Origin of the sequence: Mycetocola sp. CAN_C7 (genome assembly GCF_015752285.1) — a bacterium.
Taxonomy (GTDB): Bacteria; Actinomycetota; Actinomycetes; order Actinomycetales; family Microbacteriaceae; genus Mycetocola_A.
In genome coordinates this window covers 1-57,671 of sequence record NZ_JADOUY010000001.1, presented here as the reverse complement: position 1 = coordinate 57,671, position 57,671 = coordinate 1, and the positions used below count along the sequence as shown (strand labels likewise).

Annotated in this window: 54 protein-coding genes (1 of these 54 running past the window's edge); 36 read left to right on the top strand and 18 right to left on the bottom strand. The window is 63.9% G+C overall.

Annotated features, from left to right (window positions below; translation table 11 throughout):
• From IWX78_RS00270 to IWX78_RS00235, 8 genes are all read left to right on the top strand, one after another.
• A protein-coding gene (locus IWX78_RS00270; RefSeq protein WP_196831408.1) for a malate:quinone oxidoreductase crosses the window boundary here: on the top strand, window positions 1-71 show its 3' portion. Its footprint begins 1,408 nt before the window's first position; 71 of the gene's 1,479 nt are visible here — the last part of the coding sequence; the start codon falls outside the window, past its left edge; the stop codon is at window positions 69-71.
• 248 nt (window positions 72-319) lie between these two features.
• Window positions 320-1,576 (top strand): glycosyltransferase family 4 protein, encoded by a 1,257-nt coding sequence (locus IWX78_RS00265; protein ID WP_196831407.1) that lies wholly within the window; start codon window positions 320-322, stop codon window positions 1,574-1,576.
• A 19-nt stretch (window positions 1,577-1,595) separates the two neighbouring features.
• A complete protein-coding gene (locus IWX78_RS00260; RefSeq protein ID WP_196831406.1) occupies window positions 1,596-2,210 on the top strand; it encodes a thymidine kinase in 615 nt (204 codons plus the stop codon).
• 150 nt (window positions 2,211-2,360) lie between these two features.
• Window positions 2,361-2,630 carry a hypothetical protein gene (locus tag IWX78_RS00255; protein ID WP_196831405.1) on the top strand — a complete coding sequence of 90 codons (270 nt, stop codon included), beginning with the start codon at window positions 2,361-2,363 and terminating at the stop codon, window positions 2,628-2,630.
• A 120-nt stretch (window positions 2,631-2,750) separates the two neighbouring features.
• A complete protein-coding gene (locus IWX78_RS00250) occupies window positions 2,751-3,767 on the top strand; it encodes a diacylglycerol/lipid kinase family protein (protein WP_196831404.1) in 1,017 nt (338 codons plus the stop codon).
• Window positions 3,768-3,915: 148 nt separating this feature from the next.
• Window positions 3,916-4,947 carry an aldo/keto reductase gene (locus tag IWX78_RS00245; RefSeq protein ID WP_196831403.1) on the top strand — a complete coding sequence of 344 codons (1,032 nt, stop codon included), beginning with the start codon at window positions 3,916-3,918 and terminating at the stop codon, window positions 4,945-4,947.
• Window positions 4,948-5,100: 153 nt separating this feature from the next.
• Complete coding sequence (locus IWX78_RS00240; RefSeq protein WP_196831402.1) at window positions 5,101-5,655, top strand: histidine phosphatase family protein; 555 nt, start codon at window positions 5,101-5,103, stop codon at window positions 5,653-5,655.
• Between the two features lie 114 nt (window positions 5,656-5,769).
• Window positions 5,770-6,147: a hypothetical protein gene (locus IWX78_RS00235; protein ID WP_196831401.1), complete on the top strand. Its 378-nt coding sequence runs from the start codon at window positions 5,770-5,772 to the stop codon at window positions 6,145-6,147.
• Between the two features lie 89 nt (window positions 6,148-6,236).
• Here the strand turns inward: IWX78_RS00235 and IWX78_RS00230 are convergent, their stop codons facing one another.
• Window positions 6,237-7,640, bottom strand: coding sequence for an MFS transporter (locus IWX78_RS00230; RefSeq protein ID WP_334684465.1), 1,404 nt, complete (start codon window positions 7,638-7,640; stop codon window positions 6,237-6,239).
• Window positions 7,641-7,894: 254 nt separating this feature from the next.
• On the opposite strand from IWX78_RS00230, the gene IWX78_RS00225 reads away from it, so the two are divergent.
• Entirely contained in the window at window positions 7,895-10,516 is a 2,622-nt protein-coding gene (locus IWX78_RS00225; protein ID WP_196831400.1) for a hypothetical protein, read from the top strand.
• A gap of 7 nt (window positions 10,517-10,523) precedes the next feature.
• A complete protein-coding gene (locus tag IWX78_RS00220; protein WP_196831399.1) occupies window positions 10,524-11,456 on the top strand; it encodes a hypothetical protein in 933 nt (310 codons plus the stop codon).
• 111 nt (window positions 11,457-11,567) lie between these two features.
• Here IWX78_RS00220 and IWX78_RS00215 read toward each other — a convergent pair whose 3' ends face one another.
• Window positions 11,568-12,209, bottom strand: coding sequence for a cyclodeaminase/cyclohydrolase family protein (locus IWX78_RS00215; RefSeq protein ID WP_196831398.1), 642 nt, complete (start codon window positions 12,207-12,209; stop codon window positions 11,568-11,570).
• Between the two features lie 90 nt (window positions 12,210-12,299).
• Between IWX78_RS00215 and IWX78_RS00210 the strand changes: the two genes are divergently transcribed.
• The 6 genes from IWX78_RS00210 (at window position 12,300) to IWX78_RS00185 (ending at window position 19,728) form a co-directional block, all read left to right on the top strand.
• Window positions 12,300-13,184, top strand: a complete 885-nt coding sequence (locus IWX78_RS00210) for a DeoR/GlpR family DNA-binding transcription regulator (protein WP_334684464.1) — start codon at window positions 12,300-12,302, stop codon at window positions 13,182-13,184.
• 249 nt (window positions 13,185-13,433) lie between these two features.
• On the top strand, window positions 13,434-14,681 hold the full coding sequence (locus IWX78_RS00205) for a Gfo/Idh/MocA family protein (protein ID WP_196831397.1): 1,248 nt from the start codon (window positions 13,434-13,436) through the stop codon (window positions 14,679-14,681).
• Between the two features lie 44 nt (window positions 14,682-14,725).
• Window positions 14,726-16,024, top strand: coding sequence for an ABC transporter substrate-binding protein (locus IWX78_RS00200; protein ID WP_196831396.1), 1,299 nt, complete (start codon window positions 14,726-14,728; stop codon window positions 16,022-16,024).
• A 4-nt stretch (window positions 16,025-16,028) separates the two neighbouring features.
• A complete protein-coding gene (locus IWX78_RS00195; protein WP_196831395.1) occupies window positions 16,029-17,003 on the top strand; it encodes a carbohydrate ABC transporter permease in 975 nt (324 codons plus the stop codon).
• 4 nt (window positions 17,004-17,007) lie between these two features.
• Entirely contained in the window at window positions 17,008-17,886 is an 879-nt protein-coding gene (locus IWX78_RS00190; RefSeq protein WP_334684463.1) for a carbohydrate ABC transporter permease, read from the top strand.
• A 174-nt stretch (window positions 17,887-18,060) separates the two neighbouring features.
• Window positions 18,061-19,728 (top strand): DUF4832 domain-containing protein, encoded by a 1,668-nt coding sequence (locus IWX78_RS00185; protein WP_196831394.1) that lies wholly within the window; start codon window positions 18,061-18,063, stop codon window positions 19,726-19,728.
• Between the two features lie 8 nt (window positions 19,729-19,736).
• Here IWX78_RS00185 and IWX78_RS00180 read toward each other — a convergent pair whose 3' ends face one another.
• Window positions 19,737-20,705, bottom strand: coding sequence for a diguanylate cyclase domain-containing protein (locus tag IWX78_RS00180; protein WP_196831393.1), 969 nt, complete (start codon window positions 20,703-20,705; stop codon window positions 19,737-19,739).
• Between the two features lie 123 nt (window positions 20,706-20,828).
• Between IWX78_RS00180 and IWX78_RS00175 the strand changes: the two genes are divergently transcribed.
• From IWX78_RS00175 to IWX78_RS00165, 3 genes are all read left to right on the top strand, one after another.
• Entirely contained in the window at window positions 20,829-21,770 is a 942-nt protein-coding gene (locus IWX78_RS00175) for a hypothetical protein (RefSeq protein ID WP_196831392.1), read from the top strand.
• Between the two features lie 240 nt (window positions 21,771-22,010).
• Window positions 22,011-23,756, top strand: a complete 1,746-nt coding sequence (locus tag IWX78_RS00170) for an amidase family protein (RefSeq protein WP_196831391.1) — start codon at window positions 22,011-22,013, stop codon at window positions 23,754-23,756.
• A gap of 12 nt (window positions 23,757-23,768) precedes the next feature.
• On the top strand, window positions 23,769-24,554 hold the full coding sequence (locus IWX78_RS00165) for a cohesin domain-containing protein (protein ID WP_196831390.1): 786 nt from the start codon (window positions 23,769-23,771) through the stop codon (window positions 24,552-24,554).
• A gap of 93 nt (window positions 24,555-24,647) precedes the next feature.
• Here the strand turns inward: IWX78_RS00165 and IWX78_RS00160 are convergent, their stop codons facing one another.
• Together IWX78_RS00160 and IWX78_RS00155 are read right to left on the bottom strand one after the other, a co-directional pair.
• Window positions 24,648-25,049: a hypothetical protein gene (locus tag IWX78_RS00160; RefSeq protein ID WP_196831389.1), complete on the bottom strand. Its 402-nt coding sequence runs from the start codon at window positions 25,047-25,049 to the stop codon at window positions 24,648-24,650.
• A gap of 327 nt (window positions 25,050-25,376) precedes the next feature.
• Window positions 25,377-26,108, bottom strand: a complete 732-nt coding sequence (locus tag IWX78_RS00155) for a CPBP family intramembrane glutamic endopeptidase (protein ID WP_196831388.1) — start codon at window positions 26,106-26,108, stop codon at window positions 25,377-25,379.
• A gap of 164 nt (window positions 26,109-26,272) precedes the next feature.
• Here IWX78_RS00155 and IWX78_RS00150 point away from each other — a divergent pair, with 164 nt between their 5' ends.
• The 3 genes from IWX78_RS00150 to IWX78_RS00140 all read left to right on the top strand — a co-directional run bounded on the left by IWX78_RS00150 (window position 26,273) and on the right by IWX78_RS00140 (window position 30,797).
• Entirely contained in the window at window positions 26,273-27,520 is a 1,248-nt protein-coding gene (locus tag IWX78_RS00150) for a hypothetical protein (RefSeq protein ID WP_196831387.1), read from the top strand.
• Between the two features lie 222 nt (window positions 27,521-27,742).
• Window positions 27,743-29,152, top strand: a complete 1,410-nt coding sequence (locus IWX78_RS00145; protein ID WP_196831386.1) for a polysaccharide biosynthesis tyrosine autokinase — start codon at window positions 27,743-27,745, stop codon at window positions 29,150-29,152.
• A 154-nt stretch (window positions 29,153-29,306) separates the two neighbouring features.
• Window positions 29,307-30,797, top strand: a complete 1,491-nt coding sequence (locus IWX78_RS00140; RefSeq protein WP_196831385.1) for a sugar transferase — start codon at window positions 29,307-29,309, stop codon at window positions 30,795-30,797.
• 136 nt (window positions 30,798-30,933) lie between these two features.
• On the opposite strand, the gene IWX78_RS00135 is transcribed toward IWX78_RS00140, so the two are convergent.
• The 7 genes from IWX78_RS00135 to IWX78_RS00105 all read right to left on the bottom strand — a co-directional run bounded on the left by IWX78_RS00135 (window position 30,934) and on the right by IWX78_RS00105 (window position 38,647).
• The gene (locus IWX78_RS00135; protein WP_196831384.1) at window positions 30,934-31,953 is read right to left on the bottom strand and encodes a glycosyltransferase family 4 protein; all 1,020 of its coding nucleotides are present in this window, start codon (window positions 31,951-31,953) and stop codon (window positions 30,934-30,936) included.
• Window positions 31,954-31,987: 34 nt separating this feature from the next.
• Window positions 31,988-33,211 carry an MATE family efflux transporter gene (locus IWX78_RS00130; protein ID WP_196831383.1) on the bottom strand — a complete coding sequence of 408 codons (1,224 nt, stop codon included), beginning with the start codon at window positions 33,209-33,211 and terminating at the stop codon, window positions 31,988-31,990.
• Between the two features lie 130 nt (window positions 33,212-33,341).
• A complete protein-coding gene (locus IWX78_RS00125) occupies window positions 33,342-34,433 on the bottom strand; it encodes a hypothetical protein (protein WP_196831382.1) in 1,092 nt (363 codons plus the stop codon).
• Window positions 34,426-35,553 (bottom strand): glycosyltransferase family 4 protein, encoded by a 1,128-nt coding sequence (locus tag IWX78_RS00120; protein WP_196831381.1) that lies wholly within the window; start codon window positions 35,551-35,553, stop codon window positions 34,426-34,428. The genes IWX78_RS00125 and IWX78_RS00120 overlap by 8 nt, the downstream gene beginning before the upstream one ends.
• Window positions 35,543-36,784: a polysaccharide pyruvyl transferase family protein gene (locus IWX78_RS00115; protein ID WP_196831380.1), complete on the bottom strand. Its 1,242-nt coding sequence runs from the start codon at window positions 36,782-36,784 to the stop codon at window positions 35,543-35,545. Before IWX78_RS00115 ends, IWX78_RS00120 begins: the two co-directional genes overlap by 11 nt.
• 124 nt (window positions 36,785-36,908) lie before the next feature.
• Window positions 36,909-38,033 (bottom strand): glycosyltransferase, encoded by a 1,125-nt coding sequence (locus tag IWX78_RS00110; protein WP_196831379.1) that lies wholly within the window; start codon window positions 38,031-38,033, stop codon window positions 36,909-36,911.
• Window positions 38,030-38,647 (bottom strand): acetyltransferase, encoded by a 618-nt coding sequence (locus tag IWX78_RS00105; RefSeq protein ID WP_196831378.1) that lies wholly within the window; start codon window positions 38,645-38,647, stop codon window positions 38,030-38,032. The genes IWX78_RS00110 and IWX78_RS00105 overlap by 4 nt, the downstream gene beginning before the upstream one ends.
• Window positions 38,648-38,698: 51 nt before the next feature.
• On the opposite strand from IWX78_RS00105, the gene IWX78_RS00100 reads away from it, so the two are divergent.
• From IWX78_RS00100 to IWX78_RS00040, 13 genes are all read left to right on the top strand, one after another.
• Window positions 38,699-39,982, top strand: a complete 1,284-nt coding sequence (locus IWX78_RS00100; protein WP_196831377.1) for a glycosyltransferase — start codon at window positions 38,699-38,701, stop codon at window positions 39,980-39,982.
• Window positions 39,979-41,010 (top strand): GDP-mannose 4,6-dehydratase, encoded by a 1,032-nt coding sequence (gene gmd / locus IWX78_RS00095; protein ID WP_196831376.1) that lies wholly within the window; start codon window positions 39,979-39,981, stop codon window positions 41,008-41,010. The genes IWX78_RS00100 and gmd overlap by 4 nt, the downstream gene beginning before the upstream one ends.
• Window positions 41,010-41,987 carry a GDP-L-fucose synthase family protein gene (locus IWX78_RS00090; RefSeq protein WP_196831375.1) on the top strand — a complete coding sequence of 326 codons (978 nt, stop codon included), beginning with the start codon at window positions 41,010-41,012 and terminating at the stop codon, window positions 41,985-41,987. Before gmd ends, IWX78_RS00090 begins: the two co-directional genes overlap by 1 nt.
• A 45-nt stretch (window positions 41,988-42,032) precedes the next feature.
• Window positions 42,033-43,841: a DUF4012 domain-containing protein gene (locus IWX78_RS00085; RefSeq protein ID WP_196831374.1), complete on the top strand. Its 1,809-nt coding sequence runs from the start codon at window positions 42,033-42,035 to the stop codon at window positions 43,839-43,841.
• 66 nt (window positions 43,842-43,907) lie between these two features.
• Window positions 43,908-44,441, top strand: coding sequence for a sortase (locus IWX78_RS00080; RefSeq protein ID WP_196831373.1), 534 nt, complete (start codon window positions 43,908-43,910; stop codon window positions 44,439-44,441).
• A gap of 124 nt (window positions 44,442-44,565) precedes the next feature.
• Entirely contained in the window at window positions 44,566-45,861 is a 1,296-nt protein-coding gene (locus IWX78_RS00075; RefSeq protein WP_196831372.1) for a UDP-glucose dehydrogenase family protein, read from the top strand.
• Window positions 45,862-45,873: 12 nt separating this feature from the next.
• The gene (locus IWX78_RS00070; RefSeq protein WP_196831371.1) at window positions 45,874-46,938 is read left to right on the top strand and encodes an acyltransferase family protein; all 1,065 of its coding nucleotides are present in this window, start codon (window positions 45,874-45,876) and stop codon (window positions 46,936-46,938) included.
• 313 nt (window positions 46,939-47,251) lie between these two features.
• Window positions 47,252-48,586, top strand: a complete 1,335-nt coding sequence (locus IWX78_RS00065) for an HNH endonuclease signature motif containing protein (RefSeq protein ID WP_196831370.1) — start codon at window positions 47,252-47,254, stop codon at window positions 48,584-48,586.
• Between the two features lie 355 nt (window positions 48,587-48,941).
• On the top strand, window positions 48,942-49,136 hold the full coding sequence (locus tag IWX78_RS00060) for a hypothetical protein (RefSeq protein ID WP_196831369.1): 195 nt from the start codon (window positions 48,942-48,944) through the stop codon (window positions 49,134-49,136).
• A gap of 192 nt (window positions 49,137-49,328) precedes the next feature.
• Window positions 49,329-49,826: a hypothetical protein gene (locus IWX78_RS00055; protein WP_196831368.1), complete on the top strand. Its 498-nt coding sequence runs from the start codon at window positions 49,329-49,331 to the stop codon at window positions 49,824-49,826.
• 3 nt (window positions 49,827-49,829) lie between these two features.
• Window positions 49,830-50,285: a hypothetical protein gene (locus tag IWX78_RS00050; RefSeq protein ID WP_196831367.1), complete on the top strand. Its 456-nt coding sequence runs from the start codon at window positions 49,830-49,832 to the stop codon at window positions 50,283-50,285.
• A 65-nt stretch (window positions 50,286-50,350) separates the two neighbouring features.
• Window positions 50,351-51,058 (top strand): spermidine synthase, encoded by a 708-nt coding sequence (locus IWX78_RS00045; RefSeq protein ID WP_196831366.1) that lies wholly within the window; start codon window positions 50,351-50,353, stop codon window positions 51,056-51,058.
• Window positions 51,059-51,121: 63 nt separating this feature from the next.
• Window positions 51,122-51,808, top strand: a complete 687-nt coding sequence (locus tag IWX78_RS00040) for a DNA alkylation repair protein (protein WP_442929195.1) — start codon at window positions 51,122-51,124, stop codon at window positions 51,806-51,808.
• Between the two features lie 98 nt (window positions 51,809-51,906).
• On the opposite strand, the gene IWX78_RS00035 is transcribed toward IWX78_RS00040, so the two are convergent.
• The 3 genes from IWX78_RS00035 to IWX78_RS00025 form a co-directional block, all read right to left on the bottom strand.
• Window positions 51,907-53,157, bottom strand: coding sequence for an RNA polymerase sigma factor (locus IWX78_RS00035; RefSeq protein WP_334684462.1), 1,251 nt, complete (start codon window positions 53,155-53,157; stop codon window positions 51,907-51,909).
• A gap of 4 nt (window positions 53,158-53,161) precedes the next feature.
• Entirely contained in the window at window positions 53,162-53,596 is a 435-nt protein-coding gene (locus tag IWX78_RS00030) for a YciI family protein (RefSeq protein ID WP_196831365.1), read from the bottom strand.
• Window positions 53,597-54,407: 811 nt separating this feature from the next.
• A complete protein-coding gene (locus tag IWX78_RS00025) occupies window positions 54,408-55,175 on the bottom strand; it encodes an HAD-IIB family hydrolase (protein ID WP_196831364.1) in 768 nt (255 codons plus the stop codon).
• 137 nt (window positions 55,176-55,312) lie between these two features.
• On the opposite strand from IWX78_RS00025, the gene IWX78_RS00020 reads away from it, so the two are divergent.
• Window positions 55,313-55,918, top strand: a complete 606-nt coding sequence (locus tag IWX78_RS00020) for an arsenate reductase/protein-tyrosine-phosphatase family protein (protein WP_196831363.1) — start codon at window positions 55,313-55,315, stop codon at window positions 55,916-55,918.
• A gap of 93 nt (window positions 55,919-56,011) precedes the next feature.
• Here IWX78_RS00020 and IWX78_RS00015 read toward each other — a convergent pair whose 3' ends face one another.
• The 3 genes from IWX78_RS00015 to IWX78_RS00005 form a co-directional block, all read right to left on the bottom strand.
• Window positions 56,012-56,509, bottom strand: coding sequence for a VanZ family protein (locus IWX78_RS00015; RefSeq protein ID WP_196831362.1), 498 nt, complete (start codon window positions 56,507-56,509; stop codon window positions 56,012-56,014).
• Between the two features lie 112 nt (window positions 56,510-56,621).
• Complete coding sequence (locus IWX78_RS00010) at window positions 56,622-56,987, bottom strand: hypothetical protein (RefSeq protein WP_196831361.1); 366 nt, start codon at window positions 56,985-56,987, stop codon at window positions 56,622-56,624.
• A 147-nt stretch (window positions 56,988-57,134) separates the two neighbouring features.
• Window positions 57,135-57,485, bottom strand: coding sequence for a hypothetical protein (locus tag IWX78_RS00005; protein ID WP_196831360.1), 351 nt, complete (start codon window positions 57,483-57,485; stop codon window positions 57,135-57,137).
• Window positions 57,486-57,671: the final 186 nt, after the last annotated feature.

Below are 57,671 nucleotides of genomic sequence, written 5' to 3'. Positions count from 1 at the left end.
TCAACGACAACCCGACGCAGGCGCAGGCCGTGCTCGCAAAGACCGGTGAGGCGCTCGCGATCACGCACTGACCGGCTCCGCGCGCCCGACTGCGAGCCTCACTCGACGCTTGATATGAGGCCCGCCCTCAAGCGGATCTGGCCCTAGCACCGGTCCCCTCTTTGGGGGAACCCCCTCCGGGCAAGTGTTGAGCAATCCTCATCAGCGGAGGTATCCTTACCCGAACGGGGGGTCTCGCCAGATGCCTCGGTGATGCGTGTGTCCCTTGCACCGTATCGGCATGGTGACACCCTCTCGGTGTCGGAGGGTGATGGTCGCTGTGGGTGCAGCAGTTGGTTCCAACAGAAGATCCGGGACGCTCTCGGTTCTCTACAGTTTTCCCGGTGCCTTCGGCGGTCCAGGGTTCGGGGCGATCGCCTGGCATCAGGTCGATGAACTCGTTCGGGCCGGGCACGAGGTCACACTCGTCGCAGCGAGCGTCGCTCGGCCGATGCCCGGCATCCGTTCGATCGTGCGGTCACTCGACCTTGTCGGCCGGGGCATTCCTGAGCGCACGATCGGTCGTGCGCGTGCCTACGCGTGGCACGACTTCCGCGCTCGCCGGGTACTGGCGGCTGGGGAGTTCGACATCGTGCACACCTGGCCCCTCGCCGCGGCGCGCACACTCGAACTCGCGAACCGGATCGGTGTCACCGGCATCCGTGAGGCTCCGACCACGCACCTGACCAACGCCTGCACCGTGGTGAGCCGCGAATACGCCCGGCTGGGCCTCGCGATCCCGTCGGCCTGGGCCAAATTCGGTGAGGGTGACCGGATTGAACTCGAGGAGCGTGAATACGCCGCGGCGACGGCGCTGCTTGTTCCATCGGATGCCGTCGAGCGCTCGTTCCTGGCGCGCGGCTACGAACAGAACCGCCTGATCCGGCACCAGTACGGGTTCGACCCCGCGAACATCCGTGTCCCTGTCCGCGAAGCGAACCATCCATTCACCGCCGTCTTCGTCGGTCGGGGAGTCCCGCGCAAAGGGCTGCATTACGCCCTCGAGGCGTGGCTGGCGTCCCGGGCGAGCGCAACCGGTCGACTGCTGATCTACGGGGCGTTCGACCCCGACTACCGTGAGTTGCTTCGTGCATCGCTCGCGCACCCGTCCGTCACCGTCTGCGGCCCGACCGAGAAACCAGGAGCCGCGTACGCGAAGGCCGACGTTCTGCTGCTGCCGAGCGTTGAGGAGGGCAGCGCCCTCGTCACGTACGAGGCCCAGGGCGCCGGCGTGATCCCCCTCGTGTCGTCGGCCAGCGGAGCCGTCGTCGAACACGGCGTCAACGGACTCGTGCACGATCCGGGTGACGTGGCCACGCTCACCGCCCACATCGAGTTGCTGTTCGATCAGGAGAAGGCCCGCCGTCAGCTGCGCTCGGCGGCGCTCGCCGAAGCCCAGCTTCTCACCTGGTCTGTGGCCGGTCGGGTGCTCGTCAAGGCCTATCGGATCGCAATGGATCGACCGGTCGATGGGTACTACGGGCAGCCATCCGAACAGCTGTCGTCCACCTGGGGCAGCGACGCCGCCGTCTCATAGGCGCCGCTAAACTCAAGCCGTGGCAAAACTCTACTTCCGCTATGGCGCGATGAACTCCGGCAAGAGCACGGCACTTTTGCAGGCGGCGTTCAACTATGAGGAGCGCGGGCATCACGTGCTGCTTGCCAAACCGGCGATCGACACGAAGGCGGAGTCGAGCATCGAGAGCCGACTCGGCGTCACCCGCCCGGTGGATTACGTCATCGAACCGGATGCCGACGCCTACGCCCTCTTTCAACATCACCGCGCAGAGGCGCTCGCGGTTCACGGCGCAGATGTGAGTTGCCTGCTCATCGACGAGGCGCAGTTCCTCACCGACGCACAGGTGAACGACCTGTTGCGCATTGCCCTGCTCGAGGGGATTCCGGTGCTGGCGTACGGCATCCGCACCGACTTCCAGACGGTGGCCTTTCCAGGAAGCCGGCGTCTGCTCGAGGTCGCACACAGCCTCGAAGAACTCAAGACGATCTGCCGCTGCGGCCGCAAGGCGCTCTTCAACGGGCGCCGGGTCGGTGAGCGGTTCATCTTCGACGGCGACCAGGTCGCGATCGACGGCGTCGAGGTCACCTACGAGTCACTGTGCGGCGTGTGCTACCTGCAGGAGTCGGCCGGGGCGCTCGGCCCCGTGCGCTGACCGACGCCGAAAAAACGAGCTGCGCACGCTCAAAGTCAATGCCCCTGCCCCTTATTGGTGGTCTCCGGCCTTCTGCATAAGCTTTCCGAGGCCCGGGCAACTGCACGGGCCTCGTACGGATAATCTCCGTCCCCCAGTCAGGAGATCACCATGACAAACAACACCAACACCACGCACAACGAGCACACCACCGCCCGTCGCATCGTGGAGAAGTCCGCATTCAAGACCACCGAGTTCTGGGCCTGGATCGTCGTATCCCTGGCCATCCTCATCTCCTCGGCCATGGTCGACAACGGCGAAGACGGACAGGGCTTCGGCGCTGACCACGCATGGCAGTATGTTGCCTTCGTGACCGTCGCGTACATCCTCAGCCGTGGCATCGCCAAGGCCGGTCACCGCTCGCGCGACAACCGCAACTAGTCAGACCCGGCGACCTCATGGTCGCTGTGCGGTAAGCCGTCTTGGCCGGTGTCGAGACGGCTTACCGCATCCCTGTTCTACCCCCCTCACGTGACCGAAGCCGGAAAGTAAGCTGATCCCATGACCGACACGACGGACTCCACCGACACGACTTCTTCGAGTGAGACGCAGGCGTCGCGCACCCGGGTGGCCGCAATGGTCTACAACCCCATCAAGGTCGACCTCGACGCCATCAAGGCAGTCGTCGAGACTGAGCAGAAGGCTGCTGGTTGGGGAGAGACCCTCTACTTCGAGACCTCCGTCGAAGACCCGGGCCAGGGTGCAGTGAAGAAGGCGATCGAAGCCGGCGTCGACATGGTCATCGTGGCCGGTGGAGACGGAACCGTCCGTGCCGCCGCCGAAGCGATCCACGACACCGATGCCTCACTCGCCCTGCTGCCTTCTGGCACCGGCAACCTGCTCGCGCGCAACCTCGAGCTCACGCTCGACGACCTCGAGCACTCGATCCACTCCGCTTTCACCGGCAAGGACCGGGATGTCGACCTCGGACTCATCGACATCCGTCACGGTGACGACTCTCTCACCAAGCACGTCTTCCTCGTTATGGCCGGTCTGGGCCTCGACGCGAAGATGCTCGCGAACACCGATGAGGAGCTCAAGGCCAAAGTCGGGTGGCTCGCCTACGTCGGTGCGATTTTCAAAGCGCTGACAGACAAGAACGAACTGCGGGTGCGTTACCAGCTCGACGAGGCCAAGACGAAGTCGGTGCGTGCGCACACGATCATCGTCGGCAACTGCGGTTCGCTGCAGGCCAACGTCCTGCTACTGCCAGACGCCGCGGTCGACGACGGGCTCTTCGACATCCTCATCCTCCGACCGGAGAACATCTTCCACTGGATGCAGATCTCGTTCAAGATCCTCTGGGAGAACGGCGTACTGCACCGCACAGCGCTCGGCCGCAAGATGCCGACGAAGGATGTCGACGCCCTCAACTACGTCAAGGGCAAGACACTGACCATGCGTCTCAGCCGGGCAGAAGAGATTGAACTCGACGGAGACGGCATGGGCGACGCCAAGGCCGTGAAGGTGCGCATCAAGGCCAACGGCCTGACCGTGCGGGTTCCGCAGGACGCGTAGACGGATGCCGCGGGGCGCTCGTCGCCTCGCCCGCCATGCAGGTCGCGAGCGGATGCTGCGCCCGCTAGCAGAGCCGGCCCACTCCGTCGAGTCCCCTGACCTCGGTCGCAGGCAGGCGTAGTGTCGAACACTCGATCAAGGGAGCTCCATGGAATACCGCACACTCGGCCGGTCCGGCGCCGTCGTTTCAGCGCAGGCACTCGGCACGATGACATTCGGAGCGGAGGCCGACGAGGCCACCTCCGGAACGATTCTCTCCGCCTTCATCGATGCTGGGGGAACCTTCATCGACACCGCAGACGTCTACAGCTCAGGCGTGTCAGAAGAGATCATCGGGCGCTGGCTCGCCAAACACCCGACCGAGGCTCAGCAGATCGTCCTCGCCACGAAGGGCCGCTTTCCGATGGGAACCGGGCCCAACGACGTCGGGCTGTCTCGCCGGCACCTTCGGGCGGCTCTCGACGACTCCCTCGCCCGGCTCCAGGTCGACCACATCGACCTCTACCAGATGCACGCCTGGGATGCCATGACGCCCGTCGACGAGACCCTCCGATTTCTCGACGACGCGGTCACCGCAGGAAAGATCTCGTACTACGGGTTCTCCAACTTTCTGGGCTGGCAGCTGACCAAGGCGGTTCATGTTGCCGCTGCCAGCGGCTTCACCGCGCCGGTGACGCTGCAGCCCCAGTACAATCTGCTCGTGCGCGACATCGAGCACGAGGTCGTTCCTGCCGCGCTCGACGCCGGCATCGGGCTGCTGCCGTGGTCGCCGCTCGCAGGAGGCTGGCTCAGCGGCAAGTACGAGCGCGACGTCGCCCCGACCGGGTCAACCCGGCTCGGCGAAAACCCGGAACGGGGCATGGAAGCGTGGAAGGCCCGCAACGCCGCCGAGCGTACCTGGCGCGTTCTCGATGCCGTGACCGAAATCGCTGACGCGCACACGGCATCCGCGTCGCAGGTGTCGCTGGCGTGGCTCGGTGCGCAGCCGGCGGTCACTTCGGTGATTCTCGGTGCCCGAACCGTTGAGCAGTTGACCGACAACATGGCTGCGGTCGACCTCGATCTCAGCGCGGACGAGTTGCAGCGACTGACCGATGCCAGCGCGCCGCAGATGGACGACTACCCCTATGGCACCGCCGGTGTTCAGCAGAGGAATCGTCGCATCGAGGGCGGTCGCTAGCTGTCGTTGCACGCTCAACAGGCGACGTCGGTCGAAAAGGGCCGTTTTCTCCTGTTGAGCGTGCGTTCAGGCCCAAACGTCCTGTTGGGCGGCGCGTGACGCGGCGGGGCAAGTACAGGCGTCGCACAGGAGCCGCTCGGATACGGTGGACCCATGACGACAATCGCCCTCGTTCGCCACGGTGAGACCGACTGGAACCTCGAGCGCCGCCTGCAGGGCCGCGCCGACATCCCGCTCAACGCGACAGGAATCGAGCAGGCTCAGGCCCTCGCCGACGTCTTCGACCGCGACGACTGGTCGCTCGTGTTCAGTTCGCCGTTGAGCCGTGCTCTTGCGACGGCGCAGGCCCTCAGTGCGGGGTCCGGAATCCCGCTGGCGGAGCCGGTCGATGGGCTGATCGAGCGCAGCTTCGGGCAGGCCGAGGGCGCGACTGCTGACGACATCGCCGCGAAGTGGGCCGACCGCATCTTCCCCGACGCCGAGCCGGTCGAAGTGGTGCGAGCGCGCGGATACGCCATCGTGCACGAACTCGTCGATCGCCACGAGGGCAACCTGGTGTTTGTGTCGCACGGTGCCTTCATTCGCGCGGCCGTGTTCGCTCTCACCGGCGAGGACATCGGCGGAATCGCGAACGGAACGGTCGTGCGCCTCGAACGAACGAATTCCGCCTGGGCACTCCTCCCGGATCCGGTCGCTGCCGTGCGCTGACCCGCGCTCTGCCGCAGCTCGAACGCCGATCAGCAGCTCGAACACTGATCAGGAAGAAGTGCGCGAAAGCATCCTTCTATCCGTGGAATCTCCTGTAACCGATACAGTTCACTCATGACCCTCGCCGCGGCCGTCATCGTCTGCCTCATCCTCGCGGCGTTGGCCGTGTTCCAGGCCCTGCTCATCGCCGGTCGTCCACTTGGTAGATTCGCGTGGGGCGGGCAGCACGACGTTCTTCCGCGCAACCTGCGCATCGGCAGTGCGATCTCGATCATGCTGTACGCCGTCTTCGCGATTCTCGTGCTCGAACGCGTCGGTGTCGCCAACATGTTGCCGGATGCCGTCGCCGAGGTCGGCGTCTGGATTCTCACCGCCTACTTCGTGCTCGGCATCATCCTGAACGGCATCTCGCGCAGCAAACCGGAGCGCAACGTCATGACTCCGGTGTGCATCGTGCTCGCGGCGCTCTGCCTCATCATCGCGCTCGGCTGAGCACGATTCACGCCCGGTCGCCCGAGAAAGGGCATCGCCAGAGCGAAGGATGCCGCGCCGCACGGCATCCTTGTGCGGCGCCTTTTTCCTTATCTCGCGTCGACGCCGGTGGAGGTGTCGTCGGCGTGCCCGGCGTCCGCGTCGGCAGCACCAGCACCAGCACCAGCACCAGCACCAGCACCCTCACCGGCAGTCCCCGACGCATCCCGCGGCCTCTGCTCGTGGGCGGCCGCCATCGCCGCGCGCCCTGACGGCAACAGGATCGCCACCGTCATCACGAGGATGGTGATGATTCCCGCGATGATGAGCAGCACCTGCACGCTGATGACATCGGCGAGCGGACCGAACACCGTCATGCCGATCGGAGTGGCCAAGGCCATCACGATGCCGACGTAGCTGAACACCCGCCCGTGCATCTCGGGCTCGACCGTCTCTTGCACGAGCGTCATGAACGGCGCCGAGAACAGCGGAACGAGCAGTCCGAACGCGAACATGAACGCGTAGAAGACCCAGAGGTTGGGCGCGAGGCCGAGTGCGATCGTGAATACGGCGAACCCGAATGTCGCGAACAGGATCAGCCCGATACGGCTGCGCTTGGCCAGCACCGTTGCGACGAGAACGCCGCCGAGCATCATGCCGATGCTGAACGCGATCTCGAGCACGGTGACCATCCACACCTCGGTGCCGAACGTGCGGGCAATGAGCAGTGGCGTGATGAATGACGGCGCCACTGTGAGCAGGAAGATGATCGCGAACACCCCGAGCAGCCACCGCACTACCCGGTGCTGCCAGATGTACCGCATGCCCTCGACGAGGTCTTCGCGGTAGGTCGAGGTCTTGGAGGCGATCGATTCGAGCGTCGGCACCGACACGAACAGCAGGAATCCGACGCCGATGAGCGCGGTGACGACGTCGATGAAGAACACCGGAACGATCCCGAAAAGCCCGAACACCGCACCCGCTGCGGCCGGTGCGAGCAGCGCCATCGCCGACTGGATCGTGCCGAACACGCCGTTCACCCGCATCAGCTGATCACCCGGGACGATCTGCGGAATCATCGCCTGCACCGCCGGCGTCTGGAAGCCGGCACCGATCGACCGCGCACCGACGGCGAGCAGAATCACCCACAGGTCGGTGATGCCGTTGAGCATGGCCATCGCAAGGATGAAGGTCACCACCGCGATCGAACTGTCGGCGATGATCACGAGCACGCGCCGGTTCATCCGGTCGGCGACGACACCGCCGAAGATCGACACGATGCCCTGCGGCAGAAAAGCGGCGAGCGCGTACAGTGCGATCGCGAACCCGGACTGCGTCTCGAACGTCACCCACCACATCACCGCGTACTGCACGATCATCGAACCGAACAGCGAGATGGTCTGGCCGCTCAGAAAGAGGGTGACGTTGCGCTTCCAGTGCGCGGGCACGTCGGATGCCGTGGCATCCGTCACAGGGATGTCACCGGTCGGCGAGGCGGAGGGTTCGGAATTCACGTGCTCAGAGTACTCAGTGGGTGTGACATCCGTCATCCGCCCCTGGGTGGACATCGCGAGTTGCTGGGTTTGCGGGGGTTGCAGCTCGGCCACACCCCTCAAACCCAGCAACTCGCGACCGCGCGACTCAGCAACCAGATGACCCCATTGACGCGGACTGCGCCCCAGAGGATGATCGAGGCGATATCGAGGCGACAATCGCCGAACTCCTCATCCTGTGCAATCCCGAACGGTCTCCATTCGAGGAGCTTTTTGTGTTCGATACTCCGTCCAGACACCTCGTCGATGTGGATGCCATCCGGCTGGTGGTCACAGACCTCGCTGCGTTCACACCGCGGGAAGGGCGCGGGCAACTGCAGCGCGTGTTCACCGTCCTTCTGGAACCCCTCCGCCGGCTACTGGCCATAGAACGGCTTGTCGCCGCCGCCGAGGATTGCGATGACCGGGCACGTCGTCAGCTGACTCGGTACCTCATCACGGGCTTTGGCGACGATTCCCGACGCGACCGTGAAACGGAGAAACGGAGCCGGGTCAAGGATCGTCGGTCGTCTGATGCGATGGCGGGCCTCACCCTCCTCGGAGATCGCGAGCTGACCGAAATGACTTCAGCTCTGGCGTCGTTCTCGCTCGAGTTCGGTGAGGACGCTGTGGCTGGCGCTATGGACTCCGTGCTCAGCCTCATCGGTGGCTCGCGGGTCATCGAGGCGATTGTGGCGGCGCATCGCCTGGGCGGAGCTGAAGTCGTGGTCCAGCAGCTCCGTGGTGGAGAGATGCCCGGCATGCCGGGCGAACTGCAAGACCTCATCGGCGGGCTGAATTTCGGGACCGGTGGCAGGGACCTGTCCGAGTTCGACTTCGAGCTGCCTGATTTCGGGATCCCGCACGACGACCGCGACTGGTTGGACGATTTCTTCGATCCGCTGGGAAACCCATTCGGCGACGTAGGCTGGCGGGACCCCGATGAGTGGGAGCCGACGCCACCGTGGTGGATCTATCCCCGACTGCAGGAAGACATTCCGCCAGGCCTTGCATCGTTGATCGCGTGCATCATGACCGTGGCGAAGCTCGTCACAGCGCGGGCCGCGATCGCGCCGCCAACCCTCGGCCCCAACGCGCGGTACGGCATGGTCTGGGCAGACCAGATCACCTCGATCGATCCGACGGCGCATTGTCCGGAAGACCTCCTGAGCATCTACGGCACCGGCCTGGCCGCGCTCCGCGACACAGCCGTGCTCGTGTTGCCCACCGCTTCGGGATGCCGCGCGGTCTCCGTTCAGACGCGCAACTGGACCGACACGCGAATCCGGGTCACCCTCCCGACCGACGTCGTCAGCGGGCCGGTCGGTTTCGCGGATAAGGCGTATGTGGCTGCGTACAACGCCTGGCATGAAGACCAGGAGCGCCGCCTCGAAGAAATTCGGAGCTATCGATGTGCAGCGTTCGCGGCCGGTGCGACGGTGTCGACACCGTTCAGTGTGTGCGCTCCTAATCTCGGCCGCAACTATCTCACCGCCGGCACTGCCATCATCGACTCGTTCCGGGTCGACGGACGCGCACGGGTGGTTGTGACTCCCGGCTCGAGCGTCACCCTCACGTGGAGTGCCCGCAACTGCTCGGCCGTCGAAGTCACCCGAGTGTCGGCCGTCGGTCCCGCCTTCCCCGGCTCGGTGACGGCCGTCGGCTCACCGATCGGCAGCATCACATTGGGGCCGTTCGGTGCATCGGGCCCTCAGGACGCGTCCTACAGTCTGCGGGCTGCGGGCCCGTGCGGAGCCGTAGCCGCAACGGTGGTCGTTGCGGTGCGCAAGACTCCCCGCCTCAGCGTCGCCGGAGTCGAACTCACGCAGGGTATCCAGGCGTTCGGTCCGTTGTCTGCTCCGAACACCGCGTCACCATTGGTCGCGAACAAAGACACGATCGCACGGGTTTACGTGACGCACGACCTCGATTCGTATCTGGTCGATGGCACACACGCGGTCAGTGTGAGCGGGCGGCTGCGGGTGAACGGGGTCGCGGTTGCCCCTCTGAACGTCGCGCAGGCGCTGCCCTCTGTCGGGTGGATCAATCGGGGCACCACTGATCACACCCTGAACTTCCGTATCCCGGCCGGTATCGCGAATGGCACGGCAGTCATCGGTGTGACGGTGTGGACGGCCGCCGAATTCGAGCAACCGCCAGACGGTGAATTGTTGCGACCCTCACGGACATCGACCTCGAGCGCGACCTGGACGACGCGCCGCGCGCTCCGGCTCCGGTACGTGAGGGTGAGCGCGCCGGGGGCCCCCGCGCTGTCGGATGCCGCCTGTCGCGACATCGTCGTTCGCGCCCACGATCTACTGCCCGCACCCCCGACAGACATCGCTCCGGCCCGGATGCCGACCTGGCATACGTCATACGACCCGACAACCTCCGACGGCAAACAGACCGTGCTCGACCACCTCGACGATCAGCACGACTGCACCCTGTCTGAAGCCATCTTTCCGTGGGAGGACGATTGCCCTCCGGGCGATGGCGCGATCTGGGTCGGCATCCTGCCGGTCAGCGGGGGCGGACTGGCTCAGAGCCATCGGGTGTTCGCCCCCGGGCGCAACACGCTCGTCGCACAAGCCGACCGCATCACTGTCGCTCACGAGATCGGGCATACCCAGAAGCTCAATCACGTCAATCCGGGCGTGAGTTGCGGAGCCGGAGGGCCGGATGGCGACTACGACTCCCTTCCGGCCGGCGGCATGATTTCGGCCGCGGATGCCTTCGACACCAACGCGGGGGCCAGTCTCGCCGTATCAGGGGGACCCCTCTACGACATGATGACCTACGCCTGCAACCGCTGGATCTCCCGCTCGAACTGGCAACGCCTGTTCGACAAGCTGTCGTGAGGACGCCATGACTGAGACCACATTTCTCCGCTTCACCGGCCTGATTCATGACGACGGTTCATTCGAGCCCGGAGTCGGGTGGACGACGACGCGTATCCGAACACCGCTCGAGCCGAACTCGCAGCACATCGTCGAGGTCATCGACGAGGGGGATCAGGTGCTCGAGGCCACCGCAGCTACCATCACCGTGTCCGACGATCCAGCCGCGGCCGGCCGGCTCGTTGCGAGGCTGGTGGCGTATCTGCCGCTACCTGACTCCGGGCACACCGTTCGGCTCAGGCACGGCGATGAGATCGTTCATACGGTCGACCTCGCACCCCGATCGCCATTCATCGGACAGCCGGAGCTCGAGTTCCGGGAAGACCAGATACTGATTCGATGGGATGCCGACCACGACAGGGCCCTCTCCTTCAACGTCTTCATCAGTGGACGTCGGCCGAGCACCTACACGCTCGCCTCCGGCCTGACGGCGACCGAACTCCGGGTTGATGTCGAGACCCTTCCGGTCGACGGCGAGTGCACGGTCGCCGTTCTCGCCACCGACGGATTGCGATCGGCTCATGCCGTCTCCGCTCCTCTCGAACTCCCGCATCGGCCTCCCCGCCTGACGATTCTTGCGCCCTCAGAGGGTCAGGAGATCTCGCCCGATTCGCCGATCACTCTGCTCGGGACCGGATCGTTCCCAAGCGGCGAGGATCTGTCGGAGCGTTCAGCGACCTGGTCGGTCGACGAGGTCGTCGTGGGGCGTGGGAGCTGGATTCAGGTCAGTGAGCCGCTCGAACCGGGCGAGCACACCGTGACCGTGTCCAGCGATTCGCACGGCGGAGTGAGCGCCTCTGTGGCGATCCGAGTCCGGGAACGCAGCGACGACGAACAGAGTTGGGCGAGAATCGCCGCGGAGCTCGACCCCGATCCCCACGCAGGGGTTACCGCCGCCTGAACCAGTGCTCGACGCCCGGGGCCCGTTATCGCGAGTTGCTGGGTTTGCGGGGTTGCGGTCCGGGCCCACCCCCTCAAACCCAGCAACTCGCGAGGGCGTCGGGGAAAGAACTCAGGTAGCTCCTTCGATTGCGCCCGCCAACCGGTCGATACGCGCGAGCACGGCATCCAGATCCTGCACCGTTCCCCACAACACCGGATGCCGCTCGCGCACGTCCTCGAGCGACTCCCCGCCAGATGAAAGCGACGCGAGATCGAAACTCACGTTCGCACGAGCGCCGGCGATCGCCGCCCGCAGCGCCCCGACCGCAACGGCGACATCAGCGATCAACGCCGGGTTACCGTGCTCGGCCAGCCACTCCAGGTCGCCGACCACCTCGATGCCCTGCGTGCCAAGCGTCGCAGAAGCCTCGGCCGCCGCGACGGATGCCTCCCGGATCGCCTCCTCACGCCCCTCCCCGCGATCGAGACGGAACGCGCTGCCGAACGACTCCGACGCCGCGGCATCCGCATCGGCGAGAACCAGAGCGGTCTCGCGGCCCGCAGCCGCCCGTGCCTGCAGCGCGTGCAGCTCGTCGGTCCGGTCGCCCTCGGCCGTCGTGTAGCCCGCGACCATCGACGTCAGACTGTACGCGATGGCGAGCATCACCCCGGATGCCGCCCCACCGCCCGGCGAACCCGTTGATTGGGCGAGTGCGGCGGTCCAGTCCTCGATCGTGGACCGTCGGGCCGAGACCTCATCGGAGTGCGTCATCGTTCCAGTGTCGCAGCAGCTCCCCGGCTTCGCTCCGAACAGGATCGCCTCAGCCGCCGAAAACATGTCACACTTACTCGACTCTCAACCATGATGATCGATATCTCCGAAGTTGAGCACAATCAATCACTGCGTGATCGTTTCTCGAAACGTCGCGTCAACCAGGAAGGGCGGCTGTCCATGATGCAGCAGGGTCGTCTCAATCTCGTGCTCGAGCTCGTCGGCGAGCAGGGTAATGTCTCCATCGCCGAGATCAGCGACACGCTCGGGGTGTCGACAGCGACGGTGCGCCGCGACCTCAACCTGCTCGCCGAACAGGGTCTCGTGACCCGCACGCACGGCGGGGCATCCGCTCTGGGATCTGCATACGAGCTGCCGCTGCAGTACAAGATCGCCCGCCAGGCCGACGCGAAGGTCGCCATCGCGCGCGCGGTCGCCGACCTCATCGTGCCGGGGGAGTCCGTCGGCATGAATGGCGGAACCACCACCAGCGAGGTCGCCCGCATGCTCGGCCGCAGCGAACGGCTCCGGGTCGGCGGCGACGTCTTCGGCGTCACGATCGTCACCAACGCCCTCAACATCGCCTACGAGATGTCGGTGCGCGAACACGTGAAGATCGTCGTGACCGGCGGAGTTCCGCGCCGCAAATCCTACGAACTCGTCGGCCCCCTGGTCGGTGCGGCCATGCGCGGCTTCAGCCTCGACACCGCGGTCCTCGGCGTCGACGGCCTCAGCGCCACGTTCGGCGCGACGACCATCCACGAAGGCGAAGCGGATGCCAGCCGCGAAATCGCCGCCGTCGCCCGCCGCGTCATCGTCGCCGCCGACTCCACCAAGATGGGCCGCAGCACCTTCGCGCGCATCTGCCCGCTCGACCAGGTCGACATCCTCGTCACCGACGTCGACGTTCCGGCGAACTTCGCGGCGGACCTCGCCGCCGCCGGGGTCGAACTCGTGGTGGCGCAGCCCGCCTGACCGCTTAGCCCGCCCGCTCAGCCCGCCCGCTCAGCCCGCCTGACCGCGCGGCCCGCCCGGCGGCATCCGCTCGCCTCCCGCGCAAACGGATGCCGCCGTGTTACGGCTCCGTAAACAAACCCGCCTGACCACGCGGTGCCCAAGAATGCGGTTGTAGTGTCGTTTTGTGATCAATTTGGCCTCAAACGTGACAAAGTCGCGCACGATGATGCAAGATGTCAAAGGACACAACGAAGTGGAGATGGATCGATGACCGCAGAATCCTCGCAGGCACACAAGACCAGTCTGGCCGTCGCCGTGATCGGAGCTGGCGCTCGCAGCGTCATCGCCCACCACGTTCCCGAAGCCCGACCGGGCTCGACGATCGTCGCTGTCGTCGACAACAGCGCACACGGCCGCGAGCGCGCGAAGACCCTCTTCCCGGATGCCACGGTGTACGCGACCCTCGACGAACTTCTCGCAGCGGGCGGAGTCGACGCCGCCATCGTCACCACCCCCGACCACACTCACGAAGACATCGCGGTCGCCCTGCTCGAGGCCGGCATCGCCGTGTACCTCGAGAAGCCGCTCGCCATCTCGCTCGACGGCGCCGACCGCGTGCTCGGGGCTGCCGCCGCGACGGGTACGCCGCTCTACGTCGGGCACAACCTCCGGCACGCCGCTGTCGTGCGGGTCATGCGCGAGGTCATCGAGCGCGGCGAGATCGGCGAGGTCAAGGCGGTCTGGGTGCGTCACTTCGTCGGCAACGGCGGCGACTTCTACTTCAAGGACTGGCACGCCGACCGCTCGAAGACCGGCACGCTTCTGCTGCAGAAGGCCAGTCACGACATCGACATCGTGCACTACCTCGCCTCGGGCTTCACCCGCCGCGTCGTCGGCATGGGCGACCTCATGGTCTACGGTGACATCACCGACCGCCACGAGCGCCCCGGTCAGACCATGACCGACTGGTTCTCCTACGACAACTGGCCGCCGGCCGCGCAGACCGGACTCAACCCGGTCGTCGACGTCGAGGACGTCTCGATGATGCTCATGACCCTCGACAACGGCGTGCAGGCCAGCTACCAGCAGTGCCATTTCACCCCCGACTACTGGCGCAACTACACGGTGATCGGCACCGAAGGCCGCCTCGAGAACTTCGGCGACACCGCCGGGGGAGTCGTGCGGGTGTGGAACCGCCGGCACGAATGGCAGGAGAACGGAGACGTCGAGTACCCCATCGACGGCGTCGCGAGCGGACACGAGGATGCCGACCGGGTCACCATGACCGAATTCCTCGACCACGTCCTCGATGGTGCACCGACCATCGTGTCTCCGATCGCCGCCCGCGAAGCCGTCGCAGCCGGATCCCTGGCCGCGGCTTCACTCCGGGCGGGATCGACCCCGCTGACCATCCCGGACCTCCCCCCAGCCGTGATCGACCACTTCACGGCACGGACAACACCGGCAGCACCGAGCGCAACAGAAGCACCAGCAGCAGCAACAACCCTCGCTTGACCCCTTCTCCTCACTCGACGCATTCCCCTTCGAAAGGACCCCCCATGACCACCTCACCCACCCCTCGCAGGCGGATCACCGCCGGCGTGGCCGGCGCTGTCGGCCTTCTCCTCGCCGTCAGCGGCTGCAGCTCAGACGGCGGCGGTGACGCGTCGGAGTACGGGGCGCCGGACTCCGACCTGAAAGCATCCATCACCTACGGTCTCTGGGACCAGAACCAGGTGGCCGCCGTCGAAGAGAACATCGAGGCGTTCAACGAGGAGTACCCGAACATCGAGGTGAACGTCAACGTCACCCCGTTCGCCGAGTACTGGACGAAACTGCAGACCCAGGCGTCGAGCGACACTCTCCCCGATGTGTTCTGGATGAACGGACCCAACGTGGGCCTCTACGCCTCCAACGGACAGCTCGAACCGATCACCGGTGCTGTCGAGGCCGATGACATCGACCTCGCGAACTACCCCGAGTCGCTCGTCGGCCTCTACAACGTCGACGACGTGCAGTACGGGGTTCCGAAGGACTTCGACACGATCGGCGTCTGGACCAACAAGGCGCTGTTCGAGCAGGCCGGCGTCGAACTCCCCGACGGCAACTGGACCTGGGACGAGTTCCAGACCACCGCTGCCGAGATCTCCACGGCCCTCGAAGGCCAGGGCATCTACGGTGCTGCCGGCGGTATGGACGGCCAGACCACGTACTACAACACGATCCTCCAGGCCGGCGGTTCCGTCATCGACGGCGACACCTCTGGCTACGCATCTGAGGAGTCGCAGGCCGGCATCCAGTTCTGGACCGACCTCATCGCGAACGGCGGGTCACCGACCATCCAGCAGCTCACTGACACCACAGCCGACCAGTGGTTCACCTCGGGCAAGCTCGCCATGTACTGGGGCGGCAGCTGGTTCCGTTCAGCACTCACCGACACCGAACTTGCCGCAGACGTCACCGTCCTTCCGCTGCCGGCAGGTGAGGAGCAGGCCACCGTCATCCACGGTGTTTCGAACGTCGTCTCAGCGGCATCCGAGAACAAGCAGGCCGCTCAGGCCTTCCAGACCTTCCTCGCCAGCGAAGAAGCACAGCAGCAGCAGGGCGACGCCGGTGCGATGATCCCCGCATACACCGACACGCAGGATGCCTTCACCGCGTCGATGCCGGATGCCAACCTGCAGGTCTTCCTCGACGCGGTCGACTACTCGCAGCCGCTTCCGGTGAGCAACAACTCCGCCGCCTGGAACGCTCTCGAGACCGAACTCCTGCCTCAGGCGTTCGCCGGAGAGCGCCCGACCGCTGAGGTCGCTGCAGAACTCGCTGAACAGATGGACGCGGCGCTCGCCGAGGAGTAAACCAGTGACCTCCACCACGCAGACGCCCGGCTCGCCTGCCCCGACCGGTTCGGTCGAGGCGGCGCGGGCCGGGCGGGGCGCGCCGTCACCGGCTCGTCGCCGACGCCCATCAGGCGACGGGTTCTGGCCCTGGCTGTTCCTCGCCCCGCTCGTCGGTGGAATCGCGGTCTTCTACTTCTGGCCGATCCTCCAGACGGCGTTCTACTCTCTGACCGACTGGGGAGCATTCGGCGGTTGGGACTTCGCCGGGTTCGAGAACTACGTCACTCTCTTCGCCGACCCGTCTCTGTACCTCTCCATCGGCAACACCCTTCTCTATACGGCGATCGTGATGCTCGGCATCCCGATCGCGGTGTTCCTCGCCAGCCTTCTCAACCTGCCCGGCCTGCGGTTCGCGTCGCTCTACCGGGTGCTGTTCTTCCTCCCGTACGTCGCCATGCCGACCGCGATCGCGATGGTCTGGCGCATCATCTTCAACGGTGACTTCGGACTGCTCAACTACGGGCTCGGTTTTCTCGGCATCGACGGGCCGTACTGGATCAGCACCCCGGGAGCTGCGACCGTCGCCGTGGCGATCGTCGGCCTGTGGTCGTCGCTCGGGTTTGCCATGATCGTGCTCGCCGCCGGGCTGAAGAACATCCCGCCCGAGATGTATGAGGCGTCCGAACTCGACGGTGCCAGCCGGTGGCGGCAATTCCGGTCGATCACCGTTCCACTGCTCACCCCGAGCATCTTCTTCATCACGATCGTGACGATCATCTCGAGCTTCCAGGTCTTCGACCTGCTCTACGCGATCCTCGGCAGCTCCAACCCGGTGCTGCCCAAGAGCATGTCGCTCGTGTACTTCTTCTACCGCGAAGGCTTCGTGAACAACGACAAGGGCTACGCGGCGGCGATCGCCATGGTGATCTTCGTGATCATCGGCATCGTCACAGCCATTCAGTTCCGTCTGCAGAAACGGTGGGTCCAAGTTGACTGAGGCAGTGACATCCGTTCGCGTTCCTCCTGCGGCGCGCAACCCGGTGACCCCACGTCGCAAGCCCCGCCGTCGTGGCGGTTCCCATGTCGTCGCCCACCTGGTGCTCGGCATCGGCGGAGCGGTGATGGCCTTTCCGTTCCTCTGGCAGATCATCATGTCGCTGTCGACGAACCAGGAGGTGCAGAGCGTCACACCCGTGTTCTGGCCGTCCGAGCTGCAGTGGCAGAACTATGCCGCCGTGTTCACCCGGTTGCCTTTTCTCGACCAGCTGACGACGTCGGTGCTCATCACCGTGATCCGCACGATCGCCCAGATCCTGTTCTGCACCCTGGCGGGCTACGCGTTCGCCCGCATGCGGTTCAGGGGCAGGGGCCTGCTGCTCGCGCTGGTGCTCTCGATCCTCATGGTGCCGTCGCAGGTCTACCTGCTGTCGCAGTACCAGATCGTGCAGAACCTCGGACTGCTCAACTCGCTCTCCGGCCTGGTGCTGCCCGGCCTGTTCAGCGCGTTCGGCACCTTCCTCATGCGCACCGCATTCCTCGCGATGCCGCAGGAGCTCGAAGAGGCGGCACGTCTCGACGGTGCGAACCCGTTCCAGGTGTTCTGGAAGGTCATGCTGCCGCTCTCCGGCCCGACGATCAGCGTGCTCGCGATCACGACGGTGTTGTGGTCGTGGAACGAGCTGCTGTGGCCGCTCGTCGTCACGACATTCAGCGATCGGATGCCGCTTTCAGCCGGACTCGCAACGCTGATCGGTGACCGCACGACTGACTACCCGGTGGTGATGGCCGCGAGCCTGCTTGCCATGGCTCCCGTGTTGATCATGTTCATCATCCTGCAGCGTCGGGTCATCGACGGCCTGGCATCGAGCGGGCTCAAGTAGATCGCGGTGGTCGAGAGCGTGAAGGCTGGAGCCCACCGTGTGTCCACCACTCCAAATTCAGGAGATCTGTCGCGACACGCCGTCTGGGAGCGCTCTCAATTCGGCGTGTCGCGAGAATCTCCTGAATTTGCAGGCACGCTCGTGCCCGCCACCGCCACAACTAAGGGGAAAGTAATGCACACGAGAAAACGTCGTACGTTCATACCGGCTGGGGTGGCCATCGCGGCTGTCGCTGCTCTCAGCGCTCCATCGATGGCGGTGGCTGCACCCGGTGACGTCACGGTCAGCTACGAGGCGAGCACCGAGGTGATCGCGAACCCGGAGCGCGGGTTCTACCACCACACCGAGACGCATTACCGGGCAGACGGGTCCGGCTACACACCGCTCGACGGTGCCGCGATCGAGCAGTTCCGTACCGAAGGGATCACCCAGATCCTCCGGGTGTTCTACCTCGAGAAGTTTGCGAACACGCCTGAGCTCGACGAGGCATTCCTCGACCTCGTTCAGGCCGACTACGACACCGCTTGGGATGCCGGTATCTCGGTGATCACCCGGTTCGCGTATGTGCAGGGCGGCGATTTTCCGTACGAACCGCCGTACGGTGACGCACCGGTCGACGTGGTGCTCGCGCATATCGAACAGCTCGCCCCGATCCTGCAGGCCAATGCCGATGTGATTCCCGTCGTCCAGAACGGGCTGATCGGCCTCTGGGGCGAGGGCTACTACACCGACCATTTCGTCGCCGACCCGGCGAACCCCGGCGTCGTCACCGAAGCGGACTGGGCGAACCGCTCCGCCGTGACCGAGGCGCTGCTCGACGCCCTGCCCGATAACCGGTCGGTGCAGGTGCGCACGATGCTGTCGAAGCAGCAGCTCCTCGGTGTTCCGAGCGGTGCAGACAGCGCCGTCACCGCCGACGAGGCCCGGGGCACCACCCCGATCGCCCGGGTCGGTCACCACAACGACTGCTTCCTCGCCGCTCCGGATGACTGGGGCACGTTCCTCTCCGACCCGATCGAGCTCGACCAGGAGTACCTCGAGGCCGACAGTCTCTACGTGCCCATCGGTGGTGAGACCTGCAACGTGAACCCGCCGCGGTCCGAGTGGCCGAGCGCATCCGCCGAGATGGCGCGCTACAACTACAGCTACCTCAACCGTGACTACAACCAGGACGTGCTCAACAGCTGGGGCGAAGACGGCATCGCCGAGACCGCTCGCAGTCTCGGCTACCGTTTCACCCTGACCGAGAGCACCGTGTCGACCGAGTCGGGCGAGATCTCCGTCGGAGTGCGCAACGACGGCTGGGCGGCGCCATACAACCCGAGAACTGCAGTGCTTGTTCTCGAGGGTGACGCCGGCCGGTTCGAGCTGCCGTTCGCGAGCGGAGCAGACGCCCGCGACTGGCTGCCGGGAACGACGACGACACTGACGGCATCATTCGCCGACGTGCCCGCCGGGCAGTACGACACCTACCTCGCGCTGCCGTCGGCAGATGAGGGAACCAGCGCGGATGCTCGCTTCGCGATCCAGACCGCCAACGTCGGCACCTGGGATGCGGCATCCGGTCTCAACGATCTGCAGCAGTCGGTGACGATCGCGGCGTCGCCTGTGCTTCCGGGCCCGGTGGATTCGGGGCCCGCTGTTCCGGGAGAAGACCCTGACGACACCGGTTCCGACGACCCGGCAGCGGTCGACGACGAGAACGCGACGGGTGCCGACGGCTCACTCGCGAACTCGGGGAGCGACAGCAACCCGATCGGCTTCGCGATCCTGGCAGCCGGAGCGGTCCTCGCGGGAGCGGGCGCCCTGGTCGCCCGCCGACGTCGTACCCACTCGGTCTGAGGACGCGCTCACCCGTCGAGGGCGGCCAGCTCCCACCACTGGGAGCGGTCGCCCTTGCGGGCTTTCACGCCGTAGAGCGTCTCGTCGGCGACCCGCAGCAGGTCGGCCGGCCGCGTGCCGTGGCCGGGGGAGAGCGCGATGCCCATGCTCAGGGCGTTCCGCACCACCACACCGTCGCCCATGTCGACCGGCGCCGAGATCGCCGCGTCCACGCGCTTCATGATGGCGCGGAGATCGTCGGAGGGATGTGACGAACTGATCCCCTCGAGCACCACGATGAACTCGTCGCCACCGACGCGCGCGAGCATGTCACCATCGCGGATGCATCCGCTCACTCGGCGGGCGAACTCGTGCAGAACGGCATCGCCGACCGGGTGACCGTGGGTGTCGTTCACGCTCTTGAAGTCGTCGAGGTCGATCGCGCCGACGGCGACGGATGTTCCGGCCCGGCTCCCTCGCGCGAGGGCCGCGACGAGGTGCTCGTGCAGTGCGTTGCGATTGGGGAGCTCGGTCACCGGGTCGTGGGTGGCCTGGTGCCTGAGCCGATCCTGCAGTTCGATCAGCGGACTGATGTCGCGCTGCACACTGACGAAGTGTGTCGTCGTGCCGGCGGCATCCCGAAGCGGCGTGATGGTCAGGGCGTTCCAGAACGGGGTGCCGTCTTTGCGGTAGTTGAGAATGTCGCCGCGAAAGGTCTCGCCGGAGGTGAAGCTGTCGCGCATCCGCTGGATGGTCGCCTGGTCGGAGCCTGCGCCCTGCAGCAGGGCGCAGCTTCTGCCGAGCATCTCGGCGGCGGAGTAGCCCGTGATAGCCGTGATCGCGTTGTTCGCATAGATGATGCGCTGCTGTGCGTCGGTGATCAGGGAGCCTTCAGAGACCACGTCGAGCGCGAGGGCGAGGAGTTTGTCTGGAAGAGGCGATGGACGACCGGATGCTCCGCTCTGGTCGTCAGCATCGGTCGAGTGCGCATTCATCATCGGTGCTCCCAGGGCCGTGTATGGGCGGCACCCCCATGCTCTCATGCCGACGCGGCAGACGCCGGTCGCCCAACACCCACGCCCCCTTCACTCCGCAACACCCCGCCCTCTAAACTGCCCCGCATGACCGTGACCGACTGGCTGCTCGATTCCGACCCGGCGATCCGCTGGCAGGTGATGCGCGACCTGCTCGACGAACCCGCCGCTGCCGTCGCCGCTGAGCGGGCCCGGGTCGCGACCGAGGGCTGGGGCGCACACCTTCTCGCGCTGCAGCAACCCAGCGGGCACTGGGCCGGGGGCACCTACGACCCGGCCGAGCCCCGCGATCCGGATGCTCCCGGCCAACCCTGGACAGCCACCCACCACACTCTCGTGCTCCTCCGCGAGTTCGGCCTCGATCCGGCCGGCCCTCGAGCTCGCCATGCCATCGATCTCGTTCGCGAGAAGGTCAGCTGGGAGCACGCCGACCAGCGCTACTTTGACGGCGAGGTCGAGCCCTGCGTCAACGGCATGGTGGTGGCGATCGGCGACTACTTCGGCGAGAACGTGCAGGGCATCGTCGACCGGCTCCTCACCGAGCAGCTCGACGACGGCGGCTGGAACTGCGACGCCGAATACGGCTCGACCCGGTCATCGTTCCATTCGACGATCTGTGTGCTCGAAGGGCTGCTCGAACACGAACGCATCCGGGGTGCGACCGCCGAGGTCACCGCGGCGCGGCACCGGGCCGAGGAATATCTCCTCGAACGACGGATGCTCCGCCGCCTGTCGACGGGAGAGATCCCCGACCTCGACTGGGCCCGGTTCTCGTTCCCTCCCCGCTGGTTCTATGACGCATTGCGGGGTCTCGACTATCTGCGTGCGGCGGAGGTCGTGCCCGACCCGCGTCTGGACGAGGTGATCGGTCTGGTGGAGAACAAGCGCGGGGCTGACGGCCGGTGGCTGCTCGAGAACGCGCACCCGGGCGCGGTGCATTTCGAGCTGGAGACAGAGGGGGAGCCCAGCCGGTGGACCACCCTCCGCGCGCTGCGAGTCCTGGACTGGTTCGTGAGCGGCACGCGCTGACTCGCAGTACTCGCCGACCCGCAGCCTGGCATCCCCGCCGATCCGCGTGCCGTTCGAGCATCCCGGAAATCCTGCTGTTACACCGCCGCAATACCGCCCTGTGAGTGTGATCACACACCGCAGTTCGCCGGTGTCGTGGCGCGTCTTCTCGCGCCCGTTCCCTTGTTTGCCCCTGAGAGGAACACCTTGAGTCAGCCATCACGGCACCGATTCCGAAAACTGGTCCTTCTGCCCGGAGCCATGGTTGCGATTGCAGCCACCAGTCTCGGCGGAGTGACCGGTGCCATCGCAGCACCCGACAGCACGGGACTGCAGTACCTTGCTCCCTTCTATACCGAGGCCGACCTCACCGGCGACCAGGCCGTCGACGAGGCCGACATCGCCATCCTGATGGAGGCGCTCGGCGCCACCGAGGCTGACGCGACGTGGTCGACGGTCGCCGCCGCCGACTTCGACGCCGACGGCACGATCGAGCTCACCGATGTCGCGACGCTGTCGCAGCGCGCGCTCTACGACGACGGGCCGTTCTCTGCAGTGGAGGCGAGCACGCTCGACATCCAGAAGGCGATGAACTCCGGCACGCTCACCGCCGTCTCGCTGACCCGGATGTATCTCGACCGGATCGCCGCTTACGACGACCAGGGTGAGACGCTCAACTCGATCATCTCGGTCAACGCCAATGCGCTGACGATCGCCGCCGAACTCGACGCGGAACGCGCCGCCGATGGTCCACGGAGCATGCTCCACGGCATCCCGGTCATCGCGAAAGACAACTACAACACCGTCGACATGCCGACGACAGCAGGGTGCACCTGTCTGAAGAACAACCAGACGGATGCCGACTCGCAGATGGTCGAACAGCTGCGCGCCGACGGTGCGGTCATTCTGGCCAAGGCCAACCTCGACGAGTTCGCGTTCAACCTCACCACCGACAGCTCGCTGGGCGGTGTCACGAACAGCCCGTACGTGCGCAACCAGAACGCCGGCGGTTCGAGTGGCGGAACCGGCGCATCCATCGCCGCGAACCTCGCCGTCATCGGCCTCGGTACCGACACCGGTGGTTCGATCCGGGTTCCGTCGTCGTTCAACCAGCTCGTGGGTGTGCGGCCGACGGTGGGCCTCGCGAGTCGTGACGGGATCATCCCGCTCGCGCTGTCGCAAGACACCGGCGGTTCGATGACCCGCACCGTCTCTGACGCGGCCATCGCTCTCGACTCCGTCGTCGGCTATGACCCGGAGGATCCGATCACCGCGGAGTCGGACGGCAACATTCCGACGTCGTACACCGCGTCGCTCGACGCCTCCAGCCTCGAGGGCGTCAAGATCGGTTGGGTCCCGTCGATCGTCGGCAACAACGCTGCCGTCAAACGGCTGTTTGCCGAAGCGATCGCTGACCTTGAAGCGCAGGGCGCAACCGTCGTCGAGATGGAGATTCCTGGACTCTCAACGGTTCAGGGGTACTCGAGCGGAAGTACCAACGAGTTCAAGCATGACCTCAACGAGTACTTCGCCAAGTTCGTGACCGACCCAGATGTGCCGTACTCCTCCCTCGCAGAGGTGATCGCGGCAGGCGACTACCAGACCTCCCGCGTCGGCACCTACAACGCGCGTGAGGCGATCACCGAGGAGAAGTACCAGGCCTGGATGACCCAGCACAACGCTGAGATCGCCAACGGCGAGGTGGTTCTGACGAGCGCGATGGACAGCTACGGCGTCTCGGCGATGGTCTACCCGACCACGACGGGCCAGTACAGCACCGGCGCGAACAACCGACTGAGCCCCTACAGCGGTATGCCGGCAATCACCGTTCCGATGGGAACGTCGTCGACGGCGATCGACGGCAGCCAGATCGACGGGGCTCCGTCGAACATCGAGTTCCTCGGCCGCTCCTATGCCGAGAGCACGCTTCTTGGGCTGGCGTTCGACTACGAGCAGGCCACGCAGCACCGCGCGTCTCCCGTTCTCTTCCCGGCATTGGCGGGTTAGAACGTGACGATCTTGCGCAACACAACAGAGAACGAGGCATCCGTCCTCGGAACGAAAGGTAAGCAGTCCATGTCTCCAACGGTGAGCAACCGCAAGCGAGCCGGGTTCGCAGTTCCGGCGCTCGCCGTGATGGTGGGCGGGCTCGTGCTCGCTGCGCCGCTGTCGGCGACGGCGGCTCCGAGTGCGGCGACCTTCACGGTCGCGGTGTCGGATGCCACGGTCGAGATCGGTGACACGGTCGACGTCACGGTCTCGACGACCGGCGCCGTCGATGTCTACGCCTACGAGTTGCTGCTCGGGTTCGACCCGGCCGTGCTCGAATACGTCGACGGCAGTGCCGAGACGGAGATCTCGGGAACCAGCAGTGCGTCGGTCACCGGAAGTGGCGTGCAATTCGTCCACACCAAGCTCGGCACCTCGCCGAGTGCGGCGGGCGATCTGACTCTCGCAACACTCTCGTTCGAGGCGATCGGCGCGGGCGATGCGTCCCTCGCCCTCGATGTCGAGCTCGTGGGAGCGGATGCAGTGTCGGTTGTGGCGGCTGACGCTGCGACGGCGGATGTCACGGTGACGGCTCCCGCCGGCCCGGTAACTCCGCCGGGAGGTACGGATCCGTCAACGCCGGGTTCACCGGCGGGCGAGGACTCTGACCCCGTGTCGGGACCGGACCGAGACAGCCTGTCTGACACCGGTGCGGATGTCGCTCCGTGGCCGTTCGTCGCGGGTGCGGCGGCGCTCCTGTTGGGTGCGGCGCTCGTACTCGGAGTGCGTCGTCGTCAGGCGAGCCAGACCGAGTAGAACGCGACACAAGTAAAGAGGAGTGGCGGCTGACCCTCGGGTCGGCCGCCACTTCTGTTCTGCCGGTGGTCGAGGGACCCACACGGTGACCGTCTACTCCTCGCGCGCACTCAATCGCGCGCGAGCTTCAACAACGTCAGCCGGTCGTCGAACGATGAACGCGACGAAACACCCCAGTGCCGCGATGATCAACACGGTGGAGGCGACCCAGAGAGCCCAGAGCTCTGAGGTCCAGGCCAGGAACCCCAGGATGCCGCCGCCGAGCGTCAGCAACGTGCCGATGGCGAGCATGCCTGTCGAGAGCTGGATCGGCGGTACGGGGTCGGTGATCGTCTCGGGCGGTGCCCAGATGACGATCAGCAGGGTGGCGATCGGTCCCAGGAAGAGGGAGAGGAAGAACCACGCGAGGCGTGACCGGTTCTTCTGTTCGGCGAGGCCGGCGTTGACGAGGGCGAGGGCGAGCCATCCCCACGAGTTGGCTGCGTATGCGTCCATCGGTTCAGCCTAGCCATGCTGTTCTTCCGCAATCAGCGCTGTTCGAGTCCGTGCTGCCGAACAGGCTCGCATACTGGGCACCAGACGTGGGCGCGCTCCACCCCGTCCTGCCATTCGTGCGTGACCATGACGAGTCCGTGCTGCGTGCATCGTCTTGCGAGTGTCACCATGATCGTTTCCCCCCAGGGCTGGCCGTCTAGCCAGTGTGCGGGTGGTCGGACGGGTTTTCCAAGCTGAGCCGGCACATGACACGCAGTGTTTACGTCGCCGCAACACGCAACACGCAACACGCAACACGCAACACGCAACACGCAACACTGCACCGGATCAGAGCAGAGTCGCGAGCACACCCAGTCCGTTGAACGTCACGTGAGCGATGATCGGCCCGCCCAGGCGTGCAGTTACAGCGGCAAGTGTTCCCAGGCCGATGCCGACGACGAGAGTGGATATCCCGACCACGGCCATCGGCGCTCCACCCCCGGTCTGAAGCATGTGAACTGCGGCAAAGACGAGCGAGCTGACCCCGATCGCGATGACGGCCGGAATGCGTGACGAGGTCGCTGTCGACCGAGCGGATGCCTTCATGACAGCTCGCAGGAGTAGCCCACGGAAGAACAACTCTTCGATCACCGGGGCAATCACCACCGGGGCAAGAACGGCGAGGAGCACCCACCAGATGTCGTAGACGGTCGGTCCGAATGTGGCGCCGCCGGTCGCCGCGCGCCCGTAGATGAGAATCTCGACAAGTGTTGCGATCGAACGGAGAAAGAACCCGAGAGTGAGCCCGAAAAGGATGTCGAGCCAGGTGGACCTCAGGCCGAAGTCGAGGCGGAGGGAGCATTGTCCGCGTCGGTATGTGGCATAGAGGACGGCGCCGAGCAGCGGAACCCAAACGGCCAGGTAACCGAATAGCTGCGATCCATTGCCCTTTGTTAGCGCCCCCGAATAGATCCCCAGGCTCAGGAATGCGGCCAACGAAAGCGCGCCTGCTAGCCCGAGCACGACCTCGCCAAACATCCAGCGTTGCCGGATGTCTCGTGCTGGCTGAGTGGGACCCATGTGTTCAACCTATCGGGCTGTCGGCTAGCTCGATTCGGTCCCCAAGGCCATTGAGCATCTCGAGCCGGCGAAGACGGTGCACCCGGTGTCCTCGAGTCGGGAACGTGTCATCCGCGCGTCGAGATTAGCCTTGGCCGCGGTAGTGGAGCGGATATGCTTCAGAGATGAAGACTGACCGGACGCGAGCTTTCGCGTTCGTGCCACCGCTCCTGGTAGTTGTAGCGATCCCACTGATCCGGCCCAACCTCTTCGGGGAAATTTACTCCCTTGCGGGGACAATCATCATTCTTGGAGCTGGCTTTCTCGCGTTCGCTGCCGATCGTGGGCGCATCAATATTCCGCGCTCGACTTGGACCGTCGCTATCTTCGTAGCTCTCGCGACTGTTTGGATTCTGATCCGACTTGCTTACACCGGCGGCGATCGAGTGCAAGTTGTCGCTCAAGATCTTCTAACCTCTGCCGCTGTCGTGCTCGCTGTCGGGATCGTTGCGTCGGACCAATGGCGCCTCAGATTCATGGTTCGGGGCTTCATCTATTTGGTTGTTGCACTGTCGGCCTCGTACCTTGTGACTATCCTCGTGTGGCAGTTCGCTGGAATTGGATCATTCGAGCTTGCACGGGTGCCGATTTCAGCGCGTGGAATTGCTGGAATCAGCTTCCCGTTTACGCCAACGTTTGGCACGCAGACAATATTCGGAGTAACCATGCCACGGCTTACCGGGCTCGGCCGGGAACCCGGATGGATGGGCTTGTACTGCGGTGTCGCCTATTTCTTGTGGCCGCTCGTAGGACGAGCGCCCTTGTTCGGGCGGCTCCTATTAGTAGTTGGCCTGCTAGGGACTATCTCGACCGCAAGTTTTGGCGCATTCGTTGTGGTTCTGGTCGTCTCAGTATTCATCCGCGTTAAGTGGAAGAACATTGCTACACAGTACTTGGGGTTGTTGATCGGGATAATCGCAGTGTTGGGTGCCGTCTGGGTTGCTTTCAACGCTCCGGTGTTGGGATTCGCTCAGAAGGGCGAGTTCAACGCGGAGTCCCTTTCGGATCGAAGCATTGCAACCAATGCAGGGATCAACGCGATCTTCGAATCTCCCCTCGGTGGCTCCGTTGAAGGAGGCGCCCAAGCCGGGATTAACATGATCTCGACAATTGCGTCAAACGGGATTCCATATTTCGTTCTCATCGCTTTCGCGATTTGGTGGCCAATGGTCGGCAGGGTGCAGAGCTCAGAAGCGTTGCCAGGGGTGGCGTTGATCTTCATTACACTTTTGTTATCGCAACCCCCCGGTAGTTCAGCTTTCGTTTTCGTGTTGGTGGGGCTCATTTACGCCTGTGCACAGCCGGCAACGGCTTCTATCGATGCGCCAGCTTCTCTCCCGCCCACCACTGGGCGGGCGTCCGTCTTACGCTGAATGGCTGTGGGGTTGCTGACACCGTAGGCAGGATGAGGGATGCGATGCCGAGCGTTGGTTCATGCCCAGAGGTTAGGAGCGGACTTTGATCACGCTGAGGCGGCGAGTGTCGCTCGGAATCTTAGCCGTTCGATGTGCAAGCTGAAGTCGAGGCCTTCGGAATGTGACAAAATCGGAAGGGGCATACGCGCCCCCATTGCGTGACAACGGAAGGCCGCCCCTGTGGAGCTTCACAACTACATTAGAACCCTGCGCAAAAGTTGGATTCTGATAACCCTCTTACTCATCGTTGGGGTTGGTGCGGGGGCGGGTTTTTCGATCGCGCAGACTCCAAAGTTCCAGGCGTCATCGAAAGTGTTTGTTTCGACGTCCTCCGGGCAAACTGCGACTGATCTGGTGCAAGGCAACAGCTTCACAGTTCAAAGGGTGAAAACTTACTCGGACCTTGCAACCACACCGATAGTCCTTCTTCCGGTGATCGCCGAACTCGATCTAAACGTCCCATCTAATGTCCTAGCCCGTCAGGTTTCGGTTACGGCCGCTTTGGACACCACCATCATCGACATCACGGTTGTTGATCCGGACCCGGTGGTCGCCGCAGACATTGCCAATGCGGTTTCTGACAGCTTGACCTCAGCCGTTGCGGAGATAGAAACCCCTGCCGGCGAGGACTCGGAATCTCCGGTGCGGTTAACCCGGGTTCAAGAAGCAGACGTCCCGTCGGCACCGGTCAGCCCTAATGTTTCGGTGAACCTGGTATTGGGTGCCCTCCTAGGCTTGGCTTTAGGTATTGGTGGTGGCGTGTTGCGAGAGGTACTCGACACGCGGGTCCGAAATGAGCGCGACCTCGAACAGATCGTTAGCGCCCCCATCATTGGTGGCATTGCGTTTGACCCTAAAGCCAAGCAGCGACCACTAATCGTGCAGTCAGATCCGCGAAGTCCGCGCGCGGAGTCATTTCGGGCGTTGCGGACCAACCTTTCCTTCCTCGACGTCGGAAGTCACGGTAAGACGTTCGTGGTCACCTCATCTATCCAGGGAGAAGGGAAGAGCACGACGTCGGCCAATTTGGCTATCGCGCTCGCGGATGCCGGTGCGCGGGTGTTGCTGGTGGACGGCGATCTGCGTCGCCCCAAGGTGGCCGAGTACATGGGTATCGAAGGAGCCGTCGGACTTACAGACGTACTAATCGGACGGGCGGAACTGCTAGATGTCGTTCAGCCGTGGGGCCGATCGAAGCTCTTTGTACTGCCTGCGGGACGGATCCCGCCTAACCCAAGTGAGCTCCTAGGTTCCAAAGCGATGGCGGATCTTATTGTGTTGTTTGCTCGAGAGTTCGATGCTGTTATCTTCGACGCTCCGCCGCTCCTTCCAGTAACCGACGCTGCTGTCCTGGCAAAGAGTGTTGGTGGCGCCATAGTCGTCGCGGCCGCCGGCAAGATCCATCGGAACCAACTTCGAAGCGCAGTAACGGTCCTTGAGAACGTCGGAGCAGAGGTATCAGGATTCGTCTTGACGATGTTGCCAACCAAGGGTCCTGATGCATACGGGTATGGCCGGTACGGCTACGCGTACGGTGAGGCGTACGGCGCTACCGAAAGTGAACTCAAACTATCAACGGTAAGCAAATAGCGAAGTTGAATGACCGGATGAGACAGTCCTGCTCGGGCAGCCTTATGGTGTCTGGACACTATTGCTCGCTGCTTTTTGGGCCGTGTGGTCGTTCTTAGTTCTAGTACAGTTGATCCGACGGTCACGGCTGACCATTCGCTTGAACGGTCGGGGGATGATGACCACGAAAAGCTCCACAGAGCACGAATCTGCAAAGAGTTCGCGGTCGCGCGACTGGCGACACAAGTATGCGGCGCGCCTTGCTGTCACAGATGGATTGGTGCTCGTGTGGGTGGTCTTCGGCGTTCAGATCGCATGGCTCGGATTCTCAAGCGAGGCTTTAGGCGTAAGCGGAAGCCGAGGCGAGATTGCGATTAGCTACACAGCTGTTTCGGTGGCGATAATCATAAGCTGGATGGTCGCGCTCAAAATATTCGACACTCGATCTGACAGGGTAGTTGGCGTCGGTGCGACCGAATACAAACTCATCGCGACGGCGAGTACGCGCCTGTTCGGTGCGGTAGCAATCGTGGCATTTCTGTTCAAGGTTGATCTTGCTCGAGGTTATATATTGCTCGCCTTCCCCACGGGGGTCGTTGTGCTCATGGCTTCGCGGTGGATGTGGCGACAATGGCTTGGGGTTCAGCGGGCTCGAGGACTCTACTCGTCCCGCGTTCTTCTCGTGGGCTCGGAGGTGTCGGTGACTCATTTGGCTGCTCAGCTTGCTCGGCAGCCGGACGCTGGTTATCTCGTTGTAGGCGCTTGTGTACCGAGCGGGCTGGTAGCCGACACCTTGCCCGGTACGGCGATACCCATTTCTGGGAATCTGTCTCGCCTGAGCGAGTCGCTCCGAGCGACCGGTGCCGACACCGTCGTCATCACCAGTTCGGACGAGCTTCCACCGGATCGAGTGAGGGAACTTAGCTGGTCGCTTGAGCCAGGCAGGGAGCACCTCGTGGTTGCTCCGAGTCTCACTGGAATCGGGGGGCCTCGGATTCACACGCGTCCCGTCGCCGGTCTACCGCTGATACACGTCGAAACTCCGCGCTATAGCGGACAGAAGGTCGTGGCTAAGCGAGCGCTCGATATAGTCGGCGCCGCGGTCCTTCTGGTTCTGCTCTCCCCGGTGCTCCTGTTGGTCGCCGCATCGGTGAAGTTTTCTTCGGACGGGCCCGTGTTGTTTAGACAACGTCGAGTCGGCATTAGGGGCGAGCAATTCAGCATGCTGAAGTTTCGCTCGATGGTAGTGGACGCGGAGGACCGCTTGACGGCTCTAAGCGAGACGCGCGACGGAAGCGCTGGTAATCAGATCTTATTCAAGATGAGGGAGGACCCACGGATTACCGGGACAGGGAGGTTCCTTCGGCGCCTTAGTCTGGACGAGTTGCCGCAATTGCTCAACGTACTGGCGGGGGACATGTCCCTTGTCGGTCCTCGCCCGCCGCTCGCGAGTGAGGTGGGCAACTATGAGGAGCACGTTCATCGAAGGTTCCTGGTCAAGCCCGGAATCACTGGGTTATGGCAAGTTAGCGGGCGGTCGAACCTATCTTGGGAAGACAGTGTGCGGCTGGACCTCTACTATGTGGAGAACTGGTCGATCGCGGGGGACTTCGTGATCCTCTGGCGAACGGCGCGAGCTGTGTTTGCCAGCGAGGGTGCGTACTAACTCGAATGTCGCTCAGAACTCGACCGATCGGGCCATTGGTCTGAGGTGGGCTTGATCGGGTTACTGGTTGGCTATAAGCCGCGACTGCGGAGACCTTCTCGATAGCTTCGGAACGAGTTGGTTGCTGCCTATCAAACTACGACTCGGCGATCCTCACCACCTCGCGGCACACCTCAAGGTATCTCGACGAGCAGTGTTGCATGCCAAATTCGGCGCGAACGAGTTCTGCCACGGTGACGCGATCTAGCGTCGATCTTGGCCAGTTGTCTACTAGGTCTGCTAGTGCTTGTGCGGGCGAGGCGCCATCCGGGCCGCCAAAGGTTGCACTTGCGAGTCCATGGCCCATGGAGACGGCTATGTCATCGTGGCACACGATAGGAAGTCCGACGGCGGCAGCCTCGAGCACAGAGATGCTGTGCGCCTCGTTTGCGGAAGGGTGAAAGAAGATATCAGTTTCAAGCAGTTGCTCAGAGGGACTGGTCGTCGGTCCCATAAATTTGCCGGGTCGGCTGGATTTGATATGTTCGCTCACCTCGGGGTCATTCGCGCTCTCCGTGGTGAGGGGACCCCACCAGCTCAGTTCCAGGCCCGCCGCGACTACCTCGTCTGAAGCCGCAGTCTCAATCCAGAGGCGCGGTTGTTTTTGCGCGGCAATACGGGCGATCGTCGTCACGGTCCTCGGGCTATCAGGAAATTCGCTTTTGACTGGAAAATCTTCTCGAATGCCGTTGGAGATCCATGTGGGCCGCGGCGCGGAGGGAAAGTGCCCAACATATCGGTTGGCTTGCTCGGTACTCACAGCAATGACTCGCGCGGTTCTCATTTGCAGTGCTCGCTCGGCAAGACGAAGCGGGCGCGATTGAAAATCATCTACCGCGCTGTGCAGTACTGGGATTACCGGTGTGCTTGCCGGCGCAGCGATTCGCGCGTAGACGCTAGGAATAGCGCTGTGCGATAGCACCACGTCAGCACCGCTGTGCTGGAGAGCTCGTCGAAGGGAATATAGGCGGCGCCAAGGAGACAGCTTTCGATCATCTTGGTCGAGATAGATGATCGTTGAGGTAACCTCGGCCTCAAGCCAGTACTTCTCCAGTTCCGATGCGAGCGTCTCGGCTCCCCCGATTCGAGGGCTTAAGAGAACTTGAACGATATGCATTGTGACCTTTCAGAGAAGAACAGTTGTTCAGGCGTCACTTACGGGGTGCCGTGACCCATGCGATTGATGCAAGGCTTACCAGATTAAGAAGCTGCACAACCCCGAAGCCGATTGCGGCACCTGCTGCCCCAAACATTGCACCAAAAAAGACTACAAAAGCGAGCTGGAGCGCCACCGAAGTCATCGTCACGAAGGCCACCGGCTTGTCGTGACCCATGGATTGCAGGAATACCGCCAGAGGTTGGTTGAGGATAGCCGGAATTGTGCCGAGCGCGAGGAACCTCAGCACTTCTGCCGATCCTTCATACTCTGAGCCGATCAAGAGTTCCACGATCTGCGGCGCGAAGATAGCGACAAGAACACATGAAAGGAGCGCGGCGAGTGGCAGCCAGATAGCTCTCTTTATAAGGCCCCACGCCTCATGCCATGTCTTCGCTCGAGCGACAAACGGTGCGGAAGCGGACGCGAAGGCGCTGACCAGCAAGCCCATGGGTTGTGTCCAGCGGTTGACGGCCCCGTACAAACCTGCTGCGACAGAGCCCCCCGACATTGCGAGTATCGGCAAATCTAGCGTCTGAGCGCCGACTGCCACCGAGCCGAGACCATAGTATCCAGCGCCTCGCCAGGGGTTGATGCTGAGCCGGGTTAGGACGCGGGGGCGGTGTTCCTTAGGTGTGAGAATCCACCCCATGACGGCCGCGGCGACTGACCCGGCGCATATGGCCAGCCAAAGCACCGCGTACGGATCAGCGCCGAATAAGTAGAGAAGAGCCATCACCGCGGCAGCGCAGATGCGATCGGCTAGAACTGAGAACGATACGAGCTCAGCGCGAGCCATTGCACGCAGAGGAACCTGCACACTCTGGTTGAGTAGTAGAGCCAAGGCCACGGGACCAGCCATCCAGTAGCTGCCCTCCGGCAGTAACACCACCGCCCCAACCGTAAACATCCCAGATGCGACTGCAGCGATGACGATTTTGGACGCGAAGCGCGAGGAGAAATCGCCGCGATCAATCGTGCCGCGGGCGAGCTCCCGAACCCAGAGCCCGTTCGTTCCAAAGTCGACGAAGCCGACCAGCGACGTGCCAAGGGCAATAGCGGCGACCGCTTGGCCGAAGACCGCCGGGTCAGCGCTGCGTGCGGCCAGTATGAAGAGGAACGCAGTTATTATCTGTGCTATCCCGGTTGAGGCGGCGAGCAAGATGGCCTGAGTTCCTAAACCACGGCGGGGGCCGGGAAGTGCGTCGTCGTTCGTCACTCGCCCTTCTTCCCAGACGCTGAGGTAGGTTGAGTCTGCTTGCAGGTTCGACGTCGAAATCCAGCGAGACCAGGCCATTCGCGCCGCGATCCTGCTTGAGGACGCGACGCAATAAGGAAATCCTGCGCATTCAGAAGCATAAGAAGGCCTTCGCGAACTCTGTCGGGGCTGAGAGAATCTTCGGGCTAGGTCGCGACTTCCCCGCAGCCTCTTGAAAGGCTCCGGTGAGAGAGCTCCTCCGGAGGGGTACCCAACTGGCTCCAGCGCCAATAATCGCTACGTCCCGCCGCAGGCTCCTTGCTCCGGCGGCTACAACGCGAGTCCCGCTGGCTACCGCCTTGCCTAGGAGCCCGCTTGGGCCTTCGTTCGAATGAGCTAGCACTATGCAGTCGAGGGCCGTCACCAGAGCGTCGAGTTCTGGATCAGAGAGTATTCGATCGATCACCATTACTGGATGTCCTCGCGCCTTCATTGCTTCCAGCCAAGGAAGGGACTCCTCGAAGACCGACGAGGAAATTGTCCCGGCAATCAACAATCCCACCGAACCCTTTTCGATCTTTGAGAGACTCTCAGCGACAAGCGGGAGATTTTTTCTCGAAGTGACGGCACCCATCACTCCAAACCAGTATGTATCGGCGTGGTCGCTCAGCATCCCCCTCGCACCTGCGATGTCGACTTGAGTGCATTGCAGAACGACTGGGTCTGCCACGGTCGCTTTCGGATCCAGGCGCGAGGACGTAGCGCTCTGGAGCGTGAGAATGCGGACTCCATTCAGTTTCGACGCGCGGCGAACGAGAGTGCGTTTGATCCAACTCCTGACTCGAACGGTTCCTGGTATTCGTTTTGGCTGCGCACTCTCGCGCATGATCAGAACGGCTAGCTTCCCTCCTCGCCAAAAGCCGCGCTTCGCAAGCTCGATCGCGAAGAGGTCACCGTCGGGGACCACCGTCAACGCCGCATTGAGGCCTCGCGCCAGCGCTTCAATCGAGGTTGGGTCCGTTGGAGTAGTAACTACTCCGATCCGTGCCGAAATACCAGCTAAATGGAGCTCGTATTCGGGGGCGGAAGTCGCGCCCTCCGAGGTAGACAAGACAACCCGCTGACCCTGCTCGAGAGCTTCCGCTGCAATAAGGCGAACGTAACTGAGCCGGTGGCCAGTCGGGTTCGGCTCGACGATTATCACCGGCCGGTCTGCAGCGTTCGAGTTTGGTGATTCACCCATCGATGCCTATTTTCCTCCCGCGCGGTCGTATCGCTCTTTCAATCGATTCCACCCACTTGTTGACAGTGCTGTTTTGATCGGCGTATGACGCTGCGGATCGTCCCATTTCCCCGAGTATCTGGTCATCCTGGCAAAGAAGTGCGATTTGGCTAGCCAAGGCAGCTGTATCTCCCGAGGGATAGATCAGCCCTCGCGGGTGAGCGGTGTCCGTGCCAAGCCGTTCACCAATCTCACCAGCAGCGTCGGAGCTGATGACAGGGATCCCTGCAGCTAACGCTTCATCCACAACCAGTCCATAGGGGTCACCGAGAGTGGGAAACACCAAAAGGTCTGCTTCCGCTAGGAAGCGGTTCAGGCTGTCCGCCTGAACAAATTGCTCCAATCTGACGTCAAGCGGAGAGCTTTCTGACCACACCTTGATTTCGTCGTAGAGGTTGCCAGAGCCGACGAAACTGACGGTAATTGGAGCACCTTCCTGGGTAAGAAGGTCGAGCGCGTTTAGCAGGTGATGAATACCCTTCTCCGCGATCAAGCGACCGAGATAGAGGACATGGATCGGAGTCTGTCTGTGAGGTCGCGCGACTCTGGCTCGTGACAGATAATCGACGTCGACGACATGCGGCAACCGACCGAAGACGGTTTTGCTCCCGGAGTATGGGAGGAGGTACTCTTCCGCGTCCGCCCCCGGGGTGAGAATGACATTGGCTTGACGGAAGATTACACGCTTTGCGAATTCTTTCGCCGGGGTTCGCTTTACCCAAGAGTCCCACGTCTTTTCGGCATAGAAAATTAGCTTCTTACCCGGCAACAGTCGTTGAATCATGCTCGGCCAAAGCGATGGCATGAAATGAAATGTGAGGATGTATGTAGGCCTAGCGCGCACGTAGAGACGAAGCAACTGCTTTAGTCGGGAAACTGGATTGCTGGGCAAGAAGTGGTGCACAAATCGAAGGTCGGAGTCGGGTACCACCCATTCCCTGCCGGGACCACGTCGAGCGAGGAACCAACATTCGAAGCTGATATCGGACGACTCGTTAAGAGCTGCGAGCCGTTTTGCCCAATAGGGGTTTATCGCTGGGAGGAAGAACACGATATCCCGCTTCGGGTGGTTACTGCTCATAGCTGGCTCTGATTCTGTGCTTGAGTTCTGTTGAGGCCGTCATCCTCTGCTGCAAGGTCGCCCTAGCAGCAAGCACGATAGTTTCCACAGGCAGGTCGTCAACCCAAAAGAATGGAACGCCCGGACCCATCATCGATGCGACTCCCTTCGCCTTCTCCTGGTAACCAAGCACCACGACAGGCGTGCCCACGGCAGCGGCCATGATGCAGCTGTGCAGTCTTGCCCCGATAACGAGGTCGAGCTCACCGTACCGAGCCCAAAGGTGCGAGACTTCGCAGTCCTCGTCAACTTGGACTGGAAAGTCACAGAGCTCGGCGATTTCGCGACAGACCGCAACGTCATCTTGGCCATGTTCGGGAATGGCGGAATGCCCGCCCAACTCGACTCGCATCCCGGCGGCGTTGAGTTGATTTGAAAGCGACGCCATGGCCCTCACATACCTATCGAAGTCTGCGCTGCGGACTGAGCCAGACCACGACCAATCGAGTGCGACAATACGTACCAATGGGCCGCTGGTCCCGCCCGCGGGAGTCCTCAACTCGTGATCGATGTCTCCGTCGACATTGCCCAATCCGTAGAAAGCAACATCAGGACAGAGCCTGGGCTTTGACAGCTTCGGAGGGTGGGTGGACGCGGTTAGCGACTCAAATTCTCGGACCACGGGCTGGACTCCGCGAAGCGACGCTCCAATGAGCCACGCATCGGATCGACGAGTCACGGGACCAATGGACGCGGGCATCATCAGGCATTTCGGGGCAACAACTCGGCAGATCCATATGCTCAAACAACTGTGAATTAGCGAGAGGTTGACGCGGCGACGGGACGAGTATAGGTATCCGCCCCCGGCAACGACGGCAGTATTCGCGCTGAGAAGTGGCCGAAGTCGGGGACGTATAGCGGACAAAGCTCTTCGGGCGGTCGAGGAATTAAGGAACGGGCCGAGCAGGAACACGACCGCGCATGTTAATAGTGCACTGGAAGCGAAGCGCACTAGCCTGGCCAATCCAGATGAACCACCTCTGGCTGGAAACGCTACCAGCGGAGCGAACGTTGAGATGCCCCACGCATGGTAGCTGTCGCGGTCCTCTTCGTAACGCGTAGCCAAGCCCACAGAGGTAGCTCCGAGATCGCGCATGAGCTCCGCGGTCGAGAGCATGATCGCCGCGTCCCCAGCATTTCGATAGGAGTAGGCGTTCACGATTAGAGCGCGGTTGGCCGATGGTGTCTGCATGTTGTATACCTCTGTCGAGTCTGATCCGTACCGACACCATCGTCCAGGTCGATATTACTGGGGCGACCTTTCGCACCTGTCACTCCGGGGCGGCGACGCTAGCTCGCCGCCGATAATGCAATCTCTAGCGCGACTTTGGTTCGATGCTCTGGAGGTAGATCTCTTCCAGAACGCGCGCGATCGATTCGATGGAAAAGTCTCGGGTGATCAGTTCATGAGCATTGTGGGCAAGCTGGGCGGCAAGCTGGGGCGACGACAGTAGCTGTCGTACTCCATCAACCAACGATTCTTGGCTCGTGTCGACGACTACTCCCGCATGTGCCGCACGAACGATGGGCGCAAGCCCATTTGAGTCGGTAATGACAACCGCGCGGGCTAGCGACATAGCCTCGAGAACCGACATCGGCACGATTTCGTTTACCGAAGGCAGGACGTAGATCGATGCCGATGACATTCTGCCAAGTGTGTCTGCTGGCGGCAAACTTCCCTCCCACACAATCGATTTGCTATGTCCAGACGCCCTGATAGCAAGGCGGACCGCGTCGCCCTCACCTTCGTCGGGGCCAACGAGGGTGAACGTTGCCTTTGCGCCGTCGTCGAGGAGAGTGCGCGCCATCTCCACGAAAGCAACCGGGCGCTTACGCTCCTGCAGACGGGCTAGGAAAAGTACTTCGGGGACACTGGGCGCTGGCATTGCTTCCGTTTGGGGAACACCATTCAGGAGCAGCGTCAGGGACGCGCCATAGTTCGAAATCGCCTCTAACGACTGGCGTTCGTCTTCGGTCAAATAGAGGACGCGAGCCGCAGCCGTAAGCGAACGTCGAACAAAGAAGTCGACAAATCGCGCGCTAACTCGAGAAGAGATGCCGATCATCCCATGGCATTGAAGGATGAACGGAGTGGGGCTAGATCGCAACGCGATTGCTGCCGGGAGCGTTATCAAGTCCCGCGCCATGTGAACGTGAACGACGTCGAAATACCGCGACGTTCTCCTTACGAAGGAAATCAACGAGGGCGCCGATATGGCCGCGAAGCGGCGTTGAGGCGTAAGAAAGTGAGCCGGAAAGAGCTTCAAGTCATGGAAGCCGTCCGCCTTTGGATGAGCTCCGGCGTATCCTCGGACCCCTGCAGCGATAGTGACCTCGTGGCCGAGCGAGGTCAGGGCGCGCGCTTGGTTCATGGCTACTCGGAGCGGGCCCCCGTAGGCGCCGTCCGGCGAGAGAAGAGTTACTACCTGAAGTATTTTCAACCGGTACCCCTCATCGTTGCATCAGCGGCGCTACGCGTGGATGGAAACCGACGCCCAACCGTAGTCAGCGCGCTGCTTGACACAACCGTGTTCGCTTCGACGATCCCGCGCACTACCGTATTTGGGCCAATCACCGCAGACCTGCCTACGTCGCTCCCGCCAAGCACAACACATCGAGACGTCAACCACACACCCTCTCTGATCCAAATCGGCTTTGTGACGAGCGCCATGTCTCTCCTGTGCGCGTGACTTCCGGTGGTTAGGAAGGTCTCCTGCGAGATAACCACGTCATACCCGACGTAGATGTGGTCTTGATTGTGGAACCAGACGCCTTCACCGATCCAGGAGCGGTCGCCGATATGCAGCTTCCACGGGAACTTGACGCGCGTCCGTGGACGGAAGATCACGCCCTGACCGATCTCTGCGCCGAATTTGCGGAGAATCCAGACCCTAAGCGCCGAGCTGATCTGCCAGGCGTTCGTCACGAAGAGCAACTCGCAGATCGCCCACAGATACACGACAGCTCGTGGGCGGTCCCAGGCTTCGCGCTCGCCTGGAGCGTCCGCCAGATTGATCACCGGAATGTCTTCGGAGTTCAGCGGCTCGTCGTGCATCACCGTATCCCCCGTACGTTGTTCAGACTTTTTATCGAATAGTCTCGCCACATGGTTTCGACTCCTCGCGTAGCAATTCTAGGGCTGAACTATCCGCCCGAGCCGACAGGCATCTCCCCGTACATGGGGTCCTTCGCGCGCGGATTGCGAAAGAGAGGGATGCCTGTGCGTGTCTATACCGCGCATCCCCACTATCCCGAATGGGAGTTTCGGGAAGGTTACGGGCAGTGGACGCGACGCGAAGACATCGATGAGGTCGCTGTTACACGCTTTCTTCACTACATGCCGAGCAAGCCGGATGGCATCCGCCGTTTGCTGTCAGAGATCACCTTCGGGCTCCGGCTCGCATTCGCTCGGTGGGGCAAGCCTGACGTTGTCGTACTCGTGTCACCAGCACTGTTCGCCACGGCGATCGCGTCGATTCGAGCCCGCCTCAGCCGCCGGCGGCCCGCCATCGTCGTGTGGGTGCAAGACATCTACAGTCTGGGAGTCACCGAAACAGGAGCCGGTGGCGGCACAGTCGCTCGAGTGATGAAGGCGGTCGAGTCGGCCACTCTGCAGGCGGCGTCTGGCGTCGTCGTCATCCACTCCCGTTTCTCGTCCTACATCACCGAGACTCTGGGGGTGGACCCCGAGCGTGTGCAGGTTGTCCGGAACTGGACGCACCTCGAGCCAGCTCCTGAACCTGACGTCCTCGCGGTTCGGCGACGCCTCGGCTGGTCATCAGACGAGACGGTCGTTCTGCACGCGGGCAACATGGGCGCGAAGCAAGGCCTCGAGAACGTGGTGAACGCTGCTCGGCTCGCCGATGAACAGAAGCTCCCACTTCGCTTTGTTCTGTTGGGCAATGGCAGCCGACGCGCAGACCTCGAGAAAAGGGGAGAGGGCGTTGAGCGGCTCCAGTTCATTGACTCGCTGAGCGACGCAGACTTTCAGGCGGCCCTCGCCTCGGCCGACATCCTCCTCGTCAACGAGAAGCCGGGTGTCTCTGAGATGGCGGTGCCGAGCAAGCTGACGTCGTATTTCAGCACGGGGCGCCCCGTGCTGGCAGCGACAGATGCGAATGGCGCGACCGCGAGCGAGGTGAACGCAGCGGATGGCGGTGTGATCGTCCAAGCTGGTGACCCGGCCGCTCTGACCGAGGCAGCGCTCACTTTGGGGAACGACCCGGAGAGATGCCGGTGGCTGGGAGAAAACGGAATCCGCTACCGCGACGAGATCCTCGGCGAGGAGGCGGCCATCGATCAGTATGCTGAGTGGTTGAGAAGCCTGGCAGAGAAGCGTGGTCGTGCTGCCGGCGCGCCCCTGCCCGACACAATAAGGGGACATGCGTGACGAAACGTGCACTGATCACAGGGATCACCGGCCAGGACGGCTCATACCTCGCCGAGCTGCTGCTCGCGAAGGGCTACGAGGTCCACGGTCTCATCCGCCGGGCATCGACCTTCAACACCTCACGCATCAACCACCTCTACGTCGACCCGCATGATCCGACGGCCAAACTCTTCCTGCACTACGGTGACCTCAGCGACGGCGCTCGCATGGTCACGTTGCTCAGCGAGATCCGTCCGGACGAGGTCTACAACCTCGCAGCGCAGTCGCACGTGCGTGTCTCGTTCGACGAGCCCGAACATACGGCAGACACCACGGGCACCGGCACCGTGCGTCTCCTTGAAGCCGTGCGGATGTCTGGCATCCACTGCCGCTTCTACCAGGCCTCGAGCTCCGAGATGTTCGGCGCCACCCCACCACCGCAGAACGAAGAGACCCCGTTCTACCCGCGATCCCCGTATGGAGCCGCAAAGGTCTACAGCTACTGGATCACCAAGAACTACCGCGAGGCCTACGACATGTTCGCGGTCAACGGCATCCTGTTCAACCACGAGTCCCCACGCCGTGGTGAAACCTTCGTGACCCGTAAGATCACCCGCGCCGTCGCGGCGATCGCCGCGGGCAAACAGGAGGTCGTCTACCTCGGTAACCTCGACTCCGTGCGTGACTGGGGTTATGCGGCCGAATATGTCGAAGGCATGTGGCGCATGCTGCAGGCAGACGAGCCTGACGACTTCGTGCTCGCCACCGGTGGCAGCTTCACCGTGCGCGACTTCGTCGAAGCGTCGTTCAGCCGCGCCGGGCTCGACTGGGAGAAGCACGTCCGGTTCGACGAGCGCTACCTGCGCCCCACCGAGGTCGACGCTCTCGTCGGCGACGCGTCGAAGGCCAAGGATGTTCTCGGCTGGGTGCCCGAGGTCGACACCGCCGAGCTGGCCCGCATCATGGTCGACGCCGACATCGAGTCACTCAAACACGACGGCACGAGCTGGATCGACGCGCCCAAGCTCACCAGCTGGGGAACGAAGTAATGCCCGCCGAGCACGTCGAGTTCACGCCAGGATCGCTGGATCGCGCTGCGACCTTCTACGTCGCCGGTCACCGTGGCCTGGTGGGTTCCGCGATCTGGCGGTTGCTCGAGAGCGAAGGTTTCACCGGCCTTGTCGGCCGCACCTCGGCCGAGCTCGATCTGAAGAACCGCCAGGCCGTGTTCGACTTCTTCGAAGAAACCAAACCCCGCTATGTCGTTCTCGCGGCGGCCAAGGTGGGCGGCATTCTCGCCAATGACACGTATCCGGTCGACTTTCTCAGCGAGAACATGCAGATCCAGGTCAACGTGCTCGACGCAGCAGTTGCCGCGGGGGTCGAACGCCTCTTGTTCCTCGGCTCGAGCTGCATCTACCCCAAGCTCGCTCCTCAGCCGATCAAAGAAGAGCACATGCTCACCGGGCACCTCGAGCCCACGAATGACGCCTACGCGATCGCCAAGATCGCCGGCATCCTGCAGGTGCAGGCGGTGCGTCGCCAGTACGGTCTGCCGTGGATCTCTGCGATGCCGACCAACCTCTACGGGCCGGGCGACAACTTCTCGCCCAAGGGCTCACACGTGCTCCCGGCGCTCATCCGCCGCTACGACGAGGCAGTGGCGTCAGGGGCAGAGACCGTCACCAACTGGGGCACCGGTTCACCGCGCCGCGAATTCTTGCACGTCGACGACATGGCATCGGCCTGCCTGCACCTGATGGAGCACTACGACGGACCGGAGCAGGTCAACGTCGGCACCGGTAGCGATGTGACCATCAAGGAGATCGCCGAGACGATCGCCCGCGTCGTCGGGTTCACGGGCGTGACTGAGTGGGACACCTCGAAGCCAGACGGCACCCCGCAGAAGCTGCTCGACGTGTCGAAGCTTGCCGATGCCGGCTGGACAGCGCAGATCGGGCTCGAAGACGGCATGCGGAGCACCGTCGAGTGGTACCGCGCGCACGCCGACACGCTGCGCGACTGAGCGCAGCGGTTTGGTGACGCCCGCCGCGCCTGATTGGATGAGGCCATGACTGCCGCTCCCTCCTCCCGTCGAGAGCGACGCGGCAATCGCAAGAAGCGTCGGACAGTGGTCTGGGTGATCGGGGGGCTGGCCCTGTTGCTGGTGCTTTGTGTTGCTTGGGTCGGCATCCGTGGGCTGATGGCGAAGAACGAGCTCGAAGCCGCCGTACCGTTGGCATCGACGCTCAAAGACCAGGTGCTCGCGCAGGAGACCAACAAGATTTCCTCGACCGCAGCATTGCTCGACGACCATGCCGGTGCCGCGGCGTCGTTGACGAGCGACCCGATCTGGCGCCTGGCCGAGTTCACGCCCTGGGCGGGCCCGAACCTCACCGCGTTCCGCGAGTTGGCCGCCGTCATCGACGATCTCTCCACCGATGCAGTCGGTCCGCTGACAGAACTCGCGACGTCCATCGAGGTGGCTGACTTCAAACCCGTCGACGGGGTCCTTGACCTCCAGCCTCTGATCGATGCCCGCCCGGTGGTCGAGCGCGCGGCAACCGCAGTCGAGTCGGCCCAGAAGTCGATGGCCGACATCGACACGAGGGCAACGATCGGCCCCGTTCGAAACGCCAGAACACAGCTCGACGACCAGCTGACTGCCATCGCCGGGCCTGTCGATGCAATTCGAACCGCAACCGTGCTCGTGCCAGACATGCTCGGAGCATCGGGTCCTCGCGATTTTCTCCTACTGTTCCAGAACCCAGCGGAGCTTCGAGCGAGCGGGGGAATCCCCGGGGCGCTCGCGCTGATGCGCACCGAATCCGGTTCCATCGACCTTCTGCAGCAAGCGGCGGCCACCGATTTTCCGCGCTACGACAGCCCGGTTCTGCCGTTGAACGATTCCACGCGGAGTCTCTACGGAGATTTCACGGGCGAGTGGATGCAGAACGTCAATCTCACCCCCCAATTTCCCGTCACGGCAGCGCTGGCTCGGGAGATGTGGAAACTGGAGTTCGGCACCGAGGTCAGCGGCGTGCTGTCGATCGATCCGGTGGCTCTGAGCTACATCCTTGAGGCCACCGGGCCGATCACACTCGCGACAGGCGATGTTCTGTCGGCCGAGAACGCGGTGACACTTCTCCTGAAGGATGCCTACCTGCGTTACAGCGAGCCGATTCAGCAGGATCTCTTCTTCGCCGCAGCGGCATCCGCGGTCTTCGACACGGTGGCGAGCGGCAATCTCGACCCGGTGAAGCTCATCGACGCACTCGCCAGATCGGGTAGTGAGCGACGCATCAACCTGTGGAGTGCCGTCGAGGCTGAGCAGGCTGAGCTGGCAGAAACCACGCTCGCCGGAGAGCTGCCCGAGAAGACCGGTGACGTGCAGCCATTCGGGGTCTATCTGAACGACGGCACCGAAGCCAAGATGGGGTACTACCTCGACGTTGCGGTAGCGGATGGCCAGGTCACCTGCAGGCAAGACGGCCGCCCCAATTATGGGGTCACGGTCACGCTGACGAACAACGCTCCGGCCGACGCAGCAGAGTCGCTGCCGGAGTATGTGACTGGATCAAGCTCCGGGGTGCCGCAGGGAAGCATCAAGACCGTGGTCAACGTGTACGGCACTCCCGAGCTCCAGAACTACGGAGTCGCCCGTGATGGCGCCGTTGTTCCGTACCGTCCGGCAATCGACTCGGGATACCAGGTCAGCCAGATCGAGGTCGAGCTGGCGCCGGGGGAGAGCACGACGCTGGAGTTCGGGTTCCTGGGGGACGCGCCGTTTGACAGCGAAGTCGTCACCGAACAGACTCCGGTAATTTACCGTCACGAAACACAGCAGCTAACGCTTAGCTGCGAATCTCCTCTATGGTGAGAACTGTGTCACCGAGACACGCCAATGTCGGATCGACAAAACCAATAGTCCTGGGGGTCTACACACATGCTCAAAAAAACTTTCGCAGCACTCGTGCTCGCGGTTCTGGCGATCTTCGCCGTTCCCGCAGCCGCTAACGCTTACGGCTCCGGCTCCGACGTCACCGTCGAAGGCCCCGTCGTCGCCGGTGGCAACGTCACCGTCGTCTTCGGACCGGGCGCATTCGCCGGCGCGCAGAACATCTCGTTCACCATCGAGGGCAACGGCAACGTCACCCTCGCCGCCTTCAAGGCAGCGACCTTCAGCACCGACAAGACCTCGGCAGCCGATGGCTCCGTGAGCGTCGATGTCGTCCTCCCCGAGAACGCTTCGGGCACCTACAACCTGACCGGCGTTGACGAGGATGGCACCATCCAGACCGCCGCCCTCACCGTCACTGCAGCTGACGGCGGAACCGACGCCGATGGCGACGGCCTCCCCGACACCGGTTCTGAGGTTCCTGTTCTCGCTCTCTGGACCGCTGGTGGAGCGCTTGCGCTCGGCGCCGCACTGATCGCCGTCATGACGATCGTTCGCCGCCAGCGCCTTTCGCAGGACTAGAAAACCGCGACCCGACATAAGCGGAAACTCTAAACGCTGAACACCGAAGAAGGTCCCAGGCTCAGGCCTGGGACCTTTTTCTGTGTCTGCCTTCCTCGCGTCGACCCCATAGTCTGGACTCACGATGAAGATCTCGGTAATCGGCTGCGGGTACCTCGGTGCCGTTCACGCGGCATCCATGGCCAAACTCGGACACGACGTCATCGGCATCGACGTCGACAAAGCGAAGATCGATGCTCTTGCCCAGGGCAAGGCCCCCTTCTTCGAGCCGGGTCTGCCCGAGCTTCTCGTTGCGGGCGTCGACGCAGGCAACCTGCGCTTCAGCACAGACATGGCGGATGTCGCCGGGAGCGCCGTTCACTTCGTCGCGGTGGGAACCCCCCAGCAGAAGAACTCCACCGGCGCCGACCTCACCTACGTCGACGGCGCCATTCACGGCCTGCTGCCGTACCTTGCCCCGGGCGAACTCGTCGTCGGCAAGTCCACCGTGCCCGTCGGCACCGCTGAGCGGCTGGTCGGGATCATTGCGCCGACCGGCGCCGAGCTGGCCTGGAACCCGGAGTTCCTGCGCGAGGGGTACGCGGTCAAAGACACGATCGCGCCAGACCGGCTGGTCTACGGCATCGAGAAGGGCCGCCGCGCGGTCGAGATCCTCAACAAGGTCTACGCCCAGGCCATCGGCAACGACACCCCACTCGTCGTCACCGACTTCGCCACCGCCGAACTCGTCAAGGTAGCCGCCAACGCTTTTCTCGCCACCAAGATCTCGTTCATCAACGCCATGGCCGAGATCGCCGAGGTCGCCGGTGCCGACGTCACCGAACTCGCGGATGCCATCGGTTACGACGACCGAATCGGCCGCAAGTTCCTGAACGCCGGCGTCGGATTCGGTGGCGGATGCCTGCCGAAAGACATCCGCGCATTCACCGCTCGTGCCGAGGAACTCGGCCGCGGTGAGTCCGTCGCCTTCCTCAAGGAGGTCGACGCCATCAACCTGCGTCGCCGCGACCGCGTGGTCGAACTCGTCGTCGATGCCCTCGGCGGCAGCGCGTACCAGAAGAAGGTCGCCGTGCTCGGCCTGGCCTTCAAGCCGCAGAGTGACGACATCCGCGACTCGCCTGCCCTTGACGTGGCCGTGCGCCTGCATGGGCTCGGGGCACATGTCATCGCGACAGACCCTGAGGCGATGGCGAACTCGGCGATCAAGCATCCGCAGCTCACCTTCGGCACCACCGCTGAGGCGCTCGACGGCGCAGACATCGTCGTGGTGGTGACCGAGTGGAAAGAGTACCGGGCGCTGGATCCGGTGGAGCTGGCATCCGTCGTCAACGACACGATCGTCGTCGACGGTCGCAACTGCCTCGACGTCGTCGCGTGGCGCGGAGCCGGCTGGCGCTACATCGGACTCGGTCGACGCTGAGGCCCGTGTGAGATGACTCTCGACAGCAGGTTCGACCCGCGGCGGAACTCGCTCAACGCGTTCCGTCTCGTCCTCGCGTCGCTCGTCGTCGTCTCTCACTCGTGGCTGCTGGGCGGGTATGGGCCGCAGCCCTCGCTCGGCGGGCTCGAACTCGGCGGCTGGGCGGTAATCGGGTTCTTCGGCCTCTCGGGGTTTCTCATCACCCGCAGTCGGCTGTCGAGGCGCCCGGCGTCATCGTTCTACTGGAACCGGGCCCTGCGAATCCTGCCCGCCTTTCTCGTCTGCATCCTGGTCGTGGCGTTCATCTTCGCGCCGATCTCGGTGCTGCTCACCGCGGATGCCTCGTATTCGCTCCCGAGCGCCCTCACCTATGTGCTGACCAACCTGCCGTTGGCGCCGCAGTTCCTGGCGCAGAAGGGCATCGAGTCGACGCTGCTCGGGCTGCCGGTCACCGGCTACTGGAACGGCCCTCTCTGGACCCTGTTCTGGGAAGCCTGCTGCTACCTTCTCGTGGGCGTGCTGGTGAGCGTGGTGCGGGAGCGGTGGCTTCGGGGCGCTGTGATCGTGCTGTTCGGTCTCGCGACGGTGCTGGTGGTGCTGACCACCGCGGGCGTGCTGCAGTTCGGAGCCCGCGTCGACGAGGTGTTCCCACTGTTCGTCGCCTTCTTCGCCGGAGCGCTGGCGTACCTGTTCCGGCGTTCGATCGACGTGAGCTGGCCGATCCTGCTCGGCTGTGTGCTGCTTCTCGTCGCGGCCGTGCTGGTCGGGTACGCGGCGGCGTTCATCGCGCTCCCGTTCGTGTTGCTGATGCTGCGGCTGGGTTCGGCGCTTTCGCTGCACCGCGTCGGTGCGCGCTACGACATCTCGTACGGCATCTACATCTACGGCTGGCCGGTGCAGCAACTGCTCGCTCTCGTCGTCTTCGGCACCGGGATGCCGGTCGGCTGGTTCGTCGTGCTCAGCCTGGCTTTCACGCTGCCGCTCGCGTTCCTCAGCTGTGCGCTCGTGGAGCGGCCGGCTCTCGCGCGCAAGCGGGGGAGCACTGCGCGCATGTTCAAGCCGGCGCCGACGAACTGAGGGTGCGGGGGCGTTTCGTCGTTGCTGACGGGTGCTGGGGCGCTTTGGGCGTCGGGTGCCTGGCCTGTTTTCGCTGCGGATGCTGCACTTGTGTGTCGATGCTGCAGTTGCAACTGCAGCATCGACACGAAAGTGCAGCACGCGTGCGCCGTCGGCCCGCTCAGCCTCATCAGGTCGATGCTCAGTCGTCGTTTCGGTTCCGGGCGCGCAGCGATCCCTCCACAGGGCATCCGTTTTGGATAGTTGTCCCCACCGGGCCTTTTAGGGGCTCCCGATGTCGGCGAATGTCAGTGGTGCGGTGTTCACTTGAGGTATGAACAGCTCCAGCGGCGACGACGCCCTGACCTCACCGACGAACGCGGATCTGACCGCGCTCTCGCAGTTGAGCGGCGACGAGTTGTTGACGCTGGCATCAGACACCGCGGCGGCCATCCGCAGGCTCGAGGGTGTGCTCACGGCCGTGAGCAATGAGGTGGCGATCCGGTCTGACCGGGCTCGGGGGTCGGCAGGCCTGGCGGCGCGGCATGGCTACGCTCGGGCGTCGCAGCTGCTCGAGCGGGTCACCGGGTTCGGGTCGCGCACGACCTCGCGGCTGGTCAGGGTCGGAGCGATGGTCGCGCAGCGTGAGTCCGAGACGGGCACGCCGCTGCCGCCCCTGTATCCCCTCGTCGGCCAGACGCTGGGTCTCGGGCTGATCGGGGTCGAGACGGCGGATGCCATCACCCACGAACTCCAGGCGGCGGCCCCGCGCGCAGAGGTCAAGCACCTCATCGCGGCAGAGGTGGCGCTGGTCGCTCAGGCTACGGGTGCGTCGAAAGAGTCGGCTGTGCCGTTGTCGGCCGATTTGATCGCCGAACAGGCCAAGCTGTGGAAGAACGCCCTCGACCAGAACGGCATCGAGCCGCGGACCGCGGCAGCGTTCGCCGAGCGCGATATGTGGATCGGCACGAGTCAGAACGGTCTCGTGCCCTTCGGAGGCAGGCTCACCGTCGATGTGGCGGCAAAGCTCAACGCACTGTTCGCGGCCATCATCAGCCCGCGAACAGCGCCCCGCTTTTTTGCGGAGCAAGAAGAAGCCGAACGTGATCTGCCCAAAGATCTGCGCACGCCGGGTCAGCAGCGCGTCGACGCGTTCGCGGCGATGATCGACTCGCTGGCTCGCTCCGCCGATGTTCCGACGGTCTCTGGAGAGGAGCCGACGGTCATCGTCTCGGTCACGTCCGAGGTTCTCACGGCACGGGAAGGCACCGGCAAGCTCGTCGGCATGAACGACCCGGTCGCGTACTCGACGATCAAGCAGATCATGTGTGATGCCGGCATCCGACCGGTCGTTCTCGACACCAAGGGTGAGATCGTGGCCCTCGGCAACAAACTGAGAACCTTCACCCGGGCACAGCGCGAGGCGATGATCGCCCGCGACGGGCCGACCTGCGGGTGGGGCGACTGCAGCATTCCGGCATCCGGGTGCGAGGGGCATCACGTTCGGGCATACGCAGACGGCGGGCCGACCGACGTCATCAACGGCGTCCTTCTCTGCTGGTTCCACCATCGGCTGATCGAACTCGGCGAGTGGGTGATCGAGATGCTCGAGGGTGTGCCGGTCTTCAGCTCGCCCGAGTGGATGGCGCGAAAACCGTACTTGGTGTAGCGGGGGAGGGCTCTGCCTGCTGGGCGGCTGGAGAATCAAAAAGAGGGTCCCGGCTCAGCCGCGGCCCTCTTTTCCTCTTCGCAGGCAGTCCTGGGGGGAATGTGTCTACGTCGAGTACGGCGGTGCTCCGGACAAGTCAACGGAAACCATCGCTCGATAAGAAAAGAGTACTCCTCACGAACTGAATAAGCACTGAATGCTGGCTGCGAAATGCCGTGAACATGCGGATGTCGCGGGTCGACGCGGCGACGTCGAGGCCAGCGCCACGTGGTCCCCAATTCAGGGGGCACTTCGCCCGCAGCAACACATCGTGAGTTATGCTCAGGTTATGAGTTTCGCCGACAGAGGAGCAGCAATGGCGCTTTCTTCGACCCACCACCGAATCGGACATGGGGACCGTTCGCGAACCGCTTCACCGGGTCGCTCGATCCGCGAGACTATCGAACACGGCACGTACACCGCGCTCCTCGCCACTGCGGGCTTCATCATCGTGAACCTGCTCAAGGTCGCCGAACGTCGCGACGAGCACGCGGAGCGTTCACGCCGCTGACCGATTCAGGAGAATGAGGCGCGATCGGCGCTGAAGTTCGATGAAATGATACTCGGCGTTCGAGCCCCACAGCGCTCGTGCCTACCGCGGTCATTCCCACAGCGGTCGTTTCCCGGAGCGGATGCCACCCCTCAACTGGTGATGTCTAGGCGAGTCCGCAGCACATAAGCTCAGTCTGACTGAGGGGGATGCGTGCGCATCGTCGGTGTTTCGCTCGTACTTGCGGCCGCGCTGCTTCTGAGCGCGTGCACCACGACGATTGCAGTTCCTGGGCCGACGGTGACCGCGACCGCAACTGCTGCTCCGCTCGAACCCCGCGGCTCTGACACAGCCATCGACGCGTTGGATGCGTATGCGCTCTGCGCCGCCCGCATCCATCATCCGCCTCTCCAGGGGCGCTATACCGCCACAATCACGCCTTTCGGGGGTGCGACGATCGAACGCACAGACGAATACGGTTGGTACGTGCTGTTCAAGCGCACCGATACCTCGCCCGATGCAGCTGACGGTGGCCTGGGAACTGAGGCCTGGGGTCGTTGTGCTCTCGACGGCACCCTCGCAGACGTCACCTGGTTCGCTGGAGGCTATTGTTCCGGCCCGAAGCCAGACGATGACCTGTCAGATCTCTCGGCGATCGAGCTTTTCACGGCTACAGACCCGCGCGCTCCGGCGTGCCCGACGGAGGAGTGACCCGTGAAGGTTGCAACGGCCATCGCACTTGCGGTCGCCTGCGGCATCCTCCTCGTCGGATGCACCACGCAGGAAGTCCCAGGGCCAGAGACGACGGTGACGGTGACGGCCCAGCCGACCGTGCCGCCGCGAGTACCGACGGATCCGCTCACCGACTTCGACGCCTTTGCGCTGTGCGCCGCCCGAACGCTGCAACCCAGCCCCTTCGGTGACGAACCGGTCGAGAGGGTGTACAACCTCGACCAGGTCTACCTGCGCGACGACGGACGATGGTGGGTGGTCATCGACGAATTCGATCCGAACCCGAATCCGCACGGACATTTCAATCCCGATGGTGCGTCCTGGTCGTACTGTCTCCTCGACGGAACGATCGGAGAGGTGGAGTTCCCGCACTTCGGTTCGAGCATTTTCAAGCCGGGCGACGACCCCAACTATCAGGAGTTCATCGACTGGGGCTGATCGTCGAGGACCCCCAAGGTGCGACGATAGGGGATGCGCATTTTCCGTGACCCCGCCGGCATCCGATGATCGCGCGATTCGAAGAACTGGCCTGGCAGGAGACTCCGCTGGGCGATGTCAGCCTGCGCCGTCGCCACGACCCTGCGCTCGACGTCGACATCTACGAGGTCAAGCTCGGCGACGAGTTCCTCATGTCGAGCCTGTTCCCGGTCGCTGAGATCGAGCTCGCCCATCTCGGCCTCGCCGCCGTCGCGGGCGACGACCTCACCGTCGTCGTCGGTGGCCTCGGACTCGGTTACACCGCCGAAGCCGTTCTCACTCACGCACGCGTCGCCGCGATGACCGTCGTCGACGCGTTGGATGCCGTCATCGACTGGCACAAACGCGAGCTCCTCCCGGTCTCGACGCCGATTGTGACGGATGCCCGCACCCGCCTCGTCCACGACGACTTCTTCGCGTTGATGCGCCGCGAACCGGCATCCGATTCGCTGTTCGACGCGATCCTCGTCGACATCGACCACTCGCCGCGCCACCTGCTCAACGACAACTCTGCCGGCTTCTACACGGTGCAGGGCATCCGCGAGGCTGCTGCGCATCTCAAGCCAGGTGGGGCCTTCGCACTCTGGTCGGACGATCCGCCCGACGACGCGTACACGGCGGTTCTCGGCGAGGTCTTCGGAACGGTCGACGCCCACGTGGTGTCGTTTGCCAACCCGTTGACCGGCGGGCAGTCCGCGAACACCGTCTACGTGGCATCCGACGCCCGCGGCTAGAGGCTCGCCTGGCCGGTGTCACCCCGTCGTCGTAAGCTGAGATCGACAAGCGAGGAGATCTCTGTGGCGACGACGACCGTGACCCAGGCCATCGTTCCTGAGGTGATGGCTGAGCTGGCTGCCCTCGAAGATCCCAAGATTCGCGCGGTCAACGAACGCCACGGAGACGACCACGGCGTCAACCTCACCAAGCTGCGCGGGGTGGCCAAGAACCTCAAGATCCAGCACGAGCTCGCCCGCGATCTGTGGCAGACCGGCGACACCGCTGCCCGGCTCGTTGCGCTGCTGATCAGCCGCCCCAAGCTCTACTCCGCGGCGGAACTCGACACCATGCTCCGCGAAGCCCGCGTGCCGAAGGTGCACGACTGGCTCGTCAACTACATCGTCAAGAAGAACCCGCATGTCGAAGAGTTGCGTGTGACATGGTTCGCGGATGCCGACCCGGTCGTCGCGAGCGCTGGCTGGGCGCTGACCAGCGACCGCGTCGGCAAGGCACCAGACGGCCTCGACCTGCCCGCCCTTCTTGATCTCATCGAAGCCGAGATGAAGGATGCTCCCGTCCGCCTGCAGTGGGCGATGAATGAGTGTCTCGCCGCCATCGGCATCCATCACCCCGACCTGAGGGCTCGTGCGCTCAGCATCGGGGAGCGACTCGAGGTGCTCAAGGACTACCCGACGCCGCCCGGCTGCACCTCTCCGTTTGCGCCGATCTGGATCAACGAGATCGTTCGCCGGCAAACGCTGGAGTAATCCACCGGGCCCGACTGAGGATCGATCAAGACTGCAGTTGTGGTTCGAGAACACCTCGTTTTTGCGCCTCTACTGCATTCTCGATCGCTCATCAGAGCTCAGAGCTCAGGGCTCACCAGCGCCGCGGCCTTGGCGCGCAGCACGGCGCGCTCGCGCTCGTTGGCGGTGAGCCCGGCTGCGGTCAGCAGTTCGGACCGCGCCTCATCGGTGCGCCCCAGCTGGGCGAGCAGCTCACCACGCACGCTCGGCAGCAGGTGCGAGCCGCGCAGGGCGCCGTCTGAGGTCAACCGGTCGACGATGCGGAGCGCGTTCGCCGGGCCGGTTGCCATCGACACCGCGACGGCCCGGTTGAGTTCCACGATCGGACTCGGGGCCAGCCGGCCGAGCGCCTCGTAGAGCAGCACGATGCGTTCCCAGTCAGTGGCATCGACGCTCGACGCGATCGCATGGCACTGGGCGATGGCCGCCTGCAGACCGTAGCTTGCTCGTCCGCGACCGACAGCATCCGCCCTCTCGAGGGCCGCAGTTCCGCGTGCGATCTGAGTGCGATCCCAGCGCGACCGGTCCTGGTCGGCGAGCAGGACCGGCGCTCCGTCTGCGGTGGTGCGCGCCGCGAAACGCGACGCCTGGAACTCCATGAGGGCGACGAGGGCGTGTGCCTCGGGTTCGCGGGGAAGCAGGCCGGCGAGCACCCGGCCGAGGCGAAGGGCTTCATGCGCGAGATCGGTTCGGATCCATCGCTCACCGGATGTCGCGGCGTAGCCCTCGGTGAAAAGCAGGTAGACGACGCCGAGCACAGCGCTGAGGCGCGGACCCCACTCATTCGGTTCGGGTGTCTCGAACGGAACGCGGGCCGCCGAGAGCGTCTTCTTCGCGCGGACGATCCGTTGCTGCGCCGTCGCGACCGGCACGAGCAGCAGCCGGGCGATCTCGTCGCTGGTGAGCCCGGCGACCGTTCGCAAGGTGAGCGCGACCTGCGCCTCGCGCGAGAGCACGGGGTGGCACGCCGTGAAGACCAGCCGGAGCACGTCGTCGTCGATGGGCTGCCAGTCGGCATCCGTCGTCTGTGCGAGGTCGTTGGCCATCGCACGATAACGATCGTCGAGCCGTTCGCGCCGGCGCCAGCCGTCGATGGCCTTGCGCTTGGCGACGGCCGTGAGCCAGGCGCCCGCATTGCGCGGGACGCCCGACTCTGGCCACTGCTGCAGTGCGTCGAGAACCGCCTCCTGGGCGAGGTCTTCAGCGAGGCCGAGGTCGCCCGTCATCTTGGCGAGTGTCGCAACGATGCGTGCACTCTCGATGCGCCAGACGGCGTCGACCGTGCGACGGATGTCGGGCGGCTGGGACACGGGCCTACTTCGCCTGCCTGGCCTGCTGCTCGTCGCGCCAGCCCTCTTCTTTCTGCAGGAACTCGTTGTCGGCGAAGTCTGCGAAGTCGCTCATGTCGGTGACACGACGCACCTCGAGTTTGCTGCCTGGGCCGAGCGGGCAACGGGTCGCCCACTGCACGGCTTCTTCCTTGCTCGCGACCTCGAGGATCCAGAAACCGTTGAACAGCTCGTGGACTTCTCCGTACGGGCCGTCGGTCACGATCGGTGTCTCCGACGCGAAGTCGACGACGAACGCTTCGGCGAGGTCGTCGGCGAGTCCTTCGCCGGCGAGCAGCACGCCCGCCTTCATGAGCTCCTCGTTGTATGCGCCCATCGCGTTGATGATCTGCTCGAAGTCGACGTTCTCGTAGGCTGCCTTCGCCTCGGCGGTCGAGCGCATGATCAGCATGAACTTCATGGTGTTCTCCTTGTTTTCGAGGCCGCTGTGTGCGTCCTTCTACTCATGCGTCGAACGGGAGATCGCCGAATCGACATCACTCCGGAAAATACCGGAAAAAAGTTCGGCGGGCCATCCGGTCGTCGTTCGGCGTCCGGCATCCGGCATTCGGCGTCGTGCGTGCGTCTTGCGGCGTGCGGCGTGCGTCGTCGTCGGCGTGCGGCGTGCGTCGCGGCACTCATCCGTCGCGCCTGTCGGGTTCGATGCTGGACATTGGGCATTTGCGACGGATGAATACGTGCGGTGGCCGACCCCGTCAACTCATCCGTCGGTTGTGTCGGTTTGCGCGCCAGGAAATCCGCGGAGGCGACGGATGAGTCGAGGTGCACAGAACGGATGCCGCCCTTCCGTCGCGTGGGTCGGCATCCGGATCCCGGAACCCGCAGAAGCGACGACGGAGGTGACGGATGAATCCGTGCGGTGGCCGACACTGTCAACTCATCCGTCGGTCGTGTCGGTTCTCGTGCCAGGAAATCCGCGGAGGCGACGGATGAGTCGAGGTGCACAGAACGGATGCCGCCCATCCGTCGGTTGTGTCGGTTTGCGTGCCAGGAAATCCGCGGAGGCGACGGATGAGTCGAGGTGCACAGAACGGATGCCGCCCATCCGTCGGTTGTGTCGGCATCCGGGACCAGAACCCGACGGAGGCGGCGGACGAACCGAAACCGAAACCGAAACCGAAACCGAACGAACGACCGAACGAACGAACGACCGAACGAACGACCGAACGACCGAAACCGAACGAACGAACGAACGAACGAACGAAACGAACCTACGCAGACGCCCGCAACTGCGGAATGAGCTCAGACACGAGTCGTGCGGTGTCTTCCCAGTCGTCGACGGCCTCGCACCGCACTCCGAGTGCCTTCACCGGGTAGTCGTTGCCGTTCTCGTCGAGCCGGTCGCCGATGAAGAGCATGTCATCGAGCGGGATGCCGGTGAGCTCGGCCAGCTTCTTCATGCCGTAGGCCTTGTCGATGCCCTTGCGGGTGATGTCGACAGACGTCGACCCGCCTGAACGCACCTCGAGATCCGGGATGTCGCCCGCGACAGCCTCCCGCAGGGTGTTCTTCTTCTCTCCGGTCGGGTCCCACTCCTGCTTCACCGGCACCGGCGCCGACTGCCCGAGCGCCGAGAACGTGATCTGCGATCCGCGGTCCTCGAGGATCGGACCCCAGGTCTCTGACTCCCAGAACCCGAGCTCCTTCGCCCGCGCTTCGATGGCGGCGAGGGCACGCGACTTCTCGTCCTCCGTCAGGTTCTCGGCGTAGATCTGTGCCCACTCGTCGTTCTCGAAGCGGAAGTACTGCGTTCCACACGTCGGCATCAGGTGCAGGCGCTCGAGGTGCGCCGCACCCGCTTTCGGGAGGTTGTCGATCGCCTGCATCTTGAACTGCGCGAACTGTCCACCCGAGATGATGCAGACCGGCACGACGTCGAGCAGGTCGGCGAGGATCTGCGACATTCGCGGGTCCATCGGTGACTTCGACGGGGCAAGGGTGTCATCGAGGTCGAATGCGACCAGTCGGGTGTGAGGCATACGTCCATTCTTGCAAGCATTCGCCGTGCGAATGTCGACGGTCAGCGGCAGGGAGCCGACGGGGTCGGAGAACAGCACCCCGAATATGCAAAACTGGGGGCGCGCCGAATCCCGACACGGCGTGTAGCGGAGCGACAATGCCAGACTTTTCCATCCTGACCGTGTGCTCGGGTAACATCTGCCGCTCGCCCCTGGCCGAGCAGCTTCTGCGCGCCGGGCTCTCCGATGTCGCCGATGTACGCGTCTCGAGCGCAGGAACCATCGGCATGATCGGATCCCCGATGGACCCTCAGTCCGCCGAACTCGCCGCTCGGTTCGGCGTGACGGATGCCGCCGGTCACGTCGCGCGCGAACTCAACGCCCAGCACGTGGCGGATGCCCAACTCGTGTTCGCGATGTCGCGCGAACACCGCAGGTCGGTCGTTGAATTCGAGCCGCGAGCCGCGCGTCGCACGTTCACTCTCCGCGAGTTCGCCCGGATCGCTGCCGAGATCACAGACGAGGACCTGGCGCCTGCAGCGGAACTCCCGCTCGAGGATGCCGCCGGTCGCCTGTCTGCAACCGTGACGGTGGTCGCCGCCATGCGTGGGATGGTCGGGCCTGCTCACACCCCGGACGATGACGACATCATCGACCCGTACCGCCGCACCGCCGACATCTACGAGCGAACGGGCGCTGAGCTGCGACCCGCGGTCGACGCGGCACTCGTCCTGTTCCGACGCGCACTCACGCTCACCCGGTAGAACGCCGCGAAGCAGCGGCAAGCAGCAGTGAGCAGCGGCCGGCAGCGCCGCGAAGACGCACGCCGCGAACCCACCGCGACCCGCGGCATCCGCTCACGGGGTCTGGGTAGGCACCCGCCGCGCACGCACCCGATGCTGCGCCTGCGCGCGCCGATGCCGGGTGACGTCGGCACGGCCTGCGAGCAGCAGGGCGACCACCCCGATCACCGTGCCGACGACGGCTCCGATCGTGTTGGCGTAGACGTCGTCGATCGTGGCGAACCGGCCAGCCAGAAACAGGTGCTGCCCCATCTCGATGGCGACGGATGCCGCGATCCCACCCAGGATGCTCAGCCACCACCACTGCACCCCGAGAAGCACCACAAGCAGCAGGCCGGCCGGAATGAAGAGAAGCACATTCGCGAACGACTCGATCACGTCATAGGTGATGAAGCCGAGGCCACGGTCGGCGAGCCAGGAGAGAAGTCGGCTGAGGAAACCGGAGGCGGGACGGTCGACCGGTGTCGGCCAGAACGCGATCAGCAGCAGCGCGACGGCGTAGAGAATCGCGGCCGTGGTGGTGGTCCGACGGAGTCGGGTGGTGATCGTCATGCGGTCTCCGATGCATCGGGGGCTGGATGATCCGCGATGACCGTGTGAGTCGAGTGTAAACCCGGGCAGCGCACCCGTGCGTGGGTGATCGTGCGCTGGGCGATGACGACGTTCAGGTGTTGATGATGCCCGGGTCCGGCGCCGGGGGCGAGCCGGGAATGAGCCCGAGCGATGCGACGCGAAAGTCGTCGTCGTCGCGCACCTGCGCATAGCAATACCACGACGGCCCGTCCGGGCCGACGAGCTCGAACCGGGCGTCGAAGCCGGTGGCGAAGGGGGCATCGCGCGCCACCACGATGCTGCAGCTGCGGTCGGCGGTGTTGGTGGCCGTCGATGTCGTCACGAGGATGCTGGGCAGCACCAGTCCGAGAATCCCCAGCACGATGAGATACCGCGCGGGGCGCAGCATCCGTCGAGAGGCGAGGGGTCGACCGTCGCCCGGCTCATAGCCGTCGAGTTCGGGAGAGGATTCGGTCACGATGCCATTGTTCCACGCTGCGCTGATGGTTGATCGTGTCGCGCCACCATGGGCCGCCGAAATGAGCATCGCTGGCCCGGCAGCATCGGCAGGCGGGGCGGCCGTCGAAGCTGTACTCACGAGCCAGCGATGGTCTGTGGGGGCTGGTCAGGCCATCTCCGCGAGCTCGCTCGGGGTGAATGAGTCGAGCGAGGGCTTGGCGAGCATCGGGCCTGCCTGCCCTGTTCGCATCCCGTTCGTCAACTCGCGCAGTTCGTCGACCAGCGGGAGGTCGAGGAGCTCGCTGTCGAGGTCGGACGACTCGGATACCGACACCAGTTCGCTGGTCGGGCCGAGGAGAAAGTTCGCTCGACCTGTTGTGCCATCGGGGTGACGCACCGGGATGGTGACAGCTGCCGAGATGCGGTGCGCTGACAGGAAGCGTGCATACCCGACGAAAGCTCGAGCGATGAGGTCGCCGGTAAGAAAAGAGGTTCCGGCGTAATGAATGCGTTCCATGAGATGCCCCCTGGCAGTCAGTCGTTGCGGTAACGAGGATCGCCCAGGGTCTGGGGGAGAACTTCACTGGGCCCACGCTGCGGACCGTGAAGGTGACGTCCCGCTGAGTGGTGGAATTTCTCGACACCGTGCGGGTCAGTGCTTCTAGCTTATGCGGCGGCGAGTTCTGGGAGGATCACCGCCTCG

What these genes read in the sequence shown, in the direction of transcription:
- IWX78_RS00255 (WP_196831405.1), top strand. Translation starts at nt 2,361, where the DNA reads ATGACAAACAACACCAACACCACGCACAACGAGCACACCACCGCCCGT.
- IWX78_RS00250 (WP_196831404.1), top strand. Translation starts at nt 2,751, where the DNA reads ATGACCGACACGACGGACTCCACCGACACGACTTCTTCGAGTGAGACG.
- IWX78_RS00245 (WP_196831403.1), top strand. Translation starts at nt 3,916, where the DNA reads ATGGAATACCGCACACTCGGCCGGTCCGGCGCCGTCGTTTCAGCGCAG.
- IWX78_RS00240 (WP_196831402.1), top strand. Translation starts at nt 5,101, where the DNA reads ATGACGACAATCGCCCTCGTTCGCCACGGTGAGACCGACTGGAACCTC.
- IWX78_RS00235 (WP_196831401.1), top strand. Translation starts at nt 5,770, where the DNA reads ATGACCCTCGCCGCGGCCGTCATCGTCTGCCTCATCCTCGCGGCGTTG.
- IWX78_RS00220 (WP_196831399.1), top strand. Translation starts at nt 10,524, where the DNA reads ATGACTGAGACCACATTTCTCCGCTTCACCGGCCTGATTCATGACGAC.
- IWX78_RS00215 (WP_196831398.1), bottom strand. Translation starts at nt 12,209, where the DNA reads ATGACGCACTCCGATGAGGTCTCGGCCCGACGGTCCACGATCGAGGAC.
- IWX78_RS00210 (WP_334684464.1), top strand. Translation starts at nt 12,300, where the DNA reads ATGATGATCGATATCTCCGAAGTTGAGCACAATCAATCACTGCGTGAT.
- IWX78_RS00205 (WP_196831397.1), top strand. Translation starts at nt 13,434, where the DNA reads ATGACCGCAGAATCCTCGCAGGCACACAAGACCAGTCTGGCCGTCGCC.
- IWX78_RS00200 (WP_196831396.1), top strand. Translation starts at nt 14,726, where the DNA reads ATGACCACCTCACCCACCCCTCGCAGGCGGATCACCGCCGGCGTGGCC.
- IWX78_RS00185 (WP_196831394.1), top strand. Translation starts at nt 18,061, where the DNA reads ATGCACACGAGAAAACGTCGTACGTTCATACCGGCTGGGGTGGCCATC.
- IWX78_RS00180 (WP_196831393.1), bottom strand. Translation starts at nt 20,705, where the DNA reads ATGATGAATGCGCACTCGACCGATGCTGACGACCAGAGCGGAGCATCC.
- IWX78_RS00175 (WP_196831392.1), top strand. Translation starts at nt 20,829, where the DNA reads ATGACCGTGACCGACTGGCTGCTCGATTCCGACCCGGCGATCCGCTGG.
- IWX78_RS00170 (WP_196831391.1), top strand. Translation starts at nt 22,011, where the DNA reads ATGGTTGCGATTGCAGCCACCAGTCTCGGCGGAGTGACCGGTGCCATC.
- IWX78_RS00160 (WP_196831389.1), bottom strand. Translation starts at nt 25,049, where the DNA reads ATGGACGCATACGCAGCCAACTCGTGGGGATGGCTCGCCCTCGCCCTC.
- IWX78_RS00155 (WP_196831388.1), bottom strand. Translation starts at nt 26,108, where the DNA reads ATGGGTCCCACTCAGCCAGCACGAGACATCCGGCAACGCTGGATGTTT.
- IWX78_RS00150 (WP_196831387.1), top strand. Translation starts at nt 26,273, where the DNA reads ATGAAGACTGACCGGACGCGAGCTTTCGCGTTCGTGCCACCGCTCCTG.
- IWX78_RS00140 (WP_196831385.1), top strand. Translation starts at nt 29,307, where the DNA reads ATGATGACCACGAAAAGCTCCACAGAGCACGAATCTGCAAAGAGTTCG.
- IWX78_RS00135 (WP_196831384.1), bottom strand. Translation starts at nt 31,953, where the DNA reads ATGCATATCGTTCAAGTTCTCTTAAGCCCTCGAATCGGGGGAGCCGAG.
- IWX78_RS00125 (WP_196831382.1), bottom strand. Translation starts at nt 34,433, where the DNA reads ATGGGTGAATCACCAAACTCGAACGCTGCAGACCGGCCGGTGATAATC.
- IWX78_RS00120 (WP_196831381.1), bottom strand. Translation starts at nt 35,553, where the DNA reads ATGAGCAGTAACCACCCGAAGCGGGATATCGTGTTCTTCCTCCCAGCG.
- IWX78_RS00115 (WP_196831380.1), bottom strand. Translation starts at nt 36,784, where the DNA reads ATGCAGACACCATCGGCCAACCGCGCTCTAATCGTGAACGCCTACTCC.
- IWX78_RS00105 (WP_196831378.1), bottom strand. Translation starts at nt 38,647, where the DNA reads ATGCACGACGAGCCGCTGAACTCCGAAGACATTCCGGTGATCAATCTG.
- IWX78_RS00100 (WP_196831377.1), top strand. Translation starts at nt 38,699, where the DNA reads ATGGTTTCGACTCCTCGCGTAGCAATTCTAGGGCTGAACTATCCGCCC.
- IWX78_RS00090 (WP_196831375.1), top strand. Translation starts at nt 41,010, where the DNA reads ATGCCCGCCGAGCACGTCGAGTTCACGCCAGGATCGCTGGATCGCGCT.
- IWX78_RS00085 (WP_196831374.1), top strand. Translation starts at nt 42,033, where the DNA reads ATGACTGCCGCTCCCTCCTCCCGTCGAGAGCGACGCGGCAATCGCAAG.
- IWX78_RS00080 (WP_196831373.1), top strand. Translation starts at nt 43,908, where the DNA reads ATGCTCAAAAAAACTTTCGCAGCACTCGTGCTCGCGGTTCTGGCGATC.
- IWX78_RS00075 (WP_196831372.1), top strand. Translation starts at nt 44,566, where the DNA reads ATGAAGATCTCGGTAATCGGCTGCGGGTACCTCGGTGCCGTTCACGCG.
- IWX78_RS00070 (WP_196831371.1), top strand. Translation starts at nt 45,874, where the DNA reads ATGACTCTCGACAGCAGGTTCGACCCGCGGCGGAACTCGCTCAACGCG.
- IWX78_RS00065 (WP_196831370.1), top strand. Translation starts at nt 47,252, where the DNA reads ATGAACAGCTCCAGCGGCGACGACGCCCTGACCTCACCGACGAACGCG.
- IWX78_RS00060 (WP_196831369.1), top strand. Translation starts at nt 48,942, where the DNA reads ATGGCGCTTTCTTCGACCCACCACCGAATCGGACATGGGGACCGTTCG.
- IWX78_RS00045 (WP_196831366.1), top strand. Translation starts at nt 50,351, where the DNA reads ATGATCGCGCGATTCGAAGAACTGGCCTGGCAGGAGACTCCGCTGGGC.
- IWX78_RS00030 (WP_196831365.1), bottom strand. Translation starts at nt 53,596, where the DNA reads ATGAAGTTCATGCTGATCATGCGCTCGACCGCCGAGGCGAAGGCAGCC.
- IWX78_RS00025 (WP_196831364.1), bottom strand. Translation starts at nt 55,175, where the DNA reads ATGCCTCACACCCGACTGGTCGCATTCGACCTCGATGACACCCTTGCC.
- IWX78_RS00020 (WP_196831363.1), top strand. Translation starts at nt 55,313, where the DNA reads ATGCCAGACTTTTCCATCCTGACCGTGTGCTCGGGTAACATCTGCCGC.
- IWX78_RS00015 (WP_196831362.1), bottom strand. Translation starts at nt 56,509, where the DNA reads ATGACGATCACCACCCGACTCCGTCGGACCACCACCACGGCCGCGATT.
- IWX78_RS00005 (WP_196831360.1), bottom strand. Translation starts at nt 57,485, where the DNA reads ATGGAACGCATTCATTACGCCGGAACCTCTTTTCTTACCGGCGACCTC.